Below are 57,088 nucleotides of genomic sequence, written 5' to 3' on the forward strand. Positions count from 1 at the left end.
CGGTGCTGCTGCTCGCGATGCTGATCATCCGCGGCACAGCAGCCCAGTTCTCAGCATCCGACGGCATGGGGATGCGCGATCGGAGCGCTCTCGCATTCCTCGCGGCGACAGGGTTGCCCATCATCGTCGCGGTCGCGGCGATCGGCGTCGATCGCGACCTGATCGGGTCGCACATCGCCGCGGCGTTGATCGGTGCGGGGATGCTGTCGGTGCTGCTGTACCCGCTGATCGGCATGACGCTGCGCGGCGACCGCGCCGCTGTCCAGGCCCGCGCCGGATCCGAATCGCAGGGGGAACTGTGACGAGCACGAGCGCCGTGTTGCACCACGCGCGTGAACGCCTGGCATCCGTCCCTCGCGAGAGTCTCGGACGTGAGCGTTCGTCGCGGTGGCGAGGGACCCGTATCGTCCGCGCCGGGCAGGCATGGCACCTCGGCGTGTTGCTGCTGACCGATGACGGCGTGCTGGCGACGAACGAGGTGCTGCGCGCCGCCGCGCCGGTGCGCCGTGGGTACGCCGCCGAGTCGGCGCGTGCCCGCGCAGACCGGCGGGCGCAGGCCTACCGGGGCGGGTTCGCGGAAGGTGAGGTCGTGCACGTCGGCTGGGAGACCATCGACCTCGCGACGGTGGATGCCGGTGGCGTCTCCGGTCCGCTCGCGCTGGTCGACGGTGAGCCGCACGTGCGCTGGGCGCCGCGAGCGCCGTTCGTGCCCTTGGCGGGATATCTCGACGAGCAGATCTCGCTCGCTGTCGGCTGAAGACGCCGCACGTCAGGCGGCGCCAGCCGGGGAGGCATCAGACGCCGACCAGCCGCGAGAACCTGTTGAGCAGCTCGTCGCCCTCGACGGTCGCGGCGAGGATCGCGCGCTCTGTCGCGTCGTACTGCGCCGGGTCGAAGTAACCGGATGCCCGATACACGGCCATGCGGTCGGCGAAGTCCTGCGGCGACGCCTCGGGGTGGAACTGCGTGGCGTACAGATGGTCGCCGACGCGGTAGGCCTGCACCGTGCAGGCATCGTTGGTGGCGAGCAGCACGGCCGTCGGCGGTGTCTCGCGAGCCGACTCCTTGTGCGCGGTGAAGACCGAGAGGCTGTCTCCACTCGGGCCGAACAGCGGGTCGTCGGTGCCGGCGGCGGTGAGGGTGACACGTGTCGCGCTGGCGCGCTCGGGCCGACCGGTGTGTACCTCTCCGCCGAGCATCCGCGTGACCACGCCGATGCCGTAGCAGGTGAACATCGCCAGGGCTGAGGCGTCGAGCGCGCGCTGCGCGATACGACGCAGATCGTCTTCGACGCTGAGCTGCTCGGCGCTCTTGTCGGCGTCGGTGACGTTGAACGGCGATCCGCCGATGACGAAGCCGTCGTAGCTCTGCCAGTCAATCGCGCGCAGAGGGGTGTGCATCAGGTCGATGCGATCGAGGGGTCCGATGCCGAGTCCGCGGCTGAACGAGCGGTGCTCGGCGTCGGCCGCGCTGCGCTCGGGGCGGACGCACACGTAGAGCACCGAAGACATGGAGCGATTCTATTCGGCGCGCCCGGTGCCCTCGGTGCCCTCCCCACGACCCCTCCCCACGACCCCTCCCCACGAGGGGTCAATATCTGTCGGGTCGAGGCCCGCGCACCCAGCGTTCGTTGACCCCTCGTGAGGAGACCCCCCCTCGTGGGGTGTGGGGTGCGGGATGCGGGATGCGGGATGCTGACGTCAGGCCGCGGCCAGCGGCAGCAGCAGGTCGGTCCGCACGGCCGTCGGTGCGCTCTGGGTCGGGCTCAGATAATGCTCGACCACCGGATCGTCGGTCAGGGTCCGTCCGGAGGCGGGGAGCCAGCAGCCGAACAGCCATGCGTAGCTCGACGGCATGTCGGCGTAGGCACCCTCGTGCGTGAGCGCCGCGTAGCGCCCCGCCCGCAGGAAGTACCACTGCGGAGTCGGGGCATCCGGCGAGAGCGGACGTAGCTCGGGTGAGAAGTCATCCGGCACGCTGACGCAGGCCAGTGACTCGAGGTCCGCCGTGTCCGTACGAGACGGGTCCGAGAGGTACACGCCGTACATCTCGCAGGTATCGAGAGCCAGACCGTGCGCCAGAAGCCAGACCCGCAGATCGTGGAACGTCCGGTCGATGGTGAAGAACGAGCCACGATGGCGGATCGCGATGCAACGCGTTGTCTCGCGCTCGACGTCGCGGACGAGATACCGCCGTGGGTCGTCGGTGATGCGTGCGACGTTCAGATCGACGTGCGCGCCACCGGTTCGGTACTCGGCAGGCGTGACGCCGACCATGTGCCGGAACGCTCGGGTGAACGAGGAGACGTTCGGGTACCCGCATCGCTCGGCGACTTCGTGGATCGGGATGCCCTCAGTCAGCAGGGCGACCGCCTGTTGCATCCTCACCCGTTTCACGAGCGCTGGCAGTGTCTCCCCGAAGGCGGCGGTGAAGATACGGTGCCAGTGCCTTGCAGACATGCCGGCTACCTCTGCCATCCTCACGAGATCCAGCGGCTGATCCAGGTTCTCGTAGACGTGCGAGAGTACGAGATCAAAGCGCTCCTCGTACGACAACACCTCTCGTGGCCCCAAGACATCTCCTCGCCGTGCTGGGCGCTGGTGCGCAACCTTGTCGGGTCGCGCACCAGCGCAGGGTCGATCCAGCATGTCACGGCGTCGTATCAGCCCTGTTCGTTCACCCCGAGTGCGACGAAGACGCCGTTGGCGCCGTACTCCTCGTACTCGCACAGGAAGGTCTTTCGCCCGTCGTCGAACCCCCACGCCTCGCTCCACGCCTCGATCACGCGTGTCGGGTCTGCGCCGGGCACGTTGAATGTCGCCCGGGCGGATTGCGGCACGGTGACCAAAGTCATCCCGTTGGGCACAGGAGTGGCGGGATCGACCTCTGCGCCGATGAGGAAGGTGAACCACCCATCGCGGTTGACGCCGGCGTTCTCGAGGTGGGTGTACACGGCATAGACGCTGTCGGTGCGGCGACCAGGGATCGATTCGAGGAGACCTTCGCTGTGCACGCGTTCCCAGAGCGCGGGGATCGACGTCTGAGACCCGGCGCCGTCAGTGCGGATGGCGAATCCGAGAACAGTGAACGGGGGATTGGTGAAGTACGTGGGAGTGTCCATGCCTCGACGCTAGAGACGCGCCGCTGTGCAATACGTGCCACCGGCGCTGCTCGCCACCCCGATCCCGATCCCCATCCCCATCCCCGCCCCCGCACGCGCCCACCCCCACCCACGCGCCCACCACCCACGAGTCCGCCCCCACGAGGGGTCAATATCTGTCGGGTCGAGGCCCGTGCACCCAGCGTTTCTTGACCCCTCGTGAGGGGGGTGAAGAGCGGATGCCGTCAGCGCGACGAGTTCGCGGTGCGGCCCCGCACAATACCGACGAACGCCTCGACATCGGGGGTGGTTGCCTCGCGCCGCCAGGCCAACCCGACGGTCGAGGTCGGCCCGCCCGCGAGCAGCCGGTAGTCGGCGTCCTTGCGGTGGTGAAGGCGCGCCAGCGACATCGGCACCACGACGATGCCGGTGCCCGTTGCCGCGGTGGCGATCGCGTCTTCGGTGCTCGCCAGTTGCGCGAAGCGCGGTGCGACCGTGGGCAGTCCGAGATCGCCGAGCACGTCGTCGGCGGGCGTGATCAGCACCTCGCCCGCGAGATCATCGGCCTGCAGTTCATCGCCGGCCATGAGATGCGATTCGGCGGATGCCACCACGACCGGCAGCTCGTCATACAACGGAATGACGTGCAGCGCATCGGGGTGCTCGACGGGCATCCGCACGATCCCGGCGTCGAGCTCGTCGAGCTGCCGCCGCTGAGCGGCGACCGAGATGGGCACCAGCTCGATCTCGACGTGCGGCATCCGCTGCTTCCACAGGTCGACCCACTTGCCCGGCGTCGCTCCGGGAATCACACCCAGGCGGAAGACGCGAGGCTCTTCGGGGAGCGGTGCCGGTTCGTCGAAGCGCACCGACGGAGCCTTCTTCGCGGGGCTCTTCTTCTGCGCGGGCTTACCCTTCTGCGGTGTCTGCTTGCCCGCGCCCGGCCGGGCAGGGCGACCCCCGCGGGCAGGGCGGCGCCGGTCGTTCTTCATGAGTTCAGCGTATCGACCACGGCGGTCGAGGCGTACGGGTCCTCGGTGCGACGACTGCGGCAGCCCTTCGAACGCCGGTCGTTGTGAGCGCGGCTGCAGTGCGCGGGCGGTTGCGTTCACAACTCCGGAGATTCACCCTGCCGGAGCCGCATCTGGCGGCTCCGGCCGGTGCGGGCGCACGTTTCTCCGGAGTTGTGAACGGCGGGTGGCAAAGCAACAGCCCGCACGCATGGAGAGCGGCGGGCTGTTCACTCCGAGCTTAGGCGGCCAGCCACAGCCCCTTCTGATCGGGGATGACGGTCAGGCCGGGGGCGACGCTCTCATCGTGGCCGATGCGGGTGCCCCGTGCGACGCGTACACCCGCGCCGATCTCGGTGCGCACGCCGATCCAGGCGCTGTCGCCGACGGCGGCGCCGGGGCCGATGTGGGCGTGCGCGTCGATCCGCGCGTTCTCGCCGATGACGGCATCCGGTTCGATCCAGGCACCGCGCGCGATCCGCGCTCCTGCACCCACACGCGCGCCGGGTTCGATATAGGCGCCGACCTCGACGAAGGCTTTCGGATTCACCTTCGCGCCGTGCGCGACGAGACCGCGTCCGTTGACGTGCTTGCGGTAGCGCAGCGTCTCGCCGTGGTCGTCTTCGATATCGATGTAGTTCTTACCCACGATTCCTCCCGTTCCCGGGGTAGTCCCGATACAGCTACAACCAGCACCGGTTCGGTTTCATTCCCGCATCGGGATGATCCACAGCTCGATGGACTGCCGCTTGCTCACGACGAGCCGATTTGGCAGTTCGGGCACCAGAACGTGACCCGCTCACGGGTGGGATCAGCGCCGAGACGGCCGGTGCGGATGGGAGTGCCGCATCGACGGCACGGCCTGCCGGCGCGACCGTAAACCCAGTTCGTGCGGCCCCGGCCGGTCTGACCGGTGAAGGTGCGGTCTGCGCGGTCGCGGTTGGCGCGGATCGTGCGCACACCGAGATCGATGAGGGCCGTCACATCCACGTCGCCGGCGGGTGTCTCGGGCAGGATTCCGCGAAGGAAGAGCAGTTCGGCGGCGTACTCGTTGCCGAAGCCCGCGACGTTGCGCTGATCGAGCAGGGCGACGTGGATGCTACGCGCATCGCCGCTGATGCGGCGCACCGCCTCGGCGGCATCCCAGTCGTTCGAGAGCGGATCCGGGCCGAGGTGACCGACGAGTTCGTGCTCGTCGCGGGTGACGACGACGCGCACGTCGGCGATGTCGACCCCGACGGCCTCGTGGCCGTCGGTGGTGATGATCGCCCGAACCCGGTGGGCGGGATGTCGCCAGCGCTCGCCGGGGCGGTACAGCAGCCAGGCGCCGTCCATGCGCAGATGGGAATGCAGCGTCAGCTCGCCGATGCGCATCAGCAGATGCTTGCCGCGCGGCACGACACTGCGCACGCTCTGACCGGTGAGATCGACGGTCGCCGCGCCGGGGACACGCAGATCGAAACGCGTGATCGTGTGCCCGGCCAGAGCGGCATCGAGGCGCCGCGTGGCGCGGAAGACCGTGTCGCCCTCAGGCATGCGGCGGGCTCGTCGGACGAACAGCAGGGGTGTCGAGCACCTGTCGGGCCAGCAGAGTCGCGCCCACGACGGCGGTGGGCATGATGAAGACGGCCCCCAGCGGCACCATGAAACACAGCTGTGTCGCGGCGCCGAAGCCGAGCAGGCGCCCCCGGTTGGCGGCGAAGAGCTGGGAACGGTCGAAGCTGGCCATATCGCGGGCGTTGAGCGCGCGGCCGGTGAGTTCGCGGGCGAGGATGCGCCCGGTGAGCAGCACACTGGTCACCGCCGCGGCAGGCGCGCCGATCAGCGGGATGAACCCGATCGCGAGTGCGAGCAGGGCGACGAGCACGCCGAGCACGACCAGTCGGATGCTCTCGCCGAGAGCTACGAGGAAACCGCCGTCGCCTTCGGGAACATCACCACCGAGGTCGTTTTCGACGGCGCGCCAGATGCGCTGGTAGAACGGATCGCCGATCAGCAGGGTGAGGGCGGTGAACGTCATGCCCGCCAGGACGAGCGCGGCGATGGTGATCACGATGCCGAACGCCACGCGCAGCGCGTTGCGCCAGAACGGGTTCCATCCGTCGGCGAAGGGTGTCGCCCAGTCGGTGATGACTCCCAGCGACGCCAGCAACGGCACGAGCGCCGCGGCGAGCACGATGAGCGAGATCAGCCCGGGAATAAGACCCAACGCCATCAGCCCTGGGCGCGTGCGCCAGTAGGCGAAGCCGCGTCCGAGGAATCGGATGCCGGTGATGAACTCACTGATCACGGGTGGGCCAATCTGAAGCGGTGCGGATGGCCCATGCTATTCGCCTTCGATGTTGATTGTGCTGTGCCCAGCGGTCTCAGAGGAGGCCGCGCTCTGGCGGATGGGTCAGATGGCCTTGCGCAATGTGAACCCGCGCGGGGTCGTGACGAACCCGGCTTCTTGCAGTGCGTTCGCGAACGGCGTGCCGTAGATGCCTGCGCCGTTGATCTTCTCGACGGTGAGGGTGTCGAGCCGGCGTGCGCGGGCCGTGGCGACCAGGTCGGCGGCCGCGGCGCGCAACACCTCGGGGTCGTCGTCGAAGGCGAGCACCGTACGCCCGCCGCGTTCGAAGTAGAGCACGAGTCGACCATCGACCAGCACGACCAATCCGCCCGCTTTGCGGCCGGGCCGGTGCGAGACCGCGTCGAGCCGCGGCCACGGCAGGGCCGCGCCGTAGGGATTGGCGGGGTCGGTGGCGGCGAGCGTGAACGCACGGCGGGGTGGCGGGTCGGATAGCCCGGCGAACGTGCGCAGCCTGTCGACCGTGGTCGACGCGGCGAACTGGGCAGCGCCCAACTTCTCGATCACGTACCCGCGGCGGCAGTGCCCGGCCTGCTCGAACCTGGCCAGTACCCGGTATGTCTGCGCGAAGCCGCCCGGAACACCTTCGGCCTGTGCCGCGCCGCGAGTGACGACCCCGTACCGGTCGAGCAGCAGACCCGCTGTCACGGTGGCCCGGCGGGCGGCATCCGCGGGCTCCGCCTGCCCAAAGACGGAAGTGATCTCGGGAAGCACCGCCCACCGCCCACCCAACCCCGCCGACGACGGACGCGGCGTCGGACGCGCCAATGAGACGCCACGGTACGTGCGGGTGCGCGGAGCGCGGCGGACGGTCTTGTGCGCCTGCGCACCACCGGTCAGCAGGGCGCGCACCGGCGCGAAGGTGTCGTTGGTGATGCGCCCCTGCCAGGCGAGCGACCACAATGCGTCCAGCACCGACTGGTCGTTCTCGGCATCGATCAACACCCGCAGCGCGCCCGAGAACGACGCCCCTTGTTCGCGCAGCGCAGCGAGAACCCGGTCTTCGAGCGTTCCCGGCGCCGGCGCATCCTCGGGCACCGGCATGGTGAACGGTGCAAGGTCGATTGGGTGCAGAGACACCCACCCGTCGCGCCCCGGCAACGCGCCGTAACCCGTCCAGATCACCTCGCCAGCCGTGGTCAGCTCATCGAGCATGGCGGGCACGTAGTCGCGCACCCGGCCCGGTAGGACCAGCGATTCCCAGGCGCTGGCAGGAATCGGCACACCGGCGAGCTGCTCGATGACGTTCAGCACGCCGTCGACCCCTTCGAGGGGGCGCGTCAGATGCTGCCAGTCGGGCAGGAACCGGGCGTACGTCTCGGCGCTCACCGGTTCGACGCTGCCGCGGATGGCGGCCAGCGACCGCATCCGCAGACGTCGCAGCACCTCGGCGTCGCACCACTCCTTCTCGCCGGTCGCGTCGGCGTCGGACGCCGGCAGGAAGTAGCCGCTCGCGAGCCGTCCCGTCGACTCCAACCGCTGCAGCGTCTGACGGGCGACCGCGCTGCCGATACCGAATCGCTCGGCGACCGCGACGGTCGCGAAGGGGCCATGCGTGCGGGCATGACGCGACACGAGGTCGCCGAGGGGATCGGCCACCGGCTCGAGAAACGCGACGGGGATGCCGGTGGGCAGCGCCGCGCCCAGCGCGTCGCGCAACCGACCGGCGTCCTCGATGACGGCGAACCGGGCGCGGCCGGCGATGGTGACCGGGATCGCCCGTCGCGCCGCGACGAGCTCGGACAGGAGTGCGGATGCCCGGGAGTTCGGCGCCAATGCCGCGGCTGGCGCTCCGTCTCGCTGCGCTCGCTCTTCGATCGGGGGCGGCTCAAGGCGCGCACCGACCTCGTCGGCATCGAGCGGCCCGAGCTGTCGCAGCAGGTCGGCGACGCCCTCGATGCCGCGCGCATGGCGCTGAGGATCGAGGCGCTGCAGCTCGCGCTCGTGCTGGGCGATCACGTCGGGGTCGAGCAGCTCACGCATCTCGATGGTGCCGAGCAACTCGGCCAGCAGTGCGGGATCGACGGCGAGTGCGGCGGCCCTGCGCTCGGCGAGCGGCGAATCGCCTTCGTACATGAACGCGCCCACGTACCCGAACAGCAGGTCGCGCGCGAACGGCGACGGCATCGCGGGCTCGGTCTCGACCAGACGGATCCGCCGCTCGGCGATGTCACTGATCAGCCCGCGCAACGCTGGCAGGTCGTAGACGTCCTGCAGCACTTCGCGGAGCGTCTCGAGGATGATCGGGAACGTCGGGTGGCGGCGCGCCACTTCGAGCAGCTGCGCCGAGCGCTGACGCTGCTGCCACAGCGGCGTGCGCTTGTTCGGGTTCATGCGCGGCATGAGCAGCGCGCGTGCAGCGCACTCCCGGAACCGCGAGGCGAACAGCGCGGAACCCCCGACCTCGGCGGTGACGAGCTGCTCCAGTTCGTCGGGGTCGAAGACGAACAGGTCGGCACCGGGCGGCTCGGACTCGGCATCCGGGATGCGCACGATGATCCCGTCATCGCTCGCCACGGCCGATCCCTCGACTCCGAGACGTTCCCGTACGCGCGCGTTCACCGCCAGCGCCCAGGGCGCATGCACCTTCATGCCGTACGGGGAATGCAGGATCAGCCGCCAGTCGCCGACCTCGTCGTGGCCGCGCTCGACGGTGAGGGCGCGGTCGGTGGGCAACGTTCCGGTGGCCTCGCGCTGCTCGGCGAGATGACCCAGCAGATTGGCGCGTGCGCTCGCGTCGAGTCCGGCGGCGACAAGCCGCCGTTCGGCGTCGTCGGGTGATGCCGTCGAGACCTCGCGCGAGAAGCGCCCGAGTGCCTGGCCGAGCTCGAACGGGCGACCGATGCCGTCGCCGTGCCAGAACGGCACCCGGCCCGGTTGACCGTACGCAGGCAGCACGTTGACCCGGTCGTGGGTGATCTCGGCGATCCGCCAACTGGTCGTACCCAGGGTGAAGACGTCACCGACGCGTGACTCGTAGACCATCTCCTCGTCGAGTTCGCCGACCCGGGCGCCGGTCGACTCGCCCGCGACGAACACTCCGAACAGCCCGCGGTCGGGGATCGTGCCGCCGCTGGTCACCGCGATGCGCTGCGCCCCCGGGCGCCCGGTGAGCGTGCCCGCATCGCGGTCCCAGACCAGTCGTGGACGCAGCTCGGCGAACTCGTCGGAGGGGAAGCGTCCTGCGAGCAGGTCCAGCGTGGCTTCGTACGCCGAGCGCGGCAGCGTCTGGAAGGGGGCGCTGCGGCGCACGGTCTCGAACCAGTCCTCGACCGAGAGCGGGTCGAGTGCGCACGCGGCGATGGTCTGCTGGGCGAGGATGTCTAGGGGATTGCGGGGTACGGTGATCGCCTCGATCCGGCCCGCCAGCATCCGCTCGGTGACGATGGCTGTGTGCAGCACGTCGCCGCGGTGCTTCGGGAACAGCGCCGCACGGCTGATCTCGCCGACCTGGTGCCCTGCGCGTCCGACCCGTTGCAGACCCGAGGCGGCCGACGGAGGAGCCTCGACCTGGATCACCAGGTCGACGGCGCCCATGTCGATGCCGAGCTCGAGGCTGCTCGTTGCGACCACGCAGCGCAGCACACCCGACTTGAGTTCGTCCTCGACCTGGGCGCGCTGCTCTTTGGACACGGAACCGTGGTGCGCCTTGGCGAGCACCGGTGGTGCCCCGGCGGTCTGCCCGCCCTGCGCGATCATCGCGGCGGGCGGCCCCCCAGGTGCAGCCAGCGCGATCTCGTGCCGCTCGGCGTAGATCTCGTTCAGCCGCCCTGTTAGGCGCTCGGCCAGTCGACGGGAGTTCGCGAACACGATCGTCGAGCGGTTCTGGAGCACACGATCGACGATCGCTTCTTCGACGTGCGGCCAGACCGATCCGGTGACCTCGGTCAGCACGGCGTCGTCGCCGGCGCCGTCGGCCGACACAGCGCCGCCACCGGTGGCGGCCCCCGGCGGCGGGGGAGGGTTTCGCATGTCGTCCAGCGGCACCACGACGTCGAGCTCGAAGGTCTTCGATGCGGGCGGCGCGACGATCTCGACGGGTATCGAACCGCCGAGAAAGCGGGCGACCTCGTCGATCGGCCGCACGGTGGCCGACAACCCGATGCGCTGCGCAGGGCGGTCGGCGCCGTGCGCAGCGCGCAGGGCGTCCAAGCGCTCGAGGCTCACCGCCAGGTGCGCACCCCGCTTGGTCGAGGCGACCGCGTGCACCTCATCGATGATCACGGTGTGCACGCCGCGCAGCGTCTCGCCGGCGCGGCTGGTGAGCATCAGGTACAGCGACTCGGGGGTGGTGATGAGGATGTCGGGCGGTGCGCTCACGAGCCGGCGACGATCCGCCGCCGTAGTGTCTCCGGAGCGCACGCCGACCGAGATCTCGGGCACATCGAGACCCAGCCGGCGGGCCGACTGGCCGATGCCGACGAGCGGCGAACGCAGATTGCGCTCGACGTCGACGCCGAGGGCCTTCAGCGGTGAGATGTAGAGGATGCGCGTGCGTGCGGCCGCATCGATGGCATCCGACTCCGCCATCCGCTCACGGAAGACGCTGTCGATCGCCCACAGGAAGGCGGACAGTGTCTTGCCGGAACCGGTCGGCGCCACCACCAGTGCGCTGCGGTCGGCGGACACGGCCTCCCACGCGCCCTGTTGGGCGGGCGTCGGCGCGTCGAACGCCCCGCGGAACCACTCCTGGGTCGCGGGCGTGAAGCGATCGAGCACGCTGCTCATGCCTCCATCATCGCGCGGTCCGCCGACATCGTCGCCGATGTCCTCTGTCGAAGGCGTGTGCTTAGCTGGGGGCGATGCACAGACGAGGCGGTACGACCCCGCAGTACGGGTCGTCTCCGCTGCGCCGATCGTTGAACCGCGCGCTGCTCGCCGTGTTCTGGGGTGCGCTGCTGACCATCGGAATGCTGGTGGTCGCGATCGCACCGAACGGTGACAGCGTCTACGGGCTGCTGCTGTTCCCCGTGGCCGTGCTGCTGCACGTGGCCGTCGGCCTGCTCGCGTGGTCGGCACGTCCGACCAGCCTGATGGGGCCGCTGATCCTGTGCGCCGCGGCGGCTATGACGCTGTCGGGACTGGTCAACGCCCAGAACACGACGCTCGCCGCCCTCGGCGCCCTGTGCGCGACAATGCCCCTGGCCACCCTGATCCACCTGCTGCTGTCGTTCCCGACCGGTCGCCTCAGAGCCTGGCCCGAGCGGGCGACGGTCGCCTCGGGCTATCTGATCTCCACCGTCCTGCAACTGCCCGCGGCGCTCGCCGCCTACCCTGCTGTCTTCGGCCTCGCCCCATCCCCAGCGTTCGTGACGGCCACCGGCCAGGTGCAGGCGATCGCCGGGGTCATGACCTTCACGGCGACGGCCGTGCTGCTGGTTCTGCGCATCGTGCGGGCGACAGCTGCCGAACGGAGGGTGCTGGCACCGCTGTACGCGTTCGGTTTCGTCGCGCTGATCACTTTGCTGACGGCGTCGCAGGTGCTGCCGGCCCTGGCCGGCTGGACGCCCGAGCAGACCGGTTCGTTGCAGATCACCGTCCTGACGCTCGTGCCCATTGCCGTGGTGATCGCGGCGCTGCGTGGCGGGGTCGCCCGCGCCACCCGGGTCGAAGAGGCAGGGGTGCTGCTCGCGCATCTCACCGCCGAGCGCACGAGTATCTCGGCGGTGCTCGGCGGCGTCCTGGGCGATCCGTCGCTGGACGTCTGGTTCTGGGATGCGGACGCCGAACGGTACCTGGACGCCGACGGACGCGCCGTCGGGACCGAACACGTCGACCCGCGGCGCGCGCTCGAACCGATCGCACTCGACGGGCGACGCATCGGCGCGCTCGTCTACGACCGGGCTCTGATCGCCGAACCCGAGTCGGTGCAGAGCGTGGGGCGCGCGATCGCCATCGCGCTCGATCGCGACCGGTTGATCGCTCTGCTGCGCGCGAGCCGGGCCGATCTGCAGCGCTCGCGGGAGCGGTTGGTCGATGTCGCTGATACGGAACGACGCCGAATCGCCCAGGATCTGCATGACGGTCTGCAGGTCGAGCTCGTGCTGCTCGGCTTGCAGGCGCAGGAGCTGGCCCAGGCAGCCGGCGCTGGCACCGTCGCCGCGGAGCACGCCGTCGCGCTGCGGCGAGGCATCGATGGGTCTGCGGCGGGGTTGCGGCAGATCGTGCAGGATGTGATGCCGGCCGCGCTGATGCAACGCGGACTCGCAGAAGCGGTCGAGGATCTCGCCGATCGGATGCCGGTGCCGGTCGAGCTGCGCATGACCCTCGGTGACCGCCGACCGCGCCCCGCGACCGAGAGCACCGTCTACTTCGTCATCGCCGAGGCTCTCGCCAACGTGGTCAAGCACTCCGGCGCGACGGCGGTCGATGTCACCGTCGTCCGCGACGGCGACCGCCTGCGCATCGAGATCCGCGATGACGGCTGCGGCGGTGCGGTCGCCGGCGCGGGAGCAGGGCTGACCGGCATGCGCGAGCGCGTCGATGTGCTCGGGGGGATGCTGCGTGTGGACAGCCCGCGAGGCGGTGGCACGCTGGTGCGTGTGGAGGTGGACGATGAATGACGAATCCCTGCGTGTGGTGATCGCCGAGGACGAGGCTCTGCTGCGACGAGGGCTCGAGCTGATGCTGACGGACGCCGGCATGCGGATCGTCGGCTCGGTCTCGGACGTGGACGAACTGATCGACGCGGTCAGTGCGGCCCGGCCTGAGCTGGTCATCACCGACATCCGGATGCCTCCGACCTACACCGACGAGGGGCTCCGTGCGGCTGCCCGCATCCGCGAGCTCGCGCCGGACACCGCCATCATGGTGCTCTCGCAGCATGTTCAGCGGCGCTACGCGATGGAGCTGCTGGGCATGGACGATGATGCGGGGGCCGATCGTGATGTGTGGCCCGCCACGGGCATCCGCGGGGGGACGGGGTACCTGCTCAAGCAGCGCATCACCGATGTCGACCTGTTCGTTGACGACGTGCGCGCCGTCGCGGCCGGGGGAACGGCGATCGACCCCGACGTCGTCGCGATCATGGTGGCCCGCGCGACGCGCGCCGACGCGGCTGTCGCCGAGCTCACCGTCCGACAGCGCGAGGTGCTCGCACTGGTCGCCCAGGGGCGCAGCAATGCGGCCATCGCCGCGCGTCTCTCGATCACCGACAAAGCCGTCGTGCAGCACATCTCACGCATCTACGACGCGCTGGGGCTACCGCTCGCCGCCGACGCGCATCGTCGCGTGCTCGCGGTGCTGCACTACCTGAGCCAGGACCCGCAGCGATTGGCGACCTAGGTCTATAGCGCTGCGCGGGCCGGTGGGAAATGCTGGGAGGCATGGTGCGAAGAAAAAGCGTGCGGGCCGGGGCAGCGGGAGCAGTGGTACTGGGGATGCTCGTGCTCTCCGCATGCTCGGGTGAGACTTCGTCACCGGTCGACGGTGTCGTCCTCGGGACACAGCCCAACGCCGACGTTCTCGCCCTGCCGCAGGGCGAGACGAGCGAGCAACGGATAGCCGAGGCACTGGAGGAACTGCCCGACATCGCGGAGCGGGTTCTGGCCGAGACCGACGTGCCCGGCATGTCGATCGCGGTGGTGCACGGGGACGACACCGTCTATTCGCAGGGGTTCGGTGTGCGTGAGATCGGAGCCGACGAGTCGGTCACCCCCGACACGGTCTTTCAGATCGCGTCATTGTCGAAGCCGCTGTCGGCGACCGGCGTCGCCGCCGCGATCGCCGAATCCGAGAGCTATCTCGATTGGCAGACACCGATCCGTGACCTCATGCCGGGCGTCTTCTTCTCGGACCCGGTCGCCGCGCAGGGCGCGACGGTCGGCGATGCCTTCAGCCATCGCACCGGCATGTTCACGGGCACCGGCGACGACCTCGAAGACATCGGCTACGACCGGGACGAGATCCTGCAGCGCCTGCAGCTGAACCCGCTCGATGTGTTCCGGGACAGCTACCACTACTCGAACTTCGGACTCACGGTGGGGGCCGAGGCCGTGGCCGTCTCGCGCGGGCAGACGTGGGAAGAGCTCATGGACGAGCTGGTGTTCGAGCCCCTGGGTATGGACTCGTCGTCGGCCCGGCATGACGACTACCTGAGCCGGACCGACCGTGCCGTGCTGCACGCCAAGATCGATGGTGAGTTCACGCCTCGGCACGACCGCGACCCCGACGCCCAGGCACCGGCGGGCGGCGTCTCGTCGACCGCGAACGACCTCGCGCTGTGGATGCGGGTGCTGCTGGCCGAGGGTGAGAGCGACCAGATGAGCATCGATGCGGACGCACTGCGCGAAGCGATGTCACCGCAGGTGATCTCGGGCGGGGGCAACGACCTCGCTGTGCGTCCCTCGCACTACGGGTTCGGGTTCAACGCCTCGCCGTTGCTATCGGGGCGGATGGCGTACTCGCACTCCGGGGCGTTCGTGCTCGGGGCGGGCACCGCCTTCCAGGTGGTCCCCGATCTCGACCTCGGCATCGTCGTGCTCACCAACGGCGCCCCCGTGGGAGCGGCTGAATCGGTGATCGCCGAGTTCACCGACCTCGTGCAGTTCGGATTCGTCACGCGCGACTGGACGGCAGACTTCGGTGGCGTCTTCGCGGGGTACTTGACTCCCATCGGAGACCTGGCGGGCAGCGAGGCGCCCGGTGGTGCCGCACTGCCGGATGAGGCGGATGCCCTGATCGGACGCTACACCAACGACTACTTCGGCGACATGGAGATCGTCGCCGTCGGAGACGGGCTGGTGGCGCGCATCGGACCCGGCGGTGTCACCGAGATGGCATTGCAGCCGTGGGACGAGGAGCGCATGGCGTACGCGCCCGAGAACGAGAATGCCCCGTACGGTTCCTTGGCCAGCGCGTGGGTCACCCACGAAGACGGAGGCGTGCAGCTGCGGCTCGATACCTTCGATACGCGCGGGCTCGGAACCTGGACGAAGACGTCGTAGCGGACGGGGACGGACGTGAGGATCGCGGTCTCAGGGGCGCACGCCACCGGCAAGACCACGCTGATCGGCGACTATCTCGACGAGAGGTCGGGGGTCGAGCACGTCCCCGACCCCTTCGAGCTGGTCGAGCACGCGGCATCCGCTCCCGGGTTCGAGGAGTTCGCCCAGCAACTCCTCGTCTCGGCGCGGACGCTGTCGGCATCGACCCCCGGCGCCGCTCGTATCATCGAACGCACCCCGCTCGATTTCGTCGCCTACCTCAACGCCCTGCACGACCTGGGCCGCACCGCGCACCCGGCGCCGGATGAGCTCGTGGCTGTTGCCGAGGATGCGCTGGCGCATCTGGACCTGTGGGTCGTGCTGCCGATCGAGCACCGCGACCCCACGGCACCCGGCCCCGACGAGGACCTGCCCCTGCGACGCGCCATGAACGATGCGCTGCTCGAGCTCGTGGATGCGGCCGACCTCGCCAGGCACACCCGCGTGATCGAGATCACCGGCTCGCGCAGCGAACGGCTGCGCCGCCTGCTCGCCGAGAGCGGTTGACCGCTTCAGAAGTTGCCGAGCGCCTTGCCGATAATCTGCGCACCGAGCACGAGGAAGAGCGTCATCATGATCACCGCGTTGTGCGCGGTGAGCCAGGTGCGGATGCCCGAGAGCAGCGTCGCGGCCTTGTTCGGCGCCACGATCACGGCGATCACCGGGATCGCGACGGTCAGCGCCGCGATGAGACCGAAGACGAGCACCACGGTCAACCGCTCGGGCACGTCGAGCTCGGCGCGTCCGATCACGCTGCCCGCGGCAACGGCCAGCAACAAGTTCTTGGGGTTGATCGCGGCCAGCACGAACGCCAGCCCGGTAGCGGCGAACGGGTTCATCGAGTCGATCTTCGCCATCCACGCCGGCAGTTCGGCCTCTTCGCCCGGCGCAGGGCGAGAACGCCACTGACGTGCGGCCAACAGCAGCAGCAACGCCCCCAGCACGAGCTGGATCACCGCGATCACGGGCTGCGCGCCGTCGGATTCCTCGGGCTCGGGGATCACCCCTGCCAGAAGGGTGAAGGCCGTCGTCGCCACCAGCACGCCCAGCAACCAGCCGACCAGGAACCCGAGTCCGAGCTGCCGCGGACGCGGAGACATCAGCATGAGGATCACCGCGATGAGCGGGATCGGACTGATCGCGATACCCACGGCGGTGGGTAGAACACTACCGAGAACCTCGAGCATGGCAACCTCCGTGCGCGAATGATGGGGACCCTGTTCATCATGGCAGGGCGATCCGCTCTCGTCACGCGCCGGATCATCCTCTACGTTCAGTGGTACGCATGGCCCCGTCACGCACAACGAAGGTGGAAGATGACGCAGCTGACGATCGGTACCGAGCTCGACACCCCGAACGCGCCGGTTCAGCTGGACGCGCGCCGATTCAACCGCCACACGTTCTGGTGCGGCCAGAGCGGCAGCGGAAAGACCTACGCGCTCGGGGTCGTGCTCGAGCAGCTGCTGCTGCACACCGAACTGCCCATGCTCATCCTCGACCCCAACTCCGACTTCGTCCGACTGAACGAAGCGCGAGAGAGCGCCGGTGACGACGTTGCGACCCGGATCGCCGAGACTGACATCCGGGTGTTCCACTCCTCACGCTCCGACGGCGAACGCCTGCACGTGCGCTACGTCGACCTCTCGACGCCGTCCAAGGCGGCGCTGCTGCAGCTCGATCCCATCGCCGACCCCGAGGAGTACAACCTGCTGCTGCACATCGAAGAGCACACCGAGGTGATCGACACCGACAACATGGTCGCCCGGCTGCGGGCATCCGACGACCCGGGAATGCGGCGTCTCGCCAACCGCGTCGACAACCTCGAGGTGCTCCACTGGGACCTGTGGTCGCGGGGCTCGACCACCGTCACGGATGCCATCGATGAGCGTCCGCGCGCGACCGTGATGGACCTGGGCGGGTTCGCGCACCAGGCCGAGCCCAAGATCGCCGCGCTCGCCGTGCTCGAGCACCTCTGGCGCAACCGCGAAGAACGCCGACCCATCCTCATCGTGATCGACGAGGCGCACAACCTGTGCCCGCCGAATCCCCGCACCGACGTCGAACGCGCACTGACCGAGCAGCTGGTGCAGATCGCGGCAGAGGGCCGCAAGTTCGGCCTGTGGCTTCTGCTGTCGACGCAGCGGCCGACGAAGATCCACCCCAACGTGCTCTCGCAGTGCGACAACCTCGGTCTGATGCGGGTGAACGCGCCGCGGGACCTCGCCGAACTCGCCGACGTCTTCGGCTTCGCCGGCGACAAGGTCAGCCGATCACAGCGGTTCACGCAGGGGCAGGCGCTGTTCGCGGGCGGTTTCATCGCTCAGCCCACCTACGTGCAGATGGGGCAGCGGTTGACCGAGGAATCCGGCGGCGACGTGCGCGTGCCGCTGCGCGAGGGCTGAGCAGGACGCGCGCCATGGCAGACACGTTCGCAACGGTCAAGCGGAACCTGCGCGGCTACCTGCGCCGCTTCGGCGGGCGCAAGACCGTGGCATCCGATCTCAAAGCCGGACTCGTGCTGGGCGTCGAGAGCGTCCCCGACGGGCTCGCCGCCGGCGTCCTCGCCGGTGTGAACCCACTGCACGGCCTGTACGCGTACATGTTCGGCGCGATCGGCGGGGCGCTTGCCACCGGGTCGGCGTTCATGACGGTGCAGGCCACCGGTGCGATGGCGGTGATCATCTCGGATGTCTCGGCCGAGACCCCCGGCGGCCTGACACCGGCCGCGTTGACCACTCTCGGGCTCATGGTCGGCGTGATCATGCTCGTGCTGGGGATCGCACGCCTCGGTTCGCTCGTCAGGTTCATCCCGACCGCCGTGCTGGTCGGTTTCGTCAACGCCGTCGCCGTGAACATCGTGCTCGGCCAGATCGACAACGCCACCGGCTTCGCCGCCGAGGGCGCCAACCGCATCGCCAGGACCCTGGACTCGCTCCTGCACTTCTGGCAGTGGAGCTGGCCGACGATCCTCGTCGGCGTCGTGACCGTCACGCTGATCCTGCTGCTGGAACGCACCCGGCTCGGAGCACTGGCGCTGGTCGTCGCGGTCATCGTCGGTTCCGGTCTGGCCGCCGCGCTGGCGCTGCTCGACGGCATCGATCGGGTCGCCACGATCGGCGACATCGCCGAGGTTCCGCAGACGTTGCCCGGCATGCAGATGCCCGACCTGTCGGTGGTGCTCGCCCTGATCGTGCCGGCGCTCTCGCTGGCGCTGGTGGGGCTCGTGCAGGGTGCGGCGATCAGCGGGTCGATCGCGAACCCCGACGGCCGCTACCCCGATGCGTCGGCGGACTTCCGTGGCCAGGGGATCGCGAATCTGGCATCCGGGTTCTTCCAGGGCATCCCCGTCGGCGGGTCGATGTCGGCGACGGCCCTCGTGCGCGCGGCAGGTGCCAGGACCGCCCTGGCAAACCTCTTCGCCGGAGTGGTGATGGGCATCACGGTGCTGGCCTTCGCCTCGCTGATCGGCTACATCGCCATGTCTGCACTGGCGGCCCTGCTCATCATCGTGGGCGTCCGCACCTTCAAGGTGCACGACATCTACATGGTGTGGCGTACCGGTATCGTGCAGGCGACAGTGCTGACGGTGACGTTCGTGCTCACCCTGCTGATCCCGCTGCAGTACGCCGTGCTCACCGGCGTCGGACTCGCGGTCATCCTGATCGTGGTGCAGCAGTCGAACCGGGTCGTGCTGCGGCAATGGGAGTTCGACGATCTCAGCGCGCTGCCGATCGAGTCCGCTCCGCCGGCCACGATCCCGCCGGGTGAGGTGGTGGTGCTCGCCCCGTACGGAAGCCTGTTCTTCGCTGCGGCTCCGGTGTTCGAGAAGCAGCTCCCCGCCGTACCGGTGCGTCTCGAGGGTGCCGTCGTGATCGTGAGACTGCGTGGCAAGGAAGCGCTCGGCAGCACCTTCCTGCGGGTCATCGCGACCTACGCCGAGCGGATCCGCGCTGCCGGTGGGACGCTGATGATCTCGGGCGTCAGCGAGGCCGTGCACCGGCAGCTGCGCGATACCGGGATCATCCGACGGATCGGTGAACGGCAGGTCTTCCGCGCGCACGCCCGCGTCGGGGAATCGTTGCAGCAAGCGCGAGACGCCGCGCAACGACTGATCGACGAGCGGGGAGGCGCCGACGACTGACGCGACTCGGGCGGCGCGGTCCGCACCGCCCGAGTCGTGATCACGGCACCTCGCGCAGCATCCGCTCTCCGTCGTCGCCGACCGACACTTCCAGCGTCAGGTCGATGTCGAGACGCGCGAGGAACGCGTCGTCGTGACTGGCGACCAGCACGGCACCCCGGTAGGCGCGCAGCGCCCGCACCAGCTGCTCGACCGTATCGAGATCGAGGTTGTTCGTCGGCTCATCGAGCACCACGAGCTGCGGAGCGGGATCAGCGAGCAGCAACGTCGCCAGGGCAACCCGGAATCGCTCGCCGCCCGACAGCGCCGCCACGGGCCGGTCGACGGCCGCCCCACGGATGAGGAAGCGCGCCAGCCGGTTGCGCAGCTGCTTGTCGGGCACGTGCGGTGCCGACGCCGCCACGTTCGCGATCACCGAGGCGCGGTCGTCGAGCCCATCGACGCGCTGCGAGAGGTACCCGATGCGGTCGACGTGCGGTTCGCAACTCCGGAAAACCTGCCCGAAACCATCCGGAACAGCAGAATCCGGGCCGATCCGGCCCGTTTCTCCGGAGTTGTGAACAGCGGATGCCAGCAGCCGGCGCAGCAGTGTGGTCTTGCCCGCCCCGTTGGCGCCGATGAGAGCGACCCGCTCTGGCCCCTGGATCACCCACGACCGTTCGCCGTCGCCGAGCGTCGCGATCCGCCTGCTCGCGGGCACCTGCGGGTCGGGCAACTCGATCTTTATCGTCTCGTCATCGCGCACACGGTGCCCGGCATCGTCGAGTGCCTGCCGGGCGGCATCCTCCTTTCCGGCCATCTCGGTGCGCAGCCGACCGGCCGAGACCTGCGCAGCGCTCTTGCGCCCGCCGGCGATGATCTTCGGAACCCGCTTCTCGACCTCGGCCTTGCGGGCCGTCTGCGCGCGTGTGGCGAGCTTCAGCTCAGCCTCGATCCGTTGACGCTTCTCTCTCTTCAGCGCCTGCTTGGCATCGCGTTCGGCCTGCTCGGCCGCGGCCTGCTCGGCATCCAACCAGGCCCGCCACTGCGAGTAAGGGCCGCCGAACACCGTGAGGCGGTTCTGGTAGAGCTCGGCCGTGGCATCCATCAGCTCCAGCAGCGAGACGTCGTGACTGACCACGATGAGTACGCCCCTCCAGGCGCGCACCATATCGGCCAGGCGTGCTCGCGCCCCGCGGTCGAGGTTGTTGGTGGGCTCGTCGAGCACGGTGATCGGGGCGCGGCGGAGACGGATGCCCGCCACCGCCACGAGCACCGCTTCACCGCCCGAGAGTTCACCGACCGTGCGGTCGAGGAACGACGGATCGAGGCCCGCCTCGGCGAGCGCTGCTTCGGCGCGCGCTTCGATGTCCCAGTCGTCGCCGACCGCATCGAAGTGCGCCGGGTCGACGTCGCCCGCGGCGATCGCGCGTACCGCGTCCAGCGTTACGGCGACGCCGAGCAGTTCTGCGACCCGACGACCGGTGTCGAGGGTGAGCCGCTGCGGCAGGTACGCGACCTCGCCGCTCGTGGTGACGTGACCCGATGTCGGCTGCAGATCGCCGGCGAGCAGACGCAGCAGCGTCGTCTTGCCTGACCCGTTGCGGCCGACCAGGCCGGTGCGACCGGGGCCGATCGCCCCGGTCAGCTGGTCGAGCGCGACGGTCCCGTCGGGCCAGGTGTGGGTGAGCCCGTCGAAGGCGACGGGCGCGGTGGAGGTGAGTGATGACATGGGCGACTCCCGGATGTGTGCGGGTGCGCGGATGCCGACGGCTCGCCGTCAGAGGGCGAGGCGGTCTGTGAGATGAACCCGGATGCCGGGGAAGAACAGGATCGTCGGATCGGCGCGTGGATGATGACGCGGAGGCGACGATTCAGATCAATGGACTTCCCAACACGGCGGACAGGGGCTCGAAGACTGTATCCCGGGCGTGTCGAACTGCGCAACCCCGGAGCGGTCGATCCCCGGGCCCTATCCGTCGCGCGGGGGAGGTGCCAGCCCGGACGGACGCGTATCGTCGAGGAATGCACGATCATCCGAGCGGCCATGAGACCAGCCGGCGCCTCGCACTGGGGGCGGGCATCGCCATCGGCATGGGCGTCGGCGTCGCCCTCGGTGTGGCCCTCGACAACATGGGCCTGGGGATCGGCCTCGGTCTCGCGATCGGCGTCGTCATCAGCGCCGCCCCAGAGTGGCTGGGCTCCCTGCAGCGGCGCCGCAGCGCACCGGAGGACCAGGAGCCCGACGATGCATCCGAGGTCGTACCAGACGCGGAGCACGATGACGGCTCCGACGACGTCGAGGACGAACCGCGCCCCTGAGTCGGGACACGGGCGCTCAGTCGTCGGTGTTCACAGCGCCGTCACTCTGCCGTCGCGGCGTCCCGCCACTTCGTGAGGAACACGCGCACGTCGGCGAGCTCCTGTTCGGAGATGCTGTGCGTCAGTCCCGCGTACACGCGGCCGGAGAGCTCGGCGTGATCGGGCAGCCATTGCGCCGTGTGGGCGACGAGGGATGCCGGGATCACGTCGTCGTGGCTGCCCCGCCCCCAGAACACCGGCGGGCGCTCATCGCGCAACCGTGCGTCGTGGGGGAGCTCGCCCATCGCGGCATAGCCGCTCAGCGCCACGACCGAGGCGATGCGCGACGGTGCGAGTCGCAGCGCCTGCAGCGAGACGGCCGCGCCCTGCGAGAAGCCGAGCAGTGCGACGGGGGTCGTGGGTTCGGTGACCTCATCGAGCCATGCCAGCAGGGCCTCGGCCGCGTTTGTGATGCCCGCGGCGTCCCGGGTGTCGAGCGAGTCGATCGGGTACCAGGAGCGCCCCGGCATCGGCCACGGCGGCGTGAGCGGTGCCGCGACGGCGGCGACGGCGATGTCATCGGGCAGATAGGGCACCAGACCGAACAGGTCGTTCTCATCGGCGCCGTACCCGTGCAGCAGCACGAGCAACGGCTTGCCCTCGCGGGGGCCGGCAGACCAGAGCGTGGCGGTCGGATCGATCGAGACGGTCACGGGTCCATCCTGCCAGCAGCGTCCGACGCTGGTAGAAATGAGCCATGACGGTGCGCACACCCGACCCAGATCCCGACGACGACTTCGGGCTCGACGCCGCGCCGCCGCGCGACAGCAACCCGGGGTGGTTGACCGACATCGAGCTCGCCGAGGCCCGCCGCCGCCTGCCGATGCTGTACGTCGAGGCGATCCCCGTGCGTACCGATGGCTCCGGTCAGGTGACCTCGATCGGCGTACTGCTGCGTTCGACGCCCCTCGGTGAGATGACGCGCACGATCGTCTCGGGCCGCGTGCGGTACGGCGAGAGCATCCGCGACGCCCTGTTCCGGCACGTCGAGAACGATCTCGGGCCGATGGCCTTCCCGTTGCTGCCCCCGTCGCCCGACCCGTTCACGGTCGCCGAGTACTTCCCGCTGCCGGGGATCAGCGCTTTCCATGACGACCGTCAGCACGCCGTCTCGCTGGCGTTCGTGGTGCCGGTCACGGGCACGTGCGAGCCGCGCCAGGATGCACTGGAAGTCACCTGGTTCACCCCGCAGGAGGCCGCGTCCGACGCGCTGGCCGCCGACATGGAGGGCGGCCGCGGCACACTGCTGCGCCAGGCGCTGTCGCACCTGGGCCTGCTGCGCTGACAGCATCCGCCCCGCTCTGCTCTGCCCCACCGTGCCCGGCCGTGCCCGGCACCTCCCGCAACGCCGAGACCCCCACTTCTCGTCGAGACCCCTACGTATGGACGTCCATACGTGGGGGTCTCGACGCCAGGTGGGGGTCTCGGCGAAAGAGCGACGGGCCGGGTCAGGCCGTGGTGAGGCGGGCCAGCTCGGCGACGAAGGCGTCGACGTCGGACTCCTGGGTGTCGAAGCTGCACATCCAGCGCACCTCGTTGCGTGCGGCATCCCAGTCGTAGAACCGGAACTTCTCGCGCAGCTGGTCCGCGACGCCGTCGGGCAGCGTCGCGAAGACGCCATTGGCCTGGGTGGGCTGAGAGAAGCCGACACCGCGGATGCTGCCATCGGCGAGCCCCTGCTCGACCTCGGCCCGCAGGCGGGCCGCCATGGCGTTGGCGTGGCGGGCATTGCGCAGCCACAGGTCGCCCTCGAGCAGGGCGATCAGCTGCGCCGACACGAAGCGCATCTTCGACGCCAGCTGCATGTTGAGCTTGCGGCCGTACAGCAGGCCGGCGGTGGCCTGGGGGTTCAGCACCACGACCGCCTCGCCGAGCATCGCGCCGTTCTTCGTGCCGCCGAAGCTGAGCACGTCGACGCCGACGTCGCGCGTGAAGGCGCGCAATGGCAGGTCGAGGGCGGCGGCGGCGTTCGACAGGCGTGCGCCATCGAGATGCAGCTTCATGCCGCGCTCGTGTGCGTGGTCGGCCAGCGCGCGGATCTCGTCGGCGGTGTACAGGGTGCCCAGTTCGGTCGACTGGGTGATCGACACGACGAGAGGCTGTGCGCGGTGCTCGTCGCCCCAGCCCCACGCCTCGCGGTCGACCAACTCGGGCGTGAGCTTGCCGTCGTCGGTGGGTACCGTCAGCAGCTTGAGCCCGCCGACCTTCTCAGGCGCCCCGCCCTCGTCGACGTTGATGTGCGCGGTGGATGCTGAGATCACCGCGCCCCACCGCGGCAGCATCGACTGCAGACCGACGACGTTCGCGCCGGTGCCGTTGAAGACCGGGAAGGCCTCGACGCCCTCGCCGAAGTGCTGAACGAAGACCTCGTTCAGGCGCGCGGTGTACTGATCTTCGCCGTAGGCGACCTGGTGACCGCCGTTGGCCGCCGCGATCGCGGCGAGCACCTCGGGGTGGATGCCGGAGTAGTTGTCGGATGCGAAGCCGCGCACGGTGGTGTCGTGCAGCGGGGCGTCATGCAGAAGGCTCACCGCACCAGCCTACGGGCGCACGGGCCTCGCGCGTGCGCGCGCGCGAAAAGATATCCAGATCGGATGCCCGAGGTGCCCCTATCCGATGTCGGTGGCCGTGATTACTCTCGTACCGTGATCGATACCGCAGCGAGGCGGGCGTTCGCGAACGTCCTGGTCAACACGCTCATCGCCAATGTGACGACGAGCTTCCTGTGGTTCGCGCTGACCTTCTGGGTCTACCTCGAGACGCGGTCGGTGCTGGCCACGGGCATCATCGGCGGCGCCTACATGCTGTTCATCGCCTTCTTCTCGATGATCTTCGGCACCCTCGTCGACCGGCATCGCAAACATGCCGTCATGCTCGTGTCGAGCGTGGTCTCGGCGGCGGCGTTCATCGTTGCCGGCGTCATCTACGCGGTCCATCCCGAGGCTGCACTGCTCGACCTGGGCGGTCCGTGGTTCTGGCTGTTCTCGGGCGTCATCCTGTTCGGCGGCGTGATCGAGCAGCTGCGCAACATCGCGCTGTCCACGACCGTGACCCTGCTGATCCCCGAAGAGCGTCGGGCCAACGCCAACGGGCTCGTGGGAACCGTGCAGGGCATCGCGTTTCTCATCACGAGCGTGTTCTCGGGGTTGGCGATCGGCTTTCTCGGCATGGGGTGGACGCTGATCATCGCCATCACCGCGATGGGGCTGACGTTCGTGCACCTGCTCTTCGTGCGGATACCTGAGGGTGAGCCCGAGCGCGATCCGAGCGCACCGGGCGCGTTCGACTTCCGCGGCAGTGTCGCGGCGATCCGTGCCGCGCCAGGGCTGTTCGCGCTCATCGTGTTCTCGACGTTCAACAACCTCATCGGCGGTGTCTACATGGCACTGATGGACCCCTACGGGCTGACGCTGTTCAATGCCCAGACCTGGGGGTTCGCCCTGGCCTTCGCCTCGACCGGCTTTCTGATCGGCGGTGCACTGGTGGCGAAGTTCGGGCTCGGCAAGCGGCCCGTGCGCACGCTGCTGCTGGTTGTCATCGCGATGGGCGCGCTCGGCGCACTGTTCATGCTGCGCGAATGGTGGCCGCTGTTCGTCATCGGCATGTGGTTGTACATGATGCTCATCCCGCCCGCCGAGGCTGCCGAGCAGACCGTGATCCAGAAGGTCGTGCCGTTCACCCGCCAGGGTCGAGTGTTCGGTATGGCCGCTGCGATGGAGGCAGGGGCAGCGCCGATCACCGCATTCCTGATCGCCCCGATCGCCGAGTTCCTGATCATTCCGTACATGCGTGCGGACGAAGGGCAGCAGCAATGGGGCTGGTTGCTCGGCGACGGCGAGACCCGCGGGATCGCGCTGATCTGCCTGTTCGCAGGCCTGATCATCGTGGTCGTGGCGGTGCTGGCCTTCTTCACCCGCTCCTACCGCACGCTCAGCGCGCTCTACGAGAACGCTCCCGAACAACAGCTGCCGCCGCCCGAAGCCGCCTTCGACCCGATCGCCGCACGCGGCGGATTGGTCGAAGAACCCCTCCTCCGTGACGAGTCGAGCGACGAGGAACCCCCGGCGAAGACGGCCGAATGACGTCCGCGACCGGGGCGCTGCCGACCCGGCGCCGCGCTCACTCCAGGGGGAGCACCCGGTCGTTCAGGTCGGTGGCATCCGACGCCCACAACTCGACCGCGGCGCGCGCCAGCGCGTCCGGATCAAGCGCCCCCTTGGCGCGGAACACGACCGAGGCGGCAGCCAGAGGCCGCTCGCCGTCGCGGGCGGCCTTCGCGAAGCCGTGCGCCACAGCGCGCGTCCAGGCCTCGGTCGCCGACTTCACGGCGGCGTAGTTCGCGCCGCCCGCCAGCGGTCGCTCCACCGCCGTCGACGACACGACGGCGAAGCGTCCCGCATCCGACGCCTGCAGTGCCGTGTCGAACGCGCGGCTGGTCGCCCGCACCGCGTGCAGAGCGGGGAGCAGAGCGACGAAGTCCTCGTCGCTCTGCCCCGCAAGACCACCGCCGCCGCGCCATCCGCCGACCAACGGGATGACCCCGTCGACGCGACCGAGACGCGCGGCGAGTGCGGCCATGTCGCTCAGATCGGTGGCATCCGACACCTCCACCTGCGCGCCGGCCGCGGCCAGCGGTGCCAGGCGCTCGACCGAGCGACCCGTGGCCACCACGCGCGCGCCGGCCGCGATCAGTGCCTCAGCGACCGTCTGTCCGGCGGCGCTGGTCGCGCCGGCCAGGACGATCGTGCGTCCAGCGATGCTCATGGCGGCCCTCGGGTCTCTCTGGATCAGTTGTCGGTGCCGCGGATGCCGACGGTCGATTCGATGACCGGCTTCATCTTCTTGTCGAGCGCCTCGAAGAACATCGACAGCGGGAACTCGTCGTCCAGCACTGCGTCGGTGAACCCCTTCGGCGGCCCGGCGAGCACCTCATCCGAGAGCCCGCGCGCCCACACCGAGGCCGGGTGCGGTTCGAGCGTGGAGCGTACCAGCTCGTACGCGGCCAGCCAGTGAGCGGTCTTCGGCCGGTCGATCGAGCGCCAGTACAGGTCGTCGATCGCGTCTCCGAGCGCGACGACAGCCTCGGGCACGCGCTCCCAGTCGAAGGCGAGCTGGGTGTCGGTCCAGTGCAGCACACCGCGCTGGTGCAGCCAGGCGAACAGCAGCTGTCCGCCGAGGCCGTCATAGTTGCGCAGGCGCGAACCGGTGATCGCGAAGCGGAAGATGCGGTCGAAGATCACGGCGTACTGCACGAGGCCGGCGTGCTCGAGCATCTCCTGCTCGGCGTCCGACAGGGCATCGGTGCGCTCGGCGAGCGACTTCTGGATCTTCACCGACTCGCGGAACGCGGTCAGATCGCACCGCAGCTCTTCGAGCGAGTACAGGAAGTACGGCATGCGCTGCTTGATCATGAACGGGTCGAACGGCAGGTCGCCGCGCATGTGGGTGCGGTCGTGGATGATGTCCCACATCACGAACGTCTTCTCGGTGAGCTGCTGGTCATCCAGCATCCGCGCCGCGGCCTCGGGCAGCTCGAGCTTGGTGATCTGCGATGCCGCGCGCACGACGCGGCGGTACCGCGCCGCCTCGCGGTCCTGGAAGATCGCGCCCCACGTGAACGGCGGGATCTCGCGCATCGCGACCGTCTCGGGGAAGAGCACGGCCGAGTTGGTGTCGTACCCGGGGGTGAAGTCGATCAGGCGCAGCGACACGAACAGCTTGTTGCCGTAGTCGCCTGCTTCGAGCTCGGCGATGAACTCGGGCCAGATGGTCTCGACGATGAGCGCCTCGACGAGGCGGTCGCTGGAGCCGTTCTGCGTGTACATCGGGAAGATCACGAGGTGGCGGATGCCGTCGACCCGGTTCTGCTGGGGCTGGAACGCCACGAGCGAGTCGAGGAAGTCGGGCACGCCGAAGTCCTCATCGGCCCAGCGCTGGAAGTCGACCACGGCCGCCTCGAGGTAGGCCGCGTCGTGCGGGAAGGACGGGGCGAGCGTGCGGATGCTGTCGATGATGGTTCCGACGAGCGCGCGCGCCTCATCGTGCGCACCGGTCTCGGGGATCGAACCGTCCTTGACCTGGTGGGTGCGCAGAGCGATCGCGGCGGCCTTGAGCTGCTGCCACGCTGCGGTGTCCTCGACGACCTCGGGTTCTCCGATGACGGCCTGCGTGTGCGGCGTGATGATGGACATGTGAACCTCCGATCGCGTAGACAACGGAAATTTTCCGGTGATTGCGTGTTTCGTTCGCTATTATTCCACTCATGGATGATGCTGTCGACCACGCACTTCTCGCCGCCGTCTCACTCGACGGGCGCGCGACGCTCGCGCAGCTCTCCCAGGAGGTCGGGCTGTCGACCTCAGCCGTGCAGTCGCGGCTGAAGCGACTCGAAGCGCGGGGCGCGATCGCCGGCTACCAGGCCGTGCTCGACCCCGAACAGGTCGGCGCACCCCTGTCGGCGTTCATCGAGATCACCCCTCTCGACCCCGCCCAACCCGACAACGCCCCAGAACTGCTCGAACACCTCGCGGCGATCGAGGCGTGCCACTCCATCGCTGGCGACGCGGCCTACATGCTCTTCGTGCGCGTCGCCTCGCCGCGCGCACTGGAACAGCTCGTGCGCGACATCCGTCTGGCGGCGAATGTGAGCACACGCACCACGGTCGTGCTGCAGACCTTCTACGAGCGGCGTCCGATCGTGACCGCCACGACCTGACGCGCTTTCCCGGCCGGCATCGCGGCGGCCAGTAGGATGCCCAACGTGGCAGGAAAGTCCAAGAAGAACAGCAAGAAGCGCGCTCAGCACCGGCCGCGCACCAGCGGCAACCCGGCCAAGCAGCCCGTACTGGAGCTCCCGCCGGTGACGGTGAAGGACTGGATCGGCGCCGCCCGGCTGCGCACGCTGCCCCTCGCGGCCGCGCCCGTCATCATCGGCACCGGAGCGGCACAGACCATCGATCACAACCTGCACTGGGTGATCGCGCTGTTCTGCCTCGCCGTCGCCCTCCTGCTGCAGATCGGCGTCAACTTCGCCAACGACTACAGCGACGGCATCCGCGGCACCGACAGCGAACGCGTCGGTCCCGCCCGCCTCACCGCCTCGGGGCGTGTACCCGCCAAACGGGTGCTCACCGTCGCGCTGGTGTTCTTCGCGCTCGCCGCCCTCGCCGGGCTCGCCATCGTCATCCGCACGCAGCAGTGGTGGATGCTCGCCGTCGGCGCCGCCTGTATCGTCGCGGCCTGGTTCTACACGGGCGGCAAACGCCCCTACGGCTACAACGCGCTGGGCGAGGTGTTCGTCTTCGTCTTCTTCGGCCTCGTCGCCACGCTGGGGACCACGTGGGTGCAGGCCTTCGCTCTGCCGTTGCCGGCCTGGCTGGGAGCCATCGCCGCCGGACTGTTCGCCTGCGCCGTGCTGCTGGCCAACAACCTGCGCGACATCGTGCAGGACGGTCGGGTCGGCAAGCGCACCCTCACCGTGCTGATCGGCAAGCGCGCCACCCAGGTGCTGTTCACGCTGTTCGTGCTGGTGCCCTTCGGGATCGCAGCGATGATCGCCCTGATCTACCCGATCGCCTGGCTGTCGCTGCTCGCCCTGTTGGCCGGTGTACCCGCCATCGTCATCGTCTGGTGGTACCGGCAGCCGCGCGAACTGGTCATCGCCTTGGGACTGACCTCGCTCACGGCGCTCGCGTACGCCGGGTTCCTCTACTGGGCGTTCGTGGGCTGATCCTCATGGAACCCGCCCTGTTCGCGCTTCCCGCGCAGCCCGGGCGGGAGAGCGAGGACGCCTGCGCACTCGGCGAGGGGATCGCGGTCGTCGTCGACGGCGCCGGTCTGCCGAAGTCGTCCCGCCGCGGATGCGGGCATTCGGTGGCGTGGTACGCGAGGATGCTCGCCGAAGCGTTCCGCGTGCGACTGGAGAACCGCACGACGCGCATGACGGATGCCCTCGCCGGCGCGATCGGTGAGGTGACGGCGGCGCATGCCGACACGTGTGACCTCGCCCTGGGGTCGCCGAGCGCCACCGTCGCCGCCTGGCGGATCACCGGCGATCAGATCGAACACCTGGTGCTGTGCGATGCGTCGATCGTCGTGGTCACCGCCGACGGCGGCGTGCGCGAGATCACGGATGCCCGCATCGACGACGCCGTGCGCAGACGCGCCGCGCAGCTGGCGGCCCAGGCCGGAATCGCCGAGGCGCCCGCAGAGATGCGCTTCCGGGCGCTCGATCAGATGCGCAACGTCGACGACGGATTCTGGTGCGCGCACACTGATCCCGGCGCCGCCCGACACGCCCTCACCGGGCGGACGCCCGTGGCGGATCTGCGTGCGATCGTGGCGGCATCCGACGGCGGCACCCGCGGCTATCAATGGCTGGCGGCGCACTCGATCGAGCGCTTCGCCGAGCTGGCGGTGCAGGAGCGGTTGGGCGAGATCGCCGACGAGATCCGCGCGGCAGAGGCGGGCGCGCCCGTGCGAGTGTTCACCAAGCCGCACGACGACATCACGCTGGTCGCGCTGACGCGGTGACCAGCCTGCGGCTCGGGTCACTCCGAGGCGGCGTCCTCTACGTCTTCGTCAGACGTCGCGCGGTTGCGCTTCTCATAGATCTGGCGGGACGCGTTCGACAGCGGCGCGCGCAGGAACAGCAACGAGATGCTCATGCCGATCAGCGCCGAGAACAGCGCGGCCAGCCACCAGAACTCCCGGAAGATCGGGAAGAAGAGCCACATGATCGCGAGCGGCACGATGAACGCCAGCAGCCGCAGCACGGTGTAAACGAGGAGAGGTGGCAACTTCACCGCCCCAGTCTACGATTCGGGCTTAGGTGGTGGCTGAGCGCGGGCATCCGCCGTGCCGCCGCCGCGTAGGCGACCTACACTGGGGATATGGCTCGTGCTCTGATCGTCGGCGGTTTCCTTGCTGTCATCTTCTGGGTGTTCAGCATCGTCGACGTGTCCGTGCAACCGGCCGACCGTCACCGCGGCGTCTCCAAGGGCATCTGGGTACTGATCGTGGTGCTGCTGCCGGTGCTCGGCGGCATCCTGTGGTTCGCGCTCGGACGTCGCCGTCAGGGCGACACCCGCACCACTCTCTCGCTGCACCCCGACGACGATCCCGAGGCGCTGCGGCGCATGAGCACGGCCGAGCAAGATGAGCGCATCCGCCAGATGGAACAGGACGAGCGCATCCGCCAGCTTGAGGAAGAGCTCGCGCGCCTCGATGACGAGACCGACGGTGCGGATCCGCGGTCGTGACCGCGTCGCCGGCGAGTGATGCCGCGGCCGATCTGCTCGCCGAGCTGATCCGTCATGGCGTGCGCGATCTGGTGCTCGCGCCCGGCTCGCGTTCTCAATCGATCGCTCTCGCGGCGGTCGGCTACGCCCGAGCGGGCGTTCTGCGGGTGCACGTGCGCATCGACGAGCGCGCCGCCGGGTTCACAGCGCTCGGCATGGCTCGCGAGACGGGCGTGCCCGCGGCGGTGCTGTGCACCTCGGGTACGGCCGCGGGCAACCTGCTTCCCGCGGTGATGGAGGCCTTCCATGCCGGCGTGCCGCTGCTGCTGCTGACCGCCGACCGTCCGCCCGAGTTGCGGGGTATCGGCGCCAACCAGGCGACCGTTCAGTCCGGGATCTTCGGCGCGTTCACGCGTCTGCTGATCGACGCGCCCGTGCCGGCGGACACGGCGACCGCCGATTCTGTGTCAGGAATCACGGATTCTGTGTCGGATAGCTCAGACGAAACCGATGCAGACCGGCGTGTTGAGCCCCGGCACGCCGAGCAGAGCACGATCGGCCTGGGGGTTCCCACCGCATGGACGGGGCTTGGCGTCCGTGCCGTGCGCGCGGCTCTCGGACGCGACGGCGAAGGACTGCCCGGCGTCCGTGGCCCGGTGCAACTGAACCTGCCGACGAGGGAGCCTCTGTCGGCGACGATCGAACTTCCGGCCGTCACGCCCGCGGACGCACCGACCCCGCCGCGTGCGGAACCGCTCGTGCTGCCGCGCGGTCCGCGCACGGTCGTGATCGCGGGGGCGGATGCCGGGGCGGATGCTGAAGGGCTCGCCCACAACGGTGGCTGGCCGCTCATCGCCGAGATCGTCAGCGGTGCACGATTCGGACGCCTGCTCGTGCACGGCTATCGCGAACTGCTCGGCGAGGCCGCACTCGGCGGCCGCATCGAACGGACCGTGGTGCTCGGGCATCCGACGCTGAGCCGCGAGGTCGCGGCGCTGCTGGCGCGTGAGGACGTCGAGGTGCTCGCGGTGCGGTGCGGGGGAGAGGCGCTCGATCTGAACGGGCACACAAGAGCGCTGGATGCCGTCGATGTGGCACCCGGCGCGGTTGATCGAGAGTGGTTGGGGGCATGGATGACGGCCTCGCAGGCGCGCATGGTCGACCTCAGCGCGCCCGCACCGGATCACGACGGGCTGTCGTCCGACGACAAGGCCACGCGGCTGGGAGCCGTGCGCGCGGAGTTGGACGCCGTACGCGCCCGGGTCGATCGCGAGATGCTGGTGGATGCCGTCTGGCGGGCGACCTGGCCGCATGACCGGCTGGTGTTCGGGTCGTCGCGCCTGGTGCGGGTCGCCGACCGGGTGCTGGGCGGCAAGAAAGTGCCGGTGCACGCCAACCGTGGCCTGGCGGGTATCGACGGGACCATCGCAACGGGGATCGGAATCGCGCTGGCGAGCCAGGCCGAGGGATCGCCGGGGACGACCCGCGTGCTGCTGGGCGACCTGTCGTTCTTGCACGACGTCGGCGCACTGCTGCTGCCTCAGGACGAACCGGCACCGCGCATTCAGGTGATCGTCGGCAATGACGGCGGCGGAACGATCTTCGACGCCCTCGAGGTCGCCGGCACCGCACCAGCGGCCGACCTGGACCGAGCGTTCTATACGCCGCACGCCGCGAACCTGGCGGCGCTCGCCGAGGCCTATGGCTGGCAGTTCTCGCGGATCGACACCCGGTCGTCGCTGGACCAGGTGCTGACCTCTCCGATCGACGGTCCGCAGATCATCGAGATCCCTCTGGAACGCTGACGTCTGACGCTCACTCCAGCCGCTGGGTGACCTCGCCCACATCAGCGCTGGCGTAGCGTTCGGCGTCGGGTGCTGCTTCTTCGAGCTCGTAGAGGTCGCTCTTCTGTGGTGCGATCGCGAGGGCCTCGACGGGCGAGGCGTCGGCGAGCACATCATCGAGCCCTTGCAGGGCGCTGAACCGGCGCGCCTGGGTGACCACGTTGCGGTCGAGCGAACCGGCGAACCGGTTGTACGCATCGACGGTCGAGTTCAGGCTGCGGCCCAGCTTGGCGAGGTGCCCGCCCAGCGTGCCCAGCCGCTTGTGCAGTTCCTTGCCGACGGTGAAGATCTGCTGCGCCTCCTGCGCCAGCTGATCCTGGCGCCATGCGTGGCCGACCGTGCGCAGCAGTGCGATCAGAGTCGACGGGGTCGCGATGACGACGTTGCGCTCGAACGCGTACTCGTAGAGCGTCGCGTCCTGATCCAGAGCGGCGGCGAGGAACGGCTCGGCCGGTACGAACATCACCACGAACTCGGGGGAGCCGGCCACCACATCCCAGTACTCCTTGGTGCCCAGATCGTCGATGTGCTTCTTCAGGTGTCGCGCGTGCGCCTGCAGTCGCTGCGTGCGGACGGTGTCGTCGGTGGCCTCCATCGCCTCGAGATAGCCGTTGAAGGCCACCTTCGAATCGACCACGACGCGCTTGTCGCCGGCGAGATGCACGACCAGGTCGGGACGCAGCGCGCCCTCATCGGTACTGTGATGCGGCTGCTCGTCGAAGTCGACGTGGTTGACCATGCCCGATGCCTCGACCACCCGCCGCAACTGCAGCTCGCCCCAGCGGCCGCGCACCTGCGGGGCGCGCAGCGCGCTGACCAGCTTGCGCGTCTCGGACCCCAGCGTCTCGGACGACTGACGCATGAACTGCAGCTGTTCGGCCAGGGCGGCGTTCGCTTCGAGACGCGACTTCTCGGCCGTCGTCATCTCGGTCTTGACCGTATCGAGGGTCTTCTGGATCGGCTCGATCAGCTGCTGCACGGCATCCTGCCGCTTCTGCAGTTCGGCCGCGCCCTCGCTCTGGCTGCGCTTGAGGCGCTCCTCGGCCTGCTGCAGAAACACCTTCGTGTTCTGCTCCAGCGCGCGGCGGCTGAGCGCGTCGAACTCGTCGGCGAGACGCTTCTGATCCGATCGCAGCTCGTCCAGGCGCCGGGCGTGCTCGGCGCGTTCGTGCTCGAGCCGCGCATGGGCCTCGGCACGGGCATCCGCCACCGCCTTCTCGCCGAGCGCCCGCGCCTCGGCTACCCGGCGCTCCGCCAGACCGCGCTCTTCGTGCACACGCGATGCGGTCTCGGCGCGCAGCGCCACGGCGTCCCGCTCCAGGGACTCGATCCGCAGGCCGGCCGCTGCCGCTTCGGCGTGCTGTGCGGCATCGGAGGAGCGCCCGCGCTGCGTTCCCAGCAGGAAACCCAGCGCGCCCGCGAGAGCCGTTGCCAGCAGCGCGACGACGATGATCAGAAGCAACGTGTCCATGGTTCCGATTGTGTCCGAGACCACCGACATCGCGATCCCGTCTCGTGCGCCGTGCCCACGGAGCGGGCATGATGTCTGCATGAAGACGCATGGATGGACGCACGACCCGGTCGACCTGCTGCGCGTGGACGAGGAGTTCTCGCTCTCCGATGTGGACAGCGCCTCTACCCCTGGCTTCACGGGGGACAAAGCCGACGGCGAGCAGGCGCTCGAGGGGCGCAGGCAGGTGCTCGGCAATCTGCAGGAGCGCCTCTTCGCCAGCCGCGGCGACGGCACGGCATCCGTGCTGCTCGTGCTGCAGGCGATGGACACCGCCGGCAAGGGCGGCATCGTGCGCCACGTCGTCGGCGGTGTCGACCCGCAGGGCGTCGAGCTGGCGGCCTTCAAGAAGCCGACCCCCGAAGAGCTCGAGCACGACTTCCTGTGGCGCATCGAAAAGCACCTGCCCGCCCCTGGATTCATCGGTGTCTTCGATCGCTCCCACTACGAGGACGTGCTGATCGGCAAGGTGCACGCGCTCGCCGACGCCGCCGAGATCGAGCGCCGTTATGAGGCGATCAACGACTTCGAACAGCGCATCACGACCACCGGCACCCGCATCGTGAAGGTCATGCTGAACATCTCGCGGGATGAGCAGAAGCAGCGGCTGGCCGAACGACTCGACCGCCCCGACAAGTACTGGAAGTACAACCCGGGCGACGTCGACGAGCGCCTGCGCTGGGAAGACTACATGGCCGCATACCAGACGGTGTTCGAGCGCACCACGACACCCGAGGCGCCCTGGTACGTCGTGCCGGCGAACCGCAAGTGGTACGCGCGCCTCGCCGTGCAGGAACTGCTGCTGGATGCCCTGGAGTGCATCGACCCGCAGTGGCCCGCGGCCGACTACGACATCGAGGCCGAGAAGAGGCGCCTCGAAGCGAGCTGAGCGCCGGTGAGCTGAGCGCCTTCGGACTCAGCGCGGCTTGCGTGCCCGGTGCAGTGCGACGATGCCGAACGACAGGTTGCGGTACTCGACGTGCGTCCAGCCCGCCTCGCGGATCCAGGCCGCCAGGGTGCGCTGATCCGGCCAGTCACGGATCGACTCGTTCAGATAGTCGTACGCGTCGCCGTTGGTGCCCGCCAGGCGCGCCACCTTCGGCAGGACCTGCGCGTTGTAGAACGTGTAGAACCCGCGGAAGAACCGGCTCGGCGGGGTCGAGAACTCGTTGATCACCAGGCGTCCGCCGGGCTTGGTGACCCGCAGCAGCTCGGCCAGCGCCTTCTTCGGCTGCTGCACGTTGCGCAGTCCGTATGACATGGTCACCGCGTCGAACTCGTCGTCGCCGAACGGCAGGTCGGTGGCATCCGCCTCGACGAAGGTGATGTTGGGCAGGTGACCGTGCCGGCGGCGGCCCTCGGCGAGCATCCCCGGCGAGAAATCGGCCGCGACGACCTGTGCGCCGCTGGCGGCCAGCGACGCCGACGAGGACGCCGTCCCCGCGGCGAGGTCGAGGATGCGCTCGCCGCGCTGCGGTGCCACCGCGCGCGTCGCCGCGGCGCGCCACAGCGCGTCGTTGCCGAGCGTCATGGCCGTGTTCGTGCGGTCGTAGCCCTTGGCGACCTGATCGAACATGCCGCTGACGTGCGAGGGGTCCTTGCCGAGGTCGGCGCGATTCGACGAGGTCATACTTCGATCCTAGGCGGCGGATGCTGTGCGCTTCGCGCGCAGGCCCGTAGGCTACGGCGGGTGAACAGCCAGCGGCCTGAGCCCGGAACCTCGATGATCCAGCAGTGGCGCAAATGGGATGACTCGCCGCACTGGCGCAGCGATTGCGTGTACCTCGGCAGCGACATGTGGGGCGACTGGCTCGGTCAGCCCACCGGGTGGGAGAGCGCGCGGCCGGGCTATCGGTTCGTCGCCGAGAGCCCCAACGTCACGTTGATCCCAGCGGGCAGCACCGACCACGCCGTCACCGTGCATCGCGGTCACCCTCGCGCGCTGCGCATCTACATCGACCTCGCGTGGGATCTGCGCTGGACGGATGCCGGCAGCGTGACTGGCATCGATATGGATCTCGATGTGGTGCGGCGTGTGGACGCCCGCGGGACCTATGTCGACGATCGCGACGAATGGGCGGAGCACAGTGTGCGTTTCGGCTACCCGGCGGCGGTGATGGCACATCTCGAGGCCGTCGCGCTCGATCTCGAGCAGCGGGTGCGTGCGCAGCGTGCGCCCTTCGACGATGCCACCGCAGACGCATGGCTCGACCGCCTCGTCTCGCTCGGCCCGGTCGACCCGCGCTGAGTCGTCCTGCCGCGGCTGCGACTAAACTGGGTCGCGTGAGCAGCATCCGTCTGGTCGCGCAGACCCGCGAGATCCCACCCGTCGACGACCTGCTGGCACATACCTCTGCCGCACGGCCGATGGCCTGGTTGCGTCGCGGCGACGGGATCGTCGCCGTCGGCGACGCGCCGGCGGCGGTCATCCGCATCCCCGCCGGGCAGTCGCGCAAGCGCAGCGACCTCCTCGCCGACGCATGGCGCGAAATCGCATCGGATGCTGACATCGACGACCCCGTCGGACTCGCCGGCACCGGCCTGGTCGCCTTCGGGGCGCTGATCTTCGATGAGCACTCGCAGGCCGACAGTGTGCTCGAGGTGCCGCGCACTCTGATCGGACGACGGGGCGATCGCAGCTGGATCACCCGCATCCGCGCCGTCGATGAGGACTTCGCCGATGTGCCGCCATCGGTGCCGTACGGTCCGCACTGGGCCGGTCGCGTCGGACCCGGCGCGCAACCACCGCAGGGGTATCAGCAGTCGGTGCGCACGGCGCTCGATGAGATCGAACGCGGCGACTACGGCAAGATCGTCCTCGCCCGTGATCTGACCGGAACCGTACCCGGGGACGCCGACCTGCGACGCCTCGTGCGCGCACTGGCCAGCGGATACCCCGACACGTGGACCTTCGCGGTCGACGGCTTGATCGGTGCCAGTCCCGAGACGCTCGTCACCGCGCATGAGCGCACGGTGACGGCGCGCGTGCTGGCAGGCACCGCCGCGCGCGGCGCCGACCCCGCAGAAGACGCCGCTGCCTCGCAGGCGCTCGCCCGCAGCGCCAAGGATCGCGCCGAGCACGCCTATGCGGTGCAGAGCGTGCTCGATACCCTGCGGCCGCACACCCGCTCACTGAACGCTGACGAGAACCCGTTCACGCTCGAGCTGCCCAATCTGTTCCACCTCGCCACCGATGTCGAAGGCGTGCTCGATGACGGGGCATCCTCACTCGACCTCGTCGGCGCTCTGCACCCGACCGCGGCGGTCGCCGGCACGCCGACCGACGTCGCGCTCGCCGCCATCCGCCGCATCGAGCCGTTCGATCGCGGCCGGTACGCGGGACCGGTGGGCTGGATCGACGGCAACGGCGACGGCGAGTGGGCGATCGCCCTGCGTTGCGCGCAGTTCGCGGATGCCCCCGATGACGCATCCGGTGCGCGCCGGGTCACCGCCTACGCCGGGGCAGGGATCGTCACCGGCAGCGACCCAGAATCCGAACTGCTGGAGACGCGCGTGAAGTTCCGTCCGTTGGTCGATGCGCTCGCGTGAGACGGTGCGATCGCGCCGCCGAGAGCAGGTGGGCGTCCGGGCGCGGGTAGGGTGGAACACGTGACTTCGAGCCCCGCCTCCTCGGGCACGCGCCTTGCGAGCCGACTCGGCTTCAGCGACCGCGTCTTCCTCGGCCCTGCGGCCCGCCGCATCGCGGCACGCATCGACGAGGGCCTCGACCTCGTCGAATCCACTCTTGCCAGCGAGGTGAAGGTTGCCGACCCGGTCACCGATGCGGCCACGCGTTACCTGTACGAGGCCGGTGGCAAGCGCATCCGTCCCGTGCTCGCGCTGCTGACGGCCCAACTCGGCGACGGCAACATCACGCCGGTCATCGAGATCGCCGCAGCGCTCGAACTGACCCACCTCGGTTCGCTCTACCACGACGACGTCATGGACGGGGCCGATACTCGACGCGGTGTACCCGCGGCGCATGCCGTGTGGGGCAACAACGTCGCGATCCTCACCGGTGACATCCTCTTCTCGCGTGCCAGTCAGATCATGTCGCGCTATGGCGACCGGGCCATGCGCCTGCAGGCTGACACGTTCGAGCGCCTGGTCATGGGGCAGATGCACGAGACCGTCGGTGCGCAGCCCGACGACGATCCGATCGAGTTCTATCTGCAGGTCTTGGCGGACAAGACCGGATCGCTCATCGCCGCGGCCACTCAGGGCGGTGCGATCTTCTCGAACGCGCCCGCCGAATATGAAGAGCCGTTGCGTGTGTACGGCGAGAAGGTCGGCGTCGCGTTCCAATTGCTCGACGATGTCATCGACCTGTCGGCCGATGCCGAGGAGACCGGCAAGGTTCCCGGCACCGACCTGCGCGCAGGCGTGCCGACCATGCCGTCGCTGCTGCTGAAGACCGGCACCTCCGACGCCGACATCGAACTCGCCCGTCGTATCGACGACGGCGTCGCCCGTATCGCCGAGGGCGCCGACCCCGCGCTGCTGGACGGACCGCTCGCCGAGCTGCGTGACCATGAGGCCACGGCCCGCACGATGGACCTGGCCCGTACCTGGACATCCGACGCGATCGCCGCGCTCGCACCGCTGCCGAAGGGCGCCGTGCGCGAAGCGCTGACCCGGTTCGCAGAGACTCTCGCTGATCGCAGCAGCTGACGGAAGGAACCCCCATGACGAAGCTCAAGCTGGCCATCGTCGGGGCAGGACCGGCGGGTATCTACGCCGCTGACATCCTGCTCAAGGCCGAGCGCAAGTTCGATGTGTCCATCGACCTGTTCGAGCAGCTTCCGGCCCCGTACGGGCTGGTCCGTTATGGTGTGGCGCCCGATCACCCCCGTATCAAGGGCATCATCACCGCGCTGCGCAACGTGCTCGACCGCGGTGACATCCGCATCTTCGGCAACGTGCGCTTCGGTGAGGACATCACCCTCGACGATCTCAAGCGCCACTACAACGCGGTGATCTTCGCCACCGGTGCGGTGCGCGACTCGGGCCTCGACATCCCCGGCATCGACGCCGAGGGGTCGTACGGTGCGGCCGACTACGTCAGCTGGTTCGACGGACACCCCGACGTGCCGCGCGACTGGAACCTGGATGCCGAATCGGTCGGCGTCATCGGCAACGGCAACGTTGCGCTGGACGTAGCGCGGATGCTCGCGAAGCACGCCGATGATCTGTTGGTCACCGAAGTGCCCGACAACGTCTACCAGGGCCTCAAGGCCAGCCGGGTCACCGACGTGCACGTGTTCGGCCGTCGCGGACCCGCGCAGGTGAAGTTCACCCCGCTCGAACTGCGCGAGCTCGGCGAACTGCGCGACGTCGACATGGTGGTCTACGACGAGGACTTCGACTACGACGAGGCCTCCCAGCAGGCGGTCGCCAGCAACAAGCAGGTCATGGTGATGGACCGCATCCTGCAGTCCTGGCGCAAGCTCGACTCGGTCAACAACGCCGGCGGAACGGCATCCCGCCGCCTGCACCTGCACTTCTGGGCCCGCCCCGTCGAGGTGCGCACGGACGAGAACGGCCGGGTCGCGGCCCTCGTCTACGAGCGCACGACATCCGACGGCGCCGGCGGCGCGGTCGGTACCGGGGAGCTGCGCGAGGTGCCCATGCAGAGCCTGTACCGGGCCGTGGGCTACTTCGGTTCGCCGCTGCCCGATGTGCCGTTCGACAAGAAGCACGGCGTGATCCCCAACCGCGAGGGTCAGGTGCTCGAGGCGAAGTCGAACCAGCGGGTTCCCGGCATCTACGCCACCGGCTGGATCAAGCGTGGCCCAGTCGGGCTCATCGGGCACACCAAGTCGGATGCCATGGAGACCGTGCGTCACCTCATCAACGACCAGGGCTCGTGGTGGCAGCCCGAGGACCCCTCCGACGAGGCGATCCCGGCGCTGCTGGCTCAGCGCGGTGTGGAGTGGACCGACCTCGAAGGATGGCATCGCCTGGATGCGCACGAGATCGCCCTGGGCACCGCGCAGGAACGCGAGCGGGTCAAGCTCGTTCCGCGCGACGAGATGGTGCGGGTCTCACGCGGAGAGTGAGCGCGCCGCGCTGAACCGCCCTGCCCGCTCCTCCTCGGCGCGCCGGATAGGGTGTCGACATGGGGGAGTGGATACCGGACATCCTCGGCGACGGGTTCGAGCAGCAGACGCTACCGCTGGGGGAGGACTCCGAGGGTGAACTGGTCGCGACCGTGGTGCGGTCGCTACCGGAAGCGCCGCGCTGGTGGCATCCGCTGATCGGACATCGTGATCGTCGGCCGCTGGCCGACGTCGATGTACTGTACGTGCACGGCTGGTCGGACTACTTCTTCAACCGCCGCCTCGCCCGCTTCTGGACCGACCGCGGTGCGCGCTTCTACGCACTCGACCTGCGCAAATACGGACGCAGTCTGCGTCCGGGTCAGACCCCGGGCTTCATCACCGATCTCGCCGAGTACGACGCCGACATCGGTGCGGCGCTGGCCGCGCGAGGTGATGCCACGGGGCGCCGGTTGGTGCTGCTCGGCCATTCGACAGGCGGGCTCACCCTCAGCCTGTGGGCTGCACGTCATGCCGGCGACGTCGCGGCAGTAGTCCTGAACGCGCCCTGGCTCGAGTTCCAACTCAGCGCGGCGCGCGCCGCGATCACGCCCGTGGTCGAACTGCAGGCGCGATTCTGGCCGATGGATGCGGCGCCCCAGGTCGATCTCGGGTTCTACAGTCGCGCCCAGCGCGAGGTCGCCGACCCCGATGATCCCCTCGAGACGAATCCCGAGTGGCGCCCCGAGAAGGCGATGACCGTGCACGCGGCGTGGTTGCGCGCGGTCTTCGCCGGGCACGATGCGGTCTCGCGGGGCCTGGGGATCACTGCGCCGGTGTGCGTGTTGCTGTCGCAGCGCACGGCCTTGCCCACCCGCTGGTCGCCGGAGCTCACGCGCGCCGACAGCGTCCTGGTCGTCGATGACATCGCCGCCGCCGCCGTGAAGCTCGGATCGTCGGTCACGGTCGAGCGGATCGACGGCGCGCTGCACGACGTCTTCATCTCGCAGAAGGATGCCAGAGACGAGTCCTACGCGCGGTTGGCGCGGTGGGTGGACGGCTGGTCGGCTCAGACGGCGTAGAGACGACGGCACGCCTGTTCGGCGGCGTCGGCGTCACGGCGGTGCAACGCGTCGATCATCTGGGCGCACCCTTCGACCATGCGACGACGGTGCTCGGGGGCGATCACGAAGTCGCGCAGGGACCGCGCGAGGGCCAAGCTCACCTCTTCGATCAGCGACTGCTGCAACGGGTTTCCGGTGCGCGACGAGAGGAATCCCATCAGCTGCCGGCGGGCGTGAGAGCACGCGAACGGGTCGTCGACCGAGTCGGCGACATCGAGGATGAGTGCCGTCGCTGTCGCGAGTTCATCCTCTGCGAGCCGAGGACATGACAGGCGGACGATGATCCCGGCCTGCAGTCCGGCGAACTCCCGGGCCACTTGGATCGACTCCGGCGTGACCGTGCTGACCTCGGTATAGCGACTCGGGTACATCGTGACCAGCCCGATGCGCTCCAGCCGCTGCAGGGCCTCGCGCACCGGCGTGCGCGACACCGCGAGCTCTGCCGCCAGGTCTGCGTCGCGGATTCGCATTCCGGGCGCCAGCTCCCCTTCGACTATGCGTCCGCCGATCAACTGGAACAGACCCTCCGCCAGCAGTTTCTTGTGCCCGGTGATTGTGGGCTCGTGCCGTCGCTCGACGTCGACCATCTTCTCTCCCCATGAGCCTCGATGCGGTCTCCCGCGTCGGAGTTCTCGACTGCCCCATACAGTCGTGACTCCGTAGTCTACCCGCGTGGATTCGGCGGACATTCGTGGGCTGTGGAGAGATTCTCGCGACGTAGATATCTGACAGTTGTCGTATAAACTGCAGATATGGATGCGCGCGTGCGACGTTCGCGAGACGCGCTTCGGGCAGCGGTGCTCGAAGCGGCGGCCGTGACCCCGATCGCCCAGCTGACGGTGTCGCAGATCTGCCAGTCGGCCGGGGTCACTCGTGACACCTTCTACCGGCACGCGGCAGCGCCGGCGGAACTGCTCGCCGATGCCCTCGAGGCCGAGCTGGAGCCGATTCTCGCCGACATGCCGGCCACCCGAGTGCTTGACGAGAGCGAGCGCGCACTGCTGACGCACATCCAGCAGCGCGCCGCCGTGTACCGCGGTGCCATGCAGCCCGTGCTGGCGGCCCCGATCCGGTTCGCGCTCGACGCGGCCCTGCGCCGCGGTCTTCGGCTGTGGTTGCAGTTGCACCCCGACATCGTTCCTGATGCGATCGCCGCCGACCCGGCGGCGCTGCGCATCGCCATCGCCTATTCGGCCGCCGGCACCGTGGGTGCCATCGAGGAGTGGCTGCCGGATGGTGGTGACCCGGATCGCGCCGCAGAGATGATCCTCGCGGCTTCACCCCAATGGTGGCGGGCGACATCCGCCATCGAGGAAAGGAAACAATCATGAAGGCAGCGGTGTTCCACGCGAAGGAGGACCTGCGCATCGAGCAGGTCGACGAGCCGGTCGTGGGCCCTGGGCAGGTCAAGCTGCGCAACGCGTTCGCGGGCATCTGCGGATCCGACCTGCACGTGTACTACGCGCCCGAGGCATCCGGCCTGGACCTCTCCAAGCCGCACCCCCTCACCGGTGCAACGCTTCCGCAGATCCTCGGGCACGAGTTCTCGGGCACGGTCGTCGAACTCGGCGAGGGCGTCACCGACGTCGCCGTCGGTGACCGCGTCGCCGTGTGGCCGATCTACTCGTGCGGCGAGTGCGTCGCGTGCCGTCGTGGCATGTTCAACGCCTGCCGCACGATCGGCTTCCACGGGCTCACGTCGCACGGCGGCGGCATGTCCGAGTTCACCACGGTGCCCGCGGGCAACGTCCACGTGCTGCCCGAGAACGTTGACCTGCGCATGGGCGCGCTGGTCGAGCCGATGGCCGTCGCCTGGCACGCCGTCAACCGCGCCGAGATGCCCGAGAACGGCACGGCGCTGATCGCCGGCGCCGGTCCCATCGGCATCGGTGTGTGGTTCGCTCTCAAGGCCCGCGGGATCGACCGGGTGCTCGTCTCGGAGCCCAGCGCAGAGCGCCGCGAGATCATCGCCGCGCTCGGTGCGACGGTCATCGATCCGGTCAACGGTGACCTCGCCGCGGCCGTGGCCGAGCTGACCGACGGTGACGGTGTGGATGCCGCGTTCGACGCCGCGGGTGCGGGGCCGGCGATCACGTCGGCACTGCCGCAGCTGACCCCGGGCGGCAAGGTCGTGGTCGTCGCGATCCACGAGCGCCCCATCGACCTGCTGCCGACGCAGCTCGTCGCGACCGAGATCGGCATCTTCGGTACGCTCGGGCAGCTTCCCGAGGACTACGAAGACGTGATCGCCGCCATGGCCCGCGGTGTGTACGACACCACCGGCTGGGTGCAGGAGGTCGAGCTCGACGGTGTGGTGGATGCCATGACGGCACTGCGCGGCGGCGCCGGCGCGAAGATGCTGGTGAAGGCCGGCTGATCCCCGTCCGCAGAGACACAGAGGCGGGGGCGGGGGGGGGCCCGGCCCCGCCTCTGTGTCTGAGTGCTGTCGGTCAGCGGTAGTTCACGAACTGCAGGTCGACTTCGAGGTCAGAGCCCTTGAGTAGAGCGATCACCTGCTGGAGGTCGTCGCGGCTCTTGGACTGCACGCGCAGCTCATCGCCCTGGATCTGGCTCTTGACGCCCTTGGGGCCCTCGTCGCGGATGATCTTGCTGATCTTCTTCGCGTTCTCGCTGGAGATGCCGTCCTTGAGTGAGGAGACGATCCGGAACTCCTTGCCGCTCGCGAAGGGCTCGCCGGTGTCGAGGCTCTTCAGCGAGATGCCCCGCTTGATGAGTTTGGTCTGGAACACGTCCAGGACGGCCTTCGCGCGCTCCTCGGAATTGGCCTTGATGAGGATCTGCTCGCCGCTCCAAGCGATGGACGCGTCGGTGCCCTTGAAGTCGTAGCGCTGCTCGACCTCCTTGCGGGCCTGGTTCAGAGCGTTCTCGGCCTCCTGGTGGTCGACCTTGGAGACGATGTCGAAAGAGCTGTCAGCCATACACGCAGTGTATCCAAGAGCGCCGGTATGGAAGCGTTTCCATCCCGATATGCGGTTCGCGACGCTATCACGGCTCGGTATCAGTCCGCGGAGGCATTGCGGAACAGCGTACTCGCCAGGCATACTGTAAGCGCTTGCAGGTCTGCAGGCCCACGCATCGAGAGAGGCACACCAATGAAGGTGAACAAGAGGGGAATCCTCGCGTTCGGCGCCATCGCCGCCACGTCCGCAATCGTCCTGACCGGCTGCGCATCCGGTGACAGCGGTGAGTCCGGTTCCGGCGAGACCGAGAGTGGCGGGTCGCTGACGGTCTGGGTCGACGCCGAGCGCGTGGACGCGCTGCAGGGCGCCGCAGACTCCTATGAGGAGAAGACCGGCGTCGCCGTCGAACTCGTCGGCAAGTCCGTCGACACGATGAAGGACGACTTCATCCAGCAGGTACCGACCGGCAAGGGCCCCGACGTCGTCATGGGCGCTCACGACTGGCTCGGAGAGCTTTCCACCAACGGTGTCGTCTCGCCGATCGAGCTCGGCGACTCCGCCGCGGACTACCTCCCGGTCGCACTGCAGGCAGCCACCTACGAGGGCACCGTCTACATGCTTCCCTACGCAGTCGAGAACATCGCCGTGCTGCGCAACGCCGACCTCGTCCCCGAGGCTGCCACGAGCTTCGACGACATGATCGCCACGGGTACGTTCGTCGTGGAGCAGGGCGCTGAGGGCAACCCTTATCACCTGTACCCCTTCCAGACCGCGTTCGGCGCACCCGTCTTCGGCACGGACGCCTCCGGCAGCTATGACCCCACCGATCTGCAGCTCGGTAGCGAGGGTGGCTTCGCCTTCGCCGACTGGCTCGGCGCGCAGGGCGCGGCAGGCACCCTCAACACCGACATCGACGGTGAGATCGCCAAGCAGCAGTTCCTCGACGGCACGGCCGCCTTCTGGTTGACCGGACCGTGGAACGTCGGCGCGGCCGTGGATGCCGGCGTCAACGTCGCCATCGATCCGGTGCCGAGCCCCACCGACGCGGCTGCTTCGCCGTTCGCCGGCGTCAAGGGCTTCTTCGTCAGCTCGGAGTCCGAGAACAAGGTCGCCGCCAACGACTTCCTGGTCAACTACCTCGGCACCGAGGACGTCCAACTCGCGCTGTTCGAGGCAGGTAACATCCTTCCCGCGCTGACCGCGGCGGCTGACACCGCAGCATCCGACCCGATCATCGCGGGCTTCCAGACCGTCGGTGCCGACGCCGTGCCGATGCCCGCCATCCCGGCGATGGGCTCGGTGTGGCAGTACTGGGGCGTCGCCGAAGCCGCGATCATCAACGGTGAGGACCCGCAGGCGACGTGGCAGAAGCTCGTCGACGACGTCACCGCGGCGATCCAGTAATCACAGAACGACACTGCCGGGGCGGACGCAGCGTGCCCGCCCCGGCAGGATCACGACGGGGTAGAAGATGACCGAATCAGTCGAGGCGACCGTTCCTCCGACCAAGCGCCAACGTCAGGCGGCGAGGATCGCCGAGGCGGCATCCGGGAACACCGGATGGCTCCTGCTGAAGATCGTGCTCCTGGCGATCGTGGACGCCGTGGCGGTGTACGCCGCATTCGTGCTCCTCATGAATCAGGAGTGGCTGGTGCTTGCGGTGGTCGCGGCCGTCACCGTCCTCGTCAACTACATTTACTTCTCGCGCAAGCGGATCCCGGCGAAGTACCTCACTCCCGGCATCATCTTCCTGGTTGTCTTCCAGGTCTTCACACTCCTCTACACCGGCTACATCGGGTTCACCAACTACGGCACCGGTCACAACGGCACCAAGGACCAGGCGATCTCCTCGTTGCTCGCATCCGCCCAGGAGCGCGTCGAGGACTCGTCCACGTACCCCGTGACAGTGGTGGAACAGTTCGGCACGCTCGGTCTGCTGGTGACAGACCCCGACAGCGGTGAGGCCTCTGTCGGCACGAACGAGCAGCCGCTGCAGAACGTCGACGCGACGATGGAGTCGGGCAAGGCCGTCGCGACCGATGGCTGGACCACCCTCCGCTTCGCGGACGTCATCGCCCGATCGGATCAGATCGAGGATCTCGCGGTCCCGTTCAGCGATGACCCCAACGACGGCAGCCTCCGCACGCCGGACGGGCAGAACGGCTATCTCTACATCTCGACGCTCGAGTACGACGAGTCGGCTGATGCGATCGTCGACTCCCGTACGGGCGCGGTCTACTCCGACATCGGCACCGGCGCCTTCACCGCCGACGACGGTACCGAGATTCTGCCCGGCTGGCAGGTGAACGTCGGGTTCGACAACTTCGTTCGAGCGGTGACAGACGAGTCGATCCGTGGTCCGCTGATCTCGGTGACACTGTGGACCTTCGTCTTCGCGCTCATCTCGGTCGCATCGACGTTCTTCCTTGGTCTTCTGCTGGCACTCGTGTTCAACAACACCCGCATGCGGTTCCGCAACGGATACCGCATCATTCTGATCCTGCCGTACGCCTTCCCGGCGTTCCTGTCGGCCCTCGTCTGGGCGGGCATGATGAACGAGAGCTTCGGCTTCATCAACCAGGTGATCTTCGGCGGAGCCGACATCCCATGGCTCACCGATCCCGTTCTGGCCAAGGTCTCGATCCTCATCGTCAACCTGTGGCTCGGCTTCCCCTACATGTTCCTGGTCTGCATGGGCGCACTGCAGGGTATCCCCGAGGATGTGAATGAGGCGGCCGTCATGGACGGCGCGAACCCCTGGCAGATCTTCCGCCGGATCAAGCTGCCGCTGCTGCTGGTGACGGTCGCACCGCTGCTGATCTCGTCGTTCGCATTCAACTTCAACAACTTCAACCTGATCTACATGCTCACCGGTGGCGGGCCGCGCTTCAGCGACGTGTCGATCCCCGTCGGACACACCGACATCCTCATCTCGATGGTCTACAAGGTTGCATTCACCGGGCAGAACCGTGACTACGGCCTCGCCTCCGCCTTCACCATCCTCATCTTCATCGTGGTGGCGACGATCTCGATCATCAGCTTCCGCAAGACCAAGGCACTCGAGGAGCTGAACTGACATGAGCACCGCCACGTCTGTCACCGACCTGAGCAGTCCTCGACGGCGCCGCACATTCGGCGCCTGGTTCGCCGACACCGGATGGCGTCATGCCGTCGCCATCGTCGTCAGCGCCTTCGCCCTGTTCCCGTTGCTGTATGTCCTGTCAGCATCGCTGAACCCGAACGGTACGCTGACGGGCTCCAACCAGCTGTTCTCAGCTGTGGGAATCGACAGCTACGTTCGCATCCTCACCGATCCGCAGAACCCGTACGGCAAGTGGTTCGTGAACACCCTGATCATCGCGGTCGTCACCGGCTTCGTCACGGTGTTCATCGGTGCATGTGCGGCGTACGCCTTCTCGCGAATGCGCTTCGCCGGCCGACGCGTGGGGCTGGTCACGATCGTCGTTGTGCAGATGTTCCCGCAGCTGCTCGCCGTCGTTGCGATCTTCCTGCTGATGTCGACCCTGGGTGACTGGTTCCCCGCCATCGGCCTGAATACGCACACCGGCCTCATTCTGGTGTACCTGGGTGGCGCGCTCGGCGTGAACACGTACCTCATGTACGGCTTCTTCAACACGATCCCGAAGGAGCTCGACGAAGCCGCCCGTATTGACGGTGCCGGCCACGCACGGATCTTCTTCACGATCATCCTGCGTCTGGTCGCGCCGATCCTCGCGGTCGTGGGGCTGCTGAGCTTCATCGGCACGGTCAACGAGTACGTGATCGCAAGCGTCATCCTGATCGACCCGGAGCAGCAGACCCTCGTGGTCGGGCTCACCAAGCTGGTCGCGAACCCGCGTTACGCCGACTGGTCGGCGTTCTCCGCGGGCGCAGTCATGGCGGCCATCCCGGTGATGATCCTCTTCCTGTTCCTGCAGAAGTACATCGTCGGCGGACTCACCGCCGGAGCGACGAAGGGATGATGCGTAGGGCACCGTTTCGCCGCGCGTAACCCGGCGGCGCTACGCTGTGCGTCCGCGCCACGAGGAAGGCCCGCCATGATCGAACCCCGGCCGCACCACGACGGCTCACCTCTGCACGTCTCGAACGATGCGCCCACCCTCGGCGACGTCGTTACCGTCCGGCTGCGCGTGCCCGCCGGATACGGCCCGCTACGTGCCGTGCGCACCCGCTCCAATCCCGACCACGAGCCCGAGTGGACCGACGCCGAGCGCATCGGGTCGGTCGACGTCTGGGAGTGGTGGCAGGCGCCGATCACCGTGCGCAACCCCCGGCACGGCTACCGGTTCGTGCTGGTTCACGATGATGGCACGGTCGAGTGGCTCAACCAGAGCGGGCTGCACCGTGGCGAGACGCTCGACGCCGAGGACTTCGCGCTCGTCGCCAACCCGGCGCCCCCGGCCTGGCTGAACGACGCGGTCATGTACCAGGTGTTCCCGGACCGCTTCGCACGCTCGGCCGAGGCTGACGGGCATCCGACGCCCGAATGGGCGATCCCCGCGACGTGGGGCGACCCGGTCGATCCTGTCATGCCGGGGCGCTCCCAGCAGTTCTATGGCGGTGACCTGCCGGGCATCATCGAACGACTCGACCACCTCGTCGACCTGGGCGTGAACCTGCTGTACCTCACGCCGGTCTTCCCCGCCGCATCGAACCACCGCTACGACGCCTCGAGCTTCGACTCGGTCGACCCGCTGCTCGGCGGCGACGAGGCCTACGTCCGACTGATCGAAGAAGCTCACGCCCGCGGTATCCGCGTCATCGGTGACCTGACCAGCAATCACTCCGGCGACCGGCACGAGTGGTTCCAGCAGGCGCTCGGTAACCCCGGCGCCGACACCGAGGAGTTCTACTACTTCACTGACGAGGGCAACACGACGTACGAGTCGTGGCTCGGAACGCCGACGCTGCCGAAGTTCGATTGGGCGTCCCAGAGGCTTCGGCAGCGCTTCGTGTCGGACGACGACTCGATCGTCGCGAAGTGGCTCAAGCCGCCCTACTCGATCGATGGCTGGCGTATCGACGTGGCGAACATGACCGGCCGTCTCGGCGCCGTCGATGTGAACGCCGAAGTGCGCCAGCTGCTGCGCGAGACGATGCTGCGCATCAATCCCGAGGCGATCCTGCTCGGCGAGTCGACGAACGACGCCGCGAGCGACCTGCAGGGCGACGGTTGGCACGGCGCCATGACGTACCCGTCATTCACCCGTCCGCTGTGGGGGTGGCTGAGCGAGCCGACCGGTGAGCCGTATCTCACCGGTGAGGGTGACGAGCGCACCGAACCGTGGTTCTTCGGGCAGCCGATCGGGGGCATCCCGCGCTACACGGCGCAGGACTTCGCGGATGCGGTCGTGCGCTTCACCGCGAGCATTCCGTGGCGGGTGCGCCTGGGGAACATGCAGCCGCTCGACACCCATGACACCGGCCGCTTCGCGACCAACGCCGCGGCCGGGACGATCCCCGTCGCCGTCGGCCTCTCGATGACGCTCCCCGGGCTGCCGGTGGTGTTCGCCGGTGACGAGTTCGGGCTCGTCGGCGCGGACGGCGAGGCCAGCCGCACTCCGATCCCGTGGGGGAGCGAGGCCGACGTCGACGTCGCCGCCCGCCTGGCGCTGTACCGCGACCTGATCGGCCTGCGTCGCGCGCATCCCGTGCTGGGGACCGGCGGACTGCGCTGGCTGCACGTCGACGACGACACGGTCGTCTTCGTCCGCGAGAGCGCACAGGAGTGCATCCTGGTGCTGGCGACGCGCGGGGGAGCGGACGCCGCACTTCCCGCGGGGGCGTTGCCGCGGGCATCCGACGCGGAGGCGCTCTTCGGCGACGCGACACTGGCCGTCGCGACCGATGGTGCCGTCGCGCTCGCGGCCGACGGACCGGCCTTCGCCGTCTGGGTGCTCCCCGGCGTCGAAGCTCCGTCCGGCTTCTGACCGCACCGTCGTTTTCTGTTCACAACTCCGGAGAAACTGCCGCGGATTGGCGCCCACGTCGGATTCTGCCCGATGCGGGGCCGATCTTCCGGAGTTGCGAACGGCGGACGTGTGGCGCGTGTCGGGCGCGCCGCCACGTCGCCGGGGGCGTACGGTATGGGCATGTCCGCACGTGTCGGAGGGCGCAACCCGGTGATCAGCTGGGTCGTCGGTCTGCTCTGCGTCGGCGTCATCGCGGCGTTGCTGTGGCTGTCGCTACCGGCTGGTCCCGGGGTCGTGACGGTGCTGATGCACATGCTGGGAGCGCCGGTACCCCCGGGAGCCGCGGGGCAGTGAGACATCCCGCCTGACGACACGTCGGCACGCCTGCCGCACAGGGGTTCGCGCGAGCGTTACTCTCGCACTGGATCAATCCACGAGAGGCGACACCATGAGCGACCCCGACGTTCCCGAGAACAAGTCGGCTGACAGCGTCGATGACGTCGTCGGCAGTGCGAACGAAGGGCTCGATGCCGCCGCGGCGGCACGCGCCGACGTTCCCCCTGCCGATGGTGCAGCGGATGCTGTCGATCCCGATCTGGAGGCGTTCGCCGCTGCAGAGCGCGACCACCCCGGCACGTTCCTGACGACCGAGCAGGCCGCGGCTGCGGCGGATGCCGGCACCGAGCCCGTCGCGGCGACGGATGCCGTGGGGCCCGCCGAGGCGTACGTCGACTCGACGGGACCGGTGCCCGCCGACAGTATCGACACCTCTGTGCACACGACCTCTGTCGCTGACACGGCGTACGCCGCTCCGGCGGTCGACTCGGCAGCCGAGACCCAGGTCGTCCCCGCCGAGCCCGTGGCGCCCCCGCCCGTGGTCGCACCGCAGCCGATCTTCGTGCAGGCGCCCGAGCCCCCGCGTGAGCTCGGCAACCGTGCGACGGCCGGCGCGATCGGTCTGCTCGCGATGGTCTCGTTCGCGATCCTGTATCTCGGTGCGATCCTGGGCATCGGGGCCGTCGAGGGAACCGTGACCGTCGAGAACGTGGGTACGGCTGCGGTCGCGCCGCTGTCGACCTGGTCTTTCTGGGTGCCCGTCGTCATCTTCTACATCGCGTTCTGGTTGCTCGGCGCGATCATCAACCGCGGCCGCTGGGGGCACTGGGTCATCTTCGGCCTGTTCGTCGGCGCCGCCGCCTACGGTGGTCACCTTCTCGGCCAGCTGTTCCAGGCACCGTTCTGGCGTCTGACACCTACCGAGGCCGTCGAGCTCCTCGAGCAGCAGGCCTTCGCTCCGCTCGCGATCGCGGCTTTCCTGTTCGCCCGCGAGCTCACGATCTGGTTCGGTGCCTGGGTGGCCCGCAGCGGCGCACGCAAGAAGGAGCTGAACGCCGAGGCTCAGGCCGAGTACGAGCGCACGCTGGAGGCGGGCCCTTCGGCCCTGCGTTGACCCCGCGCGCAGCGGCATCCGATACGGTGTCAGCATGAGTTCAGGAGACCCCCACGGCAACGCGCCGGAGGGGGTCTCCGTCGCTCTGGCCGCCGTCGTCGGCATCGCTTGTTTCGGAGCGTTCGGGCTTCTCGGACTCGGGATGCTGTCGTACTTCAGCGACACCGACATCCTCGCCGTCGAGGGGCTGACGCTGTGGCCAGGGATCATCGGGATGCTCGTGGCGATCGCCGTCTTCGCCGGCATGCTGATCGCAGTGCTGCGCAGGCGTTCGTCGCGTCTGGCGTCGATCCTCGCGGTCGGGCTCGTCACCGTCGTCGCGCATGTCGCGGCGGTCTGGGTGAGTGCGGTGATCGGCGGAGCCGGTCTCGCCCACGCCAGCGTCGCCGGATCGCAGCTCATCGTGCGCGGGTCGAGTCTCGTACTGTTCGCCGTTGCGGCCCTGGCGGCCGGTATCGCCGTCGTGCTCCGGCGCGCCCGCGGTGGCACCCCGAAGTGGCCGTGGGAGCGCGACGACGAGCTCTGAGCGTCACAACCACGCCGCGCCGACGGCGATGACAGCGCCGCCGCGCGGGCTGGGGTCGTACGCTGGGTGCGTGGAGCGATCTCTGGATGCCCAGGTGAGCCAGGCCGTTGAGGCCTGGTTGCGCTGGGTGCCGCGCTGGGCTCCGGCCACGCACCGTGGCCGCGTGGCACCGTGCCGTCGTTGCCTCGGGTCGCCCATTCTGTCGGCGGCCGGCATCGGCGCAGGCGTGCCGCACGGAGTGCAGCATGGGTTGTCCACGCGGATCAAGGCGATCATCGATCAGGCCGTCGCGGAGTACACGATGCGCAATCTGCCGATGCTGCAGGCCGAGCTCGATCAGCAGGCCGATCGGAACCGATCGCGGGGGTACCGGCCGTCCGAGGGGCTCGACCCCGAGTACGAGGGGATGCCGCTGGACCCCGATCCCGTACCGGGCGCGCCTTTCCTGTTCACCGTCGCGGGGCTTGCCGACGAGGCGGCAGCCGAGCTGCCGCCCCTGCCGCCGTTGAGCGATGAGGCGAAGGCAGCGCTGCGGCAGGAGGTCGCACTCGCCGACGAGTACGCGAACATGGTGGGTCGCGAGATCTGCGGGATGCTCCTGGCGCACCGCCTCGACGTGCAGGGCGCGATCTCGCGGTATGTCGAGCCGCAGATCGAGGCGATGCTCGCCGAGCTGAGCCAGGCCTTGGACTCGCCGTTCGACCCGGATGCTCCGTAGCACAGCATCCGCCCTGCCATTTGACCGCCACGCGCGTGGCGGATTACACTTGATCGCGTGTGCGCACGCCTGTGCGTGCACGCTGGGCGCCGACACCGTCGGGCCGCCCCCACGGCATACCCACCACACCAAAAGCGCTGCGGATCCGCAGCGCCGGTGGGTCATGATGTGAAACCCATCACGCTGTCACCGTGCAGCACTAAGAGGAGAGAACGTGCCAACTATTCAGCAGTTGGTTCGCAAGGGACGTTCGCCGAAGGTCACCAAGACCAAGGCGCCCGCTCTGAAGTCGAACCCGCAGCAGGCCGGGGTGTGCACCCGCGTCTACACCACCACCCCGAAGAAGCCGAACTCGGCGATGCGTAAGGTCGCTCGTGTGAAGCTCCGCAACGGCACCGAGGTCACCGCCTACATCCCCGGTGAGGGCCACAACCTGCAGGAGCACTCGCTGGTGCTCGTGCGCGGTGGTCGTGTCAAGGACCTTCCCGGTGTCCGCTACAAGATCGTCCGCGGTGCACTCGACACCCAGGCAGTCAAGAACCGTAAGCAGAGTCGCTCTCGCTACGGCGCGAAGAAGGGTTGAGTTAGATGCCTCGTAAGGGTCCCGCCCCCAAGCGCCCGGTCGTCAACGACCCCGTATACGGTGCACCGATCGTCACCTCGCTCGTGAACAAGATCCTCGTCGACGGCAAGAAGTCGCTCGCCGAGTCGATCGTCTACGGCGCCCTCCGCGGTGTCGAGGCCAAGAGCGGCCAGGACGCCGTCGCCACCCTGAAGAAGGCGCTCGACAACGTGCGCCCCACCCTTGAGGTCCGCAGCCGCCGCGTCGGTGGCTCGACCTACCAGGTCCCCGTTGAGGTCAAGCCGCACCGTGCGAACACCCTCGCACTGCGCTGGCTGGTCAGCTACGCGAAGGGTCGTCGTGAGAAGACGATGACCGAGCGCCTGCAGAACGAGATCCTCGACGCCTCGAACGGTCTGGGTGCAGCGGTCAAGCGCCGCGAGGACACCCACAAGATGGCCGAGTCGAACCGCGCCTTCGCCCACTACCGCTGGTAAAGGGCTGAGCGGATGCCGCACCCGCGGCATCCGCTCGCACTCTCTGTTCGTTCCTGAACCATCCCGGAGGAACCCCCGTGGCACAAGAAGTGCTCACCGACCTGAGCAAGGTCCGCAACATCGGCATCATGGCGCACATCGATGCCGGCAAGACCACAACGACCGAGCGCATCCTGTTCTACACGGGTGTCAACCACAAGCTCGGCGAGACCCACGATGGTGGCGCGACCACCGACTGGATGGAGCAGGAGAAGGAGCGCGGCATCACGATCACGTCGGCCGCCGTGACCTGCTTCTGGAACAAGAACCAGATCAACATCATCGACACCCCCGGCCACGTCGACTTCACGGTCGAGGTCGAGCGCTCGCTGCGCGTGCTCGACGGTGCCGTCGCGGTCTTCGACGGCAAGGAGGGCGTTGAGCCCCAGTCCGAGACCGTGTGGCGTCAGGCCGACAAGTACGACGTCCCGCGTATCTGCTTCGTCAACAAGATGGACAAGTTGGGCGCCGACTTCTACTACACGGTCGACACGATCGTGAACCGTCTGGGTGCCAAGCCGCTCGTGCTGCAGCTCCCGATCGGCTCCGAGAGCGACTTCGTCGGCGTCGTCGACCTCATCGAGATGCGTGCGCTGGTCTGGCCCGGCGACGCCAAGGGTGACGTGACGATGGGCGCCTCGTACGAGGTGCAGGAGATCCCGGCCGACCTCAAGGAGAAGGCCGAGGAGTACCGCCAGCAGCTGCTGGAGACGGTTGCCGAGACCGACGACGCGCTGCTGGAGAAGTTCTTCGGCGGCGAAGAGCTCACCATCCCGGAGATCAAGGGCGCCATCCGCAAGATGGTCGTCGCGAACGAGATCTACCCGGTGCTGTGCGGTTCGGCGTTCAAGAACCGCGGTGTGCAGCCGATGCTGGACGCTGTTGTCGACTACCTGCCCAACCCGCTCGACGTGGGTGCCATCGAGGCGCACGACCCGAAGGACGAGGAGAAGGTCATCGAGCGTCACCCCGACGCCAACGACCCGTTCTCGGCGCTGGCCTTCAAGGTCGCCGTGCACCCGTTCTTCGGTCGTCTCACCTACGTCCGCGTGTACTCGGGTCACCTCGAGTCGGGCTCGGCCGTGATCAACTCCACCAAGGGCAAGAAGGAGCGCATCGGGAAGATCTTCCAGATGCATGCCAACAAGGAGAACCCGGTCGACTCGCTCACCGCAGGTAACATCTACGCCGTCATCGGTCTGAAGGACACCACCACCGGTGACACCCTCGCCGACCCGGCCGCCCCGGTCGTCCTCGAGTCGATGACGTTCCCGGAGCCGGTCATCGAGGTTGCGATCGAGCCGAAGACCAAGGCTGACCAGGAGAAGCTGGGTCTCGCGATCCAGAAGCTCGCAGAAGAGGACCCGACGTTCCGCACGGAGCTGAACCCCGAGACGGGTCAGACGACCATCAAGGGCATGGGTGAGCTGCACCTCGACATCCTCGTCGACCGCATGAAGCGCGAGTTCCGCGTCGAGGCGAACGTCGGAAAGCCGCAGGTGGCCTACCGCGAGACGATCAAGAAGGCCGTCGAGAAGCACGACTACACCCACAAGAAGCAGACCGGTGGTTCGGGTCAGTTCGCCAAGATCCAGTTCAACATCGAGCCGCTCGACCTCGACTCCGAGAAGACCTACGAGTTCGTGAACTCGGTCACCGGTGGTCGCGTTCCGCGCGAGTACATCCCTTCGGTCGACGCCGGCTTCCAGGACGCGATGAACGTCGGCGTGCTCGCCGGCTACCCGATGGTCGGTGTCAAGGCGACGCTGGTCGATGGTGCCGCGCACGACGTCGACTCCTCGGAGATGGCGTTCAAGATCGCGGGTTCCATGGGCTTCAAGGAGGCCCTGCGTCGGGCCAACCCCGTGCTGCTCGAGCCGCTGATGGCGGTCGAGGTGCGTACTCCCGAGGAGTACATGGGTGACGTCATCGGTGACCTGAACTCGCGTCGTGGTCAGATCCAGTCGATGGAGGATGCTCAGGGCGTCAAGGTGGTGCGCGCTTCGGTGCCGCTGTCCGAGATGTTCGGCTACATCGGTGACCTGCGCTCGAAGACCTCGGGCCGCGCGGTGTACGCGATGGAGTTCGACAGCTACGCTGAGGTTCCCCGCGTCGTCGCCGACGAGATCATCCAGAAGACCAAGGGCGAGTAAGCCCTTCACTCGGGCTCCTGCCTCGTTCGCGAGAGCGCAGGGCAGGGGCCCGGGTACCCCACAACTTCACATTCACTCTCTACTAAACTGAGAAACCGAAACCAGTAGGGAGCCGGTCACAATCCAGTGCCCGGCGATCTCTACACGAACGTCCTGAGGAGGACCCAGTGGCCAAGGCCAAGTTCGAGCGGACCAAGCCGCACGTCAACATCGGAACGATCGGTCACGTCGACCACGGCAAGACCACCCTGTCTGCCGCGATCTCGAAGGTGCTTGCTGACAAGTACCCGTCCGACACGAACGTCCAGCGTGACTTCGCGACGATCGACTCGGCTCCCGAGGAGCGTCAGCGCGGTATCACGATCAACATCTCGCACATCGAGTACGAGACCCCGAAGCGCCACTACGCGCACGTTGACGCCCCCGGCCACGCCGACTACGTCAAGAACATGATCACCGGTGCTGCGCAGATGGACGGCGCGATCCTCGTGGTCGCCGCCACCGACGGCCCGATGGCTCAGACCCGCGAGCACGTCCTGCTCGCCAAGCAGGTCGGCGTGCCGTACCTGATGGTCGCGCTGAACAAGAGCGACATGGTCGACGACGAGG

The 57,088-nt window shown here is 68.6% G+C and carries 55 protein-coding genes (2 of these 55 only partly in view); 36 read left to right on the forward strand and 19 right to left on the reverse strand.

Going from position 1 to position 57,088, the window contains the following annotated elements:
* Together JF543_RS11450 and JF543_RS11455 are read left to right on the forward strand one after the other, a co-directional pair.
* A protein-coding gene (locus tag JF543_RS11450) for a cation:proton antiporter (protein WP_179410007.1) crosses the window boundary here: on the forward strand, window positions 1–302 show its end. 907 nt of this gene lie to the left of the window's left edge; 302 of the gene's 1,209 nt are visible here — the last part of the coding sequence; the start codon falls outside the window, past its left edge; its stop codon occupies window positions 300–302.
* A complete protein-coding gene (locus tag JF543_RS11455; RefSeq protein WP_206824436.1) occupies window positions 299–757 on the forward strand; it encodes a glutaminase in 459 nt (152 codons plus the stop codon). The genes JF543_RS11450 and JF543_RS11455 overlap by 4 nt, the downstream gene beginning before the upstream one ends.
* A gap of 37 nt (window positions 758–794) precedes the next feature.
* Here JF543_RS11455 and JF543_RS11460 read toward each other — a convergent pair whose 3' ends face one another.
* From JF543_RS11460 to JF543_RS11495, 8 genes are all read right to left on the reverse strand, one after another.
* A complete protein-coding gene (locus JF543_RS11460) occupies window positions 795–1,511 on the reverse strand; it encodes a glutamine amidotransferase-related protein (protein WP_206824437.1) in 717 nt (238 codons plus the stop codon).
* A gap of 189 nt (window positions 1,512–1,700) precedes the next feature.
* A complete protein-coding gene (locus JF543_RS11465) occupies window positions 1,701–2,648 on the reverse strand; it encodes an AraC family transcriptional regulator (RefSeq protein WP_307858914.1) in 948 nt (315 codons plus the stop codon).
* A 14-nt stretch (window positions 2,649–2,662) separates the two neighbouring features.
* Window positions 2,663–3,121 carry a GyrI-like domain-containing protein gene (locus tag JF543_RS11470; protein ID WP_206824438.1) on the reverse strand — a complete coding sequence of 153 codons (459 nt, stop codon included), beginning with the start codon at window positions 3,119–3,121 and terminating at the stop codon, window positions 2,663–2,665.
* Window positions 3,122–3,345: 224 nt separating this feature from the next.
* On the reverse strand, window positions 3,346–4,092 hold the full coding sequence (locus JF543_RS11475) for a LysR family substrate-binding domain-containing protein (RefSeq protein ID WP_206824439.1): 747 nt from the start codon (window positions 4,090–4,092) through the stop codon (window positions 3,346–3,348).
* Window positions 4,093–4,351: 259 nt separating this feature from the next.
* The gene (locus JF543_RS11480) at window positions 4,352–4,759 is read right to left on the reverse strand and encodes a transferase (protein ID WP_179410013.1); all 408 of its coding nucleotides are present in this window, start codon (window positions 4,757–4,759) and stop codon (window positions 4,352–4,354) included.
* Between the two features lie 104 nt (window positions 4,760–4,863).
* Window positions 4,864–5,646: a DNA-formamidopyrimidine glycosylase family protein gene (locus JF543_RS11485; protein ID WP_206824440.1), complete on the reverse strand. Its 783-nt coding sequence runs from the start codon at window positions 5,644–5,646 to the stop codon at window positions 4,864–4,866.
* A complete protein-coding gene (locus JF543_RS11490; protein ID WP_347401151.1) occupies window positions 5,639–6,400 on the reverse strand; it encodes an EI24 domain-containing protein in 762 nt (253 codons plus the stop codon). Before JF543_RS11490 ends, JF543_RS11485 begins: the two co-directional genes overlap by 8 nt.
* Before the next feature lie 105 nt (window positions 6,401–6,505).
* Entirely contained in the window at window positions 6,506–11,188 is a 4,683-nt protein-coding gene (locus tag JF543_RS11495; RefSeq protein ID WP_206824441.1) for an ATP-dependent helicase, read from the reverse strand.
* A 74-nt stretch (window positions 11,189–11,262) separates the two neighbouring features.
* Between JF543_RS11495 and JF543_RS11500 the strand changes: the two genes are divergently transcribed.
* Genes JF543_RS11500 through JF543_RS11515 form a run of 4 tightly spaced genes read left to right on the forward strand, consistent with a single transcriptional unit; the run spans window position 11,263 to window position 15,951 of the window.
* Window positions 11,263–13,023: a sensor histidine kinase gene (locus JF543_RS11500; RefSeq protein ID WP_206824442.1), complete on the forward strand. Its 1,761-nt coding sequence runs from the start codon at window positions 11,263–11,265 to the stop codon at window positions 13,021–13,023.
* Window positions 13,016–13,744, forward strand: a complete 729-nt coding sequence (locus JF543_RS11505; protein WP_242519710.1) for a response regulator transcription factor — start codon at window positions 13,016–13,018, stop codon at window positions 13,742–13,744. Before JF543_RS11500 ends, JF543_RS11505 begins: the two co-directional genes overlap by 8 nt.
* A 41-nt stretch (window positions 13,745–13,785) precedes the next feature.
* On the forward strand, window positions 13,786–15,405 hold the full coding sequence (locus tag JF543_RS11510) for a serine hydrolase domain-containing protein (protein WP_206824444.1): 1,620 nt from the start codon (window positions 13,786–13,788) through the stop codon (window positions 15,403–15,405).
* 15 nt (window positions 15,406–15,420) lie between these two features.
* Window positions 15,421–15,951, forward strand: a complete 531-nt coding sequence (locus tag JF543_RS11515) for an AAA family ATPase (protein ID WP_206551436.1) — start codon at window positions 15,421–15,423, stop codon at window positions 15,949–15,951.
* A gap of 5 nt (window positions 15,952–15,956) precedes the next feature.
* Here the strand turns inward: JF543_RS11515 and JF543_RS11520 are convergent, their stop codons facing one another.
* Entirely contained in the window at window positions 15,957–16,631 is a 675-nt protein-coding gene (locus JF543_RS11520) for a GAP family protein (protein ID WP_206824446.1), read from the reverse strand.
* Window positions 16,632–16,760: 129 nt separating this feature from the next.
* On the opposite strand from JF543_RS11520, the gene JF543_RS11525 reads away from it, so the two are divergent.
* Window positions 16,761–17,846, forward strand: a complete 1,086-nt coding sequence (locus JF543_RS11525) for an ATP-binding protein (protein WP_206551438.1) — start codon at window positions 16,761–16,763, stop codon at window positions 17,844–17,846.
* A 14-nt stretch (window positions 17,847–17,860) separates the two neighbouring features.
* Window positions 17,861–19,585, forward strand: a complete 1,725-nt coding sequence (locus JF543_RS11530) for a SulP family inorganic anion transporter (RefSeq protein ID WP_206824447.1) — start codon at window positions 17,861–17,863, stop codon at window positions 19,583–19,585.
* Between the two features lie 40 nt (window positions 19,586–19,625).
* Here JF543_RS11530 and JF543_RS11535 read toward each other — a convergent pair whose 3' ends face one another.
* A complete protein-coding gene (locus JF543_RS11535) occupies window positions 19,626–21,296 on the reverse strand; it encodes an ABC-F family ATP-binding cassette domain-containing protein (RefSeq protein ID WP_206824448.1) in 1,671 nt (556 codons plus the stop codon).
* Between the two features lie 293 nt (window positions 21,297–21,589).
* On the opposite strand from JF543_RS11535, the gene JF543_RS11540 reads away from it, so the two are divergent.
* Window positions 21,590–21,886, forward strand: a complete 297-nt coding sequence (locus JF543_RS11540; RefSeq protein ID WP_206824449.1) for a hypothetical protein — start codon at window positions 21,590–21,592, stop codon at window positions 21,884–21,886.
* Window positions 21,887–21,927: 41 nt separating this feature from the next.
* On the opposite strand, the gene JF543_RS11545 is transcribed toward JF543_RS11540, so the two are convergent.
* Entirely contained in the window at window positions 21,928–22,578 is a 651-nt protein-coding gene (locus tag JF543_RS11545; protein ID WP_206824450.1) for an alpha/beta fold hydrolase, read from the reverse strand.
* Between the two features lie 44 nt (window positions 22,579–22,622).
* Here JF543_RS11545 and JF543_RS11550 point away from each other — a divergent pair, with 44 nt between their 5' ends.
* Window positions 22,623–23,210, forward strand: coding sequence for an NUDIX hydrolase family protein (locus JF543_RS11550; RefSeq protein ID WP_179410024.1), 588 nt, complete (start codon window positions 22,623–22,625; stop codon window positions 23,208–23,210).
* A gap of 163 nt (window positions 23,211–23,373) precedes the next feature.
* On the opposite strand, the gene JF543_RS11555 is transcribed toward JF543_RS11550, so the two are convergent.
* Window positions 23,374–24,456 (reverse strand): threonine aldolase family protein, encoded by a 1,083-nt coding sequence (locus JF543_RS11555; RefSeq protein ID WP_224818890.1) that lies wholly within the window; start codon window positions 24,454–24,456, stop codon window positions 23,374–23,376.
* Window positions 24,457–24,519: 63 nt separating this feature from the next.
* On the opposite strand from JF543_RS11555, the gene JF543_RS11560 reads away from it, so the two are divergent.
* Entirely contained in the window at window positions 24,520–26,007 is a 1,488-nt protein-coding gene (locus JF543_RS11560; protein ID WP_206824451.1) for an MFS transporter, read from the forward strand.
* Between the two features lie 37 nt (window positions 26,008–26,044).
* On the opposite strand, the gene JF543_RS11565 is transcribed toward JF543_RS11560, so the two are convergent.
* The gene (locus JF543_RS11565) at window positions 26,045–26,689 is read right to left on the reverse strand and encodes an SDR family oxidoreductase (RefSeq protein WP_206824452.1); all 645 of its coding nucleotides are present in this window, start codon (window positions 26,687–26,689) and stop codon (window positions 26,045–26,047) included.
* A 23-nt stretch (window positions 26,690–26,712) separates the two neighbouring features.
* On the reverse strand, window positions 26,713–28,116 hold the full coding sequence (locus JF543_RS11570; protein ID WP_179410027.1) for a DUF6421 family protein: 1,404 nt from the start codon (window positions 28,114–28,116) through the stop codon (window positions 26,713–26,715).
* Window positions 28,117–28,187: 71 nt separating this feature from the next.
* Here JF543_RS11570 and JF543_RS11575 point away from each other — a divergent pair, with 71 nt between their 5' ends.
* From JF543_RS11575 to JF543_RS11585, 3 genes are read left to right on the forward strand one after another with little or no spacing between them, the layout of a single operon-like run.
* Window positions 28,188–28,640, forward strand: a complete 453-nt coding sequence (locus JF543_RS11575; RefSeq protein WP_179410028.1) for an Lrp/AsnC family transcriptional regulator — start codon at window positions 28,188–28,190, stop codon at window positions 28,638–28,640.
* 36 nt (window positions 28,641–28,676) lie between these two features.
* On the forward strand, window positions 28,677–29,654 hold the full coding sequence (locus tag JF543_RS11580) for a 1,4-dihydroxy-2-naphthoate polyprenyltransferase (protein WP_179410029.1): 978 nt from the start codon (window positions 28,677–28,679) through the stop codon (window positions 29,652–29,654).
* A gap of 5 nt (window positions 29,655–29,659) precedes the next feature.
* Window positions 29,660–30,457: a protein phosphatase 2C domain-containing protein gene (locus tag JF543_RS11585; RefSeq protein WP_206821849.1), complete on the forward strand. Its 798-nt coding sequence runs from the start codon at window positions 29,660–29,662 to the stop codon at window positions 30,455–30,457.
* Between the two features lie 17 nt (window positions 30,458–30,474).
* On the opposite strand, the gene JF543_RS11590 is transcribed toward JF543_RS11585, so the two are convergent.
* Window positions 30,475–30,729 (reverse strand): DUF4229 domain-containing protein, encoded by a 255-nt coding sequence (locus JF543_RS11590; RefSeq protein ID WP_179410031.1) that lies wholly within the window; start codon window positions 30,727–30,729, stop codon window positions 30,475–30,477.
* Between the two features lie 87 nt (window positions 30,730–30,816).
* On the opposite strand from JF543_RS11590, the gene JF543_RS11595 reads away from it, so the two are divergent.
* Both JF543_RS11595 and JF543_RS11600 read left to right on the forward strand, forming a co-directional pair.
* Window positions 30,817–31,185 carry a PLDc N-terminal domain-containing protein gene (locus JF543_RS11595; protein WP_179410032.1) on the forward strand — a complete coding sequence of 123 codons (369 nt, stop codon included), beginning with the start codon at window positions 30,817–30,819 and terminating at the stop codon, window positions 31,183–31,185.
* Entirely contained in the window at window positions 31,182–32,969 is a 1,788-nt protein-coding gene (locus JF543_RS11600; RefSeq protein WP_206824453.1) for a thiamine pyrophosphate-binding protein, read from the forward strand. Before JF543_RS11595 ends, JF543_RS11600 begins: the two co-directional genes overlap by 4 nt.
* A gap of 10 nt (window positions 32,970–32,979) precedes the next feature.
* On the opposite strand, the gene rmuC is transcribed toward JF543_RS11600, so the two are convergent.
* On the reverse strand, window positions 32,980–34,479 hold the full coding sequence (gene rmuC / locus JF543_RS11605) for a DNA recombination protein RmuC (protein WP_206824454.1): 1,500 nt from the start codon (window positions 34,477–34,479) through the stop codon (window positions 32,980–32,982).
* Between the two features lie 79 nt (window positions 34,480–34,558).
* Between rmuC and JF543_RS11610 the strand changes: the two genes are divergently transcribed.
* Window positions 34,559–35,407 (forward strand): polyphosphate kinase 2 family protein, encoded by an 849-nt coding sequence (locus tag JF543_RS11610; RefSeq protein WP_206824456.1) that lies wholly within the window; start codon window positions 34,559–34,561, stop codon window positions 35,405–35,407.
* A gap of 27 nt (window positions 35,408–35,434) precedes the next feature.
* Here JF543_RS11610 and ubiE read toward each other — a convergent pair whose 3' ends face one another.
* Window positions 35,435–36,148 (reverse strand): bifunctional demethylmenaquinone methyltransferase/2-methoxy-6-polyprenyl-1,4-benzoquinol methylase UbiE, encoded by a 714-nt coding sequence (gene ubiE, locus JF543_RS11615; protein ID WP_179410036.1) that lies wholly within the window; start codon window positions 36,146–36,148, stop codon window positions 35,435–35,437.
* Between the two features lie 60 nt (window positions 36,149–36,208).
* Here ubiE and JF543_RS11620 point away from each other — a divergent pair, with 60 nt between their 5' ends.
* Genes JF543_RS11620 through JF543_RS11640 form a run of 5 tightly spaced genes read left to right on the forward strand, consistent with a single transcriptional unit; the run spans window position 36,209 to window position 41,638 of the window.
* Window positions 36,209–36,766: a DUF402 domain-containing protein gene (locus JF543_RS11620; RefSeq protein WP_347401153.1), complete on the forward strand. Its 558-nt coding sequence runs from the start codon at window positions 36,209–36,211 to the stop codon at window positions 36,764–36,766.
* A gap of 35 nt (window positions 36,767–36,801) precedes the next feature.
* Window positions 36,802–38,067, forward strand: a complete 1,266-nt coding sequence (locus tag JF543_RS11625) for an isochorismate synthase (protein ID WP_307858918.1) — start codon at window positions 36,802–36,804, stop codon at window positions 38,065–38,067.
* Window positions 38,068–38,127: 60 nt separating this feature from the next.
* Complete coding sequence (locus tag JF543_RS11630) at window positions 38,128–39,189, forward strand: polyprenyl synthetase family protein (protein WP_179410038.1); 1,062 nt, start codon at window positions 38,128–38,130, stop codon at window positions 39,187–39,189.
* 14 nt (window positions 39,190–39,203) lie between these two features.
* Complete coding sequence (locus JF543_RS11635) at window positions 39,204–40,577, forward strand: FAD-dependent oxidoreductase (RefSeq protein WP_206824460.1); 1,374 nt, start codon at window positions 39,204–39,206, stop codon at window positions 40,575–40,577.
* Window positions 40,578–40,636: 59 nt separating this feature from the next.
* Window positions 40,637–41,638, forward strand: a complete 1,002-nt coding sequence (locus tag JF543_RS11640; RefSeq protein ID WP_179410040.1) for an alpha/beta hydrolase — start codon at window positions 40,637–40,639, stop codon at window positions 41,636–41,638.
* Here JF543_RS11640 and JF543_RS11645 read toward each other — a convergent pair.
* The gene (locus tag JF543_RS11645) at window positions 41,626–42,267 is read right to left on the reverse strand and encodes a GntR family transcriptional regulator (RefSeq protein ID WP_206824462.1); all 642 of its coding nucleotides are present in this window, start codon (window positions 42,265–42,267) and stop codon (window positions 41,626–41,628) included. The genes JF543_RS11640 and JF543_RS11645 overlap by 13 nt on opposite strands.
* A gap of 165 nt (window positions 42,268–42,432) precedes the next feature.
* Between JF543_RS11645 and JF543_RS11650 the strand changes: the two genes are divergently transcribed.
* A complete protein-coding gene (locus JF543_RS11650; RefSeq protein WP_206824465.1) occupies window positions 42,433–43,011 on the forward strand; it encodes a TetR/AcrR family transcriptional regulator in 579 nt (192 codons plus the stop codon).
* Window positions 43,008–44,057: a 2,3-butanediol dehydrogenase gene (locus tag JF543_RS11655; protein ID WP_206824467.1), complete on the forward strand. Its 1,050-nt coding sequence runs from the start codon at window positions 43,008–43,010 to the stop codon at window positions 44,055–44,057. The genes JF543_RS11650 and JF543_RS11655 overlap by 4 nt, the downstream gene beginning before the upstream one ends.
* Window positions 44,058–44,130: 73 nt before the next feature.
* Here the strand turns inward: JF543_RS11655 and JF543_RS11660 are convergent, their stop codons facing one another.
* Window positions 44,131–44,619, reverse strand: a complete 489-nt coding sequence (locus JF543_RS11660) for a YajQ family cyclic di-GMP-binding protein (RefSeq protein WP_179410044.1) — start codon at window positions 44,617–44,619, stop codon at window positions 44,131–44,133.
* Between the two features lie 174 nt (window positions 44,620–44,793).
* Between JF543_RS11660 and JF543_RS11665 the strand changes: the two genes are divergently transcribed.
* From JF543_RS11665 to tuf, 12 genes are all read left to right on the forward strand, one after another.
* Window positions 44,794–46,005 carry a sugar ABC transporter substrate-binding protein gene (locus JF543_RS11665; protein WP_206821855.1) on the forward strand — a complete coding sequence of 404 codons (1,212 nt, stop codon included), beginning with the start codon at window positions 44,794–44,796 and terminating at the stop codon, window positions 46,003–46,005.
* A 67-nt stretch (window positions 46,006–46,072) separates the two neighbouring features.
* Complete coding sequence (locus JF543_RS11670; protein WP_206824469.1) at window positions 46,073–47,677, forward strand: ABC transporter permease subunit; 1,605 nt, start codon at window positions 46,073–46,075, stop codon at window positions 47,675–47,677.
* 1 nt (window position 47,678) lies between these two features.
* Window positions 47,679–48,584: a sugar ABC transporter permease gene (locus tag JF543_RS11675; RefSeq protein ID WP_206821857.1), complete on the forward strand. Its 906-nt coding sequence runs from the start codon at window positions 47,679–47,681 to the stop codon at window positions 48,582–48,584.
* Between the two features lie 75 nt (window positions 48,585–48,659).
* The gene (locus JF543_RS11680) at window positions 48,660–50,552 is read left to right on the forward strand and encodes a glycoside hydrolase family 13 protein (RefSeq protein WP_206824470.1); all 1,893 of its coding nucleotides are present in this window, start codon (window positions 48,660–48,662) and stop codon (window positions 50,550–50,552) included.
* A 162-nt stretch (window positions 50,553–50,714) separates the two neighbouring features.
* Window positions 50,715–50,888, forward strand: coding sequence for a hypothetical protein (locus JF543_RS11685; protein WP_179410048.1), 174 nt, complete (start codon window positions 50,715–50,717; stop codon window positions 50,886–50,888).
* Window positions 50,889–50,982: 94 nt separating this feature from the next.
* Window positions 50,983–51,984 carry an ABC transporter gene (locus tag JF543_RS11690; protein ID WP_206824473.1) on the forward strand — a complete coding sequence of 334 codons (1,002 nt, stop codon included), beginning with the start codon at window positions 50,983–50,985 and terminating at the stop codon, window positions 51,982–51,984.
* Between the two features lie 34 nt (window positions 51,985–52,018).
* The gene (locus JF543_RS11695; RefSeq protein ID WP_206824474.1) at window positions 52,019–52,510 is read left to right on the forward strand and encodes a hypothetical protein; all 492 of its coding nucleotides are present in this window, start codon (window positions 52,019–52,021) and stop codon (window positions 52,508–52,510) included.
* 70 nt (window positions 52,511–52,580) lie between these two features.
* On the forward strand, window positions 52,581–53,228 hold the full coding sequence (locus JF543_RS11700) for a spermidine/putrescine ABC transporter substrate-binding protein (protein ID WP_206824475.1): 648 nt from the start codon (window positions 52,581–52,583) through the stop codon (window positions 53,226–53,228).
* A gap of 214 nt (window positions 53,229–53,442) precedes the next feature.
* Window positions 53,443–53,811 (forward strand): 30S ribosomal protein S12, encoded by a 369-nt coding sequence (gene rpsL, locus JF543_RS11705; RefSeq protein ID WP_179410052.1) that lies wholly within the window; start codon window positions 53,443–53,445, stop codon window positions 53,809–53,811.
* Window positions 53,812–53,816: 5 nt separating this feature from the next.
* Complete coding sequence (gene rpsG / locus JF543_RS11710) at window positions 53,817–54,287, forward strand: 30S ribosomal protein S7 (RefSeq protein WP_179410053.1); 471 nt, start codon at window positions 53,817–53,819, stop codon at window positions 54,285–54,287.
* Window positions 54,288–54,364: 77 nt separating this feature from the next.
* Window positions 54,365–56,479, forward strand: coding sequence for an elongation factor G (gene fusA / locus JF543_RS11715; protein ID WP_206821861.1), 2,115 nt, complete (start codon window positions 54,365–54,367; stop codon window positions 56,477–56,479).
* A gap of 167 nt (window positions 56,480–56,646) precedes the next feature.
* A protein-coding gene (gene tuf, locus JF543_RS11720) for an elongation factor Tu (RefSeq protein ID WP_179410055.1) crosses the window boundary here: on the forward strand, window positions 56,647–57,088 show its beginning. The gene runs 752 nt beyond the window's last position; 442 of the gene's 1,194 nt are visible here — the first part of the coding sequence; the start codon lies at window positions 56,647–56,649; its stop codon lies off the right edge, out of view.

This window comes from Microbacterium esteraromaticum (assembly GCF_017303215.1).
GTDB lineage: Bacteria > Actinomycetota > Actinomycetes > Actinomycetales > Microbacteriaceae > Microbacterium > Microbacterium esteraromaticum_C.

Coding starts and splice junctions, on each gene's coding strand:
- JF543_RS11470 (WP_206824438.1), bottom strand. CDS start 3,121: ATGGACACTCCCACGTACTTCACCAATCCCCCGTTCACTGTTCTCGGA.
- JF543_RS11580 (WP_179410029.1), top strand. CDS start 28,677: ATGCCCAACGTGGCAGGAAAGTCCAAGAAGAACAGCAAGAAGCGCGCT.
- JF543_RS11485 (WP_206824440.1), bottom strand. CDS start 5,646: ATGCCTGAGGGCGACACGGTCTTCCGCGCCACGCGGCGCCTCGATGCC.
- JF543_RS11670 (WP_206824469.1), top strand. CDS start 46,073: ATGACCGAATCAGTCGAGGCGACCGTTCCTCCGACCAAGCGCCAACGT.
- JF543_RS11635 (WP_206824460.1), top strand. CDS start 39,204: ATGACGAAGCTCAAGCTGGCCATCGTCGGGGCAGGACCGGCGGGTATC.
- JF543_RS11645 (WP_206824462.1), bottom strand. CDS start 42,267: ATGGTCGACGTCGAGCGACGGCACGAGCCCACAATCACCGGGCACAAG.
- JF543_RS11595 (WP_179410032.1), top strand. CDS start 30,817: ATGGCTCGTGCTCTGATCGTCGGCGGTTTCCTTGCTGTCATCTTCTGG.
- JF543_RS11655 (WP_206824467.1), top strand. CDS start 43,008: ATGAAGGCAGCGGTGTTCCACGCGAAGGAGGACCTGCGCATCGAGCAG.
- JF543_RS11685 (WP_179410048.1), top strand. CDS start 50,715: ATGTCCGCACGTGTCGGAGGGCGCAACCCGGTGATCAGCTGGGTCGTC.
- JF543_RS11560 (WP_206824451.1), top strand. CDS start 24,520: ATGCCCGAGGTGCCCCTATCCGATGTCGGTGGCCGTGATTACTCTCGT.
- JF543_RS11575 (WP_179410028.1), top strand. CDS start 28,188: ATGGATGATGCTGTCGACCACGCACTTCTCGCCGCCGTCTCACTCGAC.
- JF543_RS11465 (WP_307858914.1), bottom strand. CDS start 2,648: ATGCTGGATCGACCCTGCGCTGGTGCGCGACCCGACAAGGTTGCGCAC.
- JF543_RS11525 (WP_206551438.1), top strand. CDS start 16,761: ATGACGCAGCTGACGATCGGTACCGAGCTCGACACCCCGAACGCGCCG.
- JF543_RS11610 (WP_206824456.1), top strand. CDS start 34,559: ATGAAGACGCATGGATGGACGCACGACCCGGTCGACCTGCTGCGCGTG.
- JF543_RS11675 (WP_206821857.1), top strand. CDS start 47,679: ATGAGCACCGCCACGTCTGTCACCGACCTGAGCAGTCCTCGACGGCGC.
- JF543_RS11640 (WP_179410040.1), top strand. CDS start 40,637: ATGGGGGAGTGGATACCGGACATCCTCGGCGACGGGTTCGAGCAGCAG.
- JF543_RS11495 (WP_206824441.1), bottom strand. CDS start 11,188: ATGAGCAGCGTGCTCGATCGCTTCACGCCCGCGACCCAGGAGTGGTTC.
- JF543_RS11550 (WP_179410024.1), top strand. CDS start 22,623: ATGACGGTGCGCACACCCGACCCAGATCCCGACGACGACTTCGGGCTC.
- JF543_RS11500 (WP_206824442.1), top strand. CDS start 11,263: ATGCACAGACGAGGCGGTACGACCCCGCAGTACGGGTCGTCTCCGCTG.
- rmuC (WP_206824454.1), bottom strand. CDS start 34,479: ATGGACACGTTGCTTCTGATCATCGTCGTCGCGCTGCTGGCAACGGCT.
- JF543_RS11520 (WP_206824446.1), bottom strand. CDS start 16,631: ATGCTCGAGGTTCTCGGTAGTGTTCTACCCACCGCCGTGGGTATCGCG.
- JF543_RS11650 (WP_206824465.1), top strand. CDS start 42,433: ATGGATGCGCGCGTGCGACGTTCGCGAGACGCGCTTCGGGCAGCGGTG.
- ubiE (WP_179410036.1), bottom strand. CDS start 36,148: ATGACCTCGTCGAATCGCGCCGACCTCGGCAAGGACCCCTCGCACGTC.
- JF543_RS11680 (WP_206824470.1), top strand. CDS start 48,660: ATGATCGAACCCCGGCCGCACCACGACGGCTCACCTCTGCACGTCTCG.
- JF543_RS11475 (WP_206824439.1), bottom strand. CDS start 4,092: ATGAAGAACGACCGGCGCCGCCCTGCCCGCGGGGGTCGCCCTGCCCGG.
- JF543_RS11690 (WP_206824473.1), top strand. CDS start 50,983: ATGAGCGACCCCGACGTTCCCGAGAACAAGTCGGCTGACAGCGTCGAT.
- JF543_RS11530 (WP_206824447.1), top strand. CDS start 17,861: ATGGCAGACACGTTCGCAACGGTCAAGCGGAACCTGCGCGGCTACCTG.
- JF543_RS11585 (WP_206821849.1), top strand. CDS start 29,660: ATGGAACCCGCCCTGTTCGCGCTTCCCGCGCAGCCCGGGCGGGAGAGC.
- JF543_RS11540 (WP_206824449.1), top strand. CDS start 21,590: ATGCACGATCATCCGAGCGGCCATGAGACCAGCCGGCGCCTCGCACTG.
- JF543_RS11505 (WP_242519710.1), top strand. CDS start 13,016: ATGAATGACGAATCCCTGCGTGTGGTGATCGCCGAGGACGAGGCTCTG.
- rpsG (WP_179410053.1), top strand. CDS start 53,817: ATGCCTCGTAAGGGTCCCGCCCCCAAGCGCCCGGTCGTCAACGACCCC.
- JF543_RS11510 (WP_206824444.1), top strand. CDS start 13,786: ATGGTGCGAAGAAAAAGCGTGCGGGCCGGGGCAGCGGGAGCAGTGGTA.
- JF543_RS11695 (WP_206824474.1), top strand. CDS start 52,019: ATGAGTTCAGGAGACCCCCACGGCAACGCGCCGGAGGGGGTCTCCGTC.
- JF543_RS11535 (WP_206824448.1), bottom strand. CDS start 21,296: ATGTCATCACTCACCTCCACCGCGCCCGTCGCCTTCGACGGGCTCACC.
- JF543_RS11565 (WP_206824452.1), bottom strand. CDS start 26,689: ATGAGCATCGCTGGACGCACGATCGTCCTGGCCGGCGCGACCAGCGCC.
- JF543_RS11460 (WP_206824437.1), bottom strand. CDS start 1,511: ATGTCTTCGGTGCTCTACGTGTGCGTCCGCCCCGAGCGCAGCGCGGCC.
- JF543_RS11665 (WP_206821855.1), top strand. CDS start 44,794: ATGAAGGTGAACAAGAGGGGAATCCTCGCGTTCGGCGCCATCGCCGCC.
- JF543_RS11570 (WP_179410027.1), bottom strand. CDS start 28,116: ATGTCCATCATCACGCCGCACACGCAGGCCGTCATCGGAGAACCCGAG.
- JF543_RS11660 (WP_179410044.1), bottom strand. CDS start 44,619: ATGGCTGACAGCTCTTTCGACATCGTCTCCAAGGTCGACCACCAGGAG.